We start from the raw sequence: 57,671 nt of genomic DNA, 5'->3' as shown, positions 1-57,671 counted from the left end.
CAGACCGGGCTGAAAAATCTGCTCGACGTGGCGGTGCTGGAAGGGGTGGACGAGGAGTCTGCCCGCACGCTCTCCGGTCGCTGGCAGAAGGTGGATGAAATCCCGTTCGACTTCGAGCGCCGCCGCATGTCGGTGGTGGTCAGCGAGCAGGCGGACGTACATCAGCTGATCTGCAAAGGGGCATTGCAGGAGATCCTGAATGTTTCCACGCAGGTGCGCCATAACGGCGAGATCGTGCCGCTGGATGAGACCATGCTGCGCCGCATCAAACGCGTCACCGATAACCTGAACCGTCAGGGGCTGCGCGTGGTGGCAGTAGCCAGCAAGTTCCTGCCTGCGCGGGAAGGTGACTACCAGCGTATCGATGAATCCGATTTGATCCTCGAAGGTTACATCGCATTCCTCGATCCGCCGAAAGAGACCACCGCGCCGGCGCTAAAAGCGCTAAAAGCGAGCGGTATCACCGTCAAAATCCTCACCGGCGACAGCGAGCTGGTGGCGGCCAAAGTGTGCCACGAAGTCGGCCTGGACGCGGGCGACGTCGTCGTGGGGAGCGACATTGAGCACCTGTCCGACGATGAGCTGGCCGAGCTTGCCCAACACACCACGCTGTTTGCCCGCCTGACGCCGATGCATAAAGAGCGCATCGTCACTCTGCTGCGTCGCGAAGGGCACGTAGTGGGCTTTATGGGCGACGGCATCAACGATGCGCCAGCCCTGCGTGCGGCGGATATCGGTATCTCCGTGGACGGCGCGGTGGATATTGCCCGCGAAGCGGCGGATATCATTCTGCTGGAAAAGAGCCTGATGGTGCTGGAGGAGGGCGTCATCGAAGGGCGTCGCACCTTCGCCAATATGCTCAAATACATCAAAATGACCGCCAGCTCCAACTTCGGCAACGTCTTCAGCGTGCTGGTGGCGAGCGCGTTTCTGCCGTTTCTGCCGATGCTGCCGCTGCACCTGCTGATCCAGAACCTGATGTACGATGTCTCTCAGGTGGCGATCCCGTTTGATAACGTGGACGACGAGCAGATCCAGAAGCCGCAGCGCTGGAACCCCGCCGATCTGGGGCGCTTTATGCTGTTCTTTGGGCCGATCAGCTCTATCTTCGACATTCTGACCTTCTGCCTGATGTGGTTTGTGTTCCACGCCAACACCCCGGAACACCAGACGCTGTTCCAGTCCGGCTGGTTCGTGGTGGGGCTGCTGTCCCAGACGCTGATTGTGCACATGATCCGCACCCGCCGCATTCCGTTCATCCAGAGCCGTGCCGCGTGGCCGCTGATTGTGATGACAGGCATTGTGATGGCGCTCGGGATCGCGCTGCCGTTCTCGCCGCTGGCAAGCTACCTGCAACTTCAGGCGCTGCCGCTGAGCTACTTCCCGTGGCTGGTGGCGATCCTCGCGGGCTACATGGTGCTGACGCAGATGGTGAAAGGGTTCTATAGCCGTCGGTATGGGTGGCAGTAAATTATGTTTGCCGGGTGGCGGCTTCGCCTTACCCGGCCTACTCCCGAAACGTAGGCCCGGTAAGCGCAGCGCCACCGGGCAATAGCTTTCCTCCCAAATTCAACAACCTGTGATCTCCGTCGGCGCATTCGCTTGACGACAATTTGAGCGCATGTTAACAGAATGTTTTGCCTGTATTTGGCCCGTCAGATAAGGAACATTCATGTTACGGTACAGCCTCTTAACCGCCGGGCTCATGCTCGGCGCCTCCGCCTTTGCCGCCCCGGCAGGTGACCTTCCCTTAATGCCCTGGCCTGCGAAGGTTGAAAGTCCGACCACTCAGGGCGCGCTGGTGCTTAACAATCAACTCTCTGTGAGCGTCAGCGGCGACGATCTGGGGGATGCGGTCAACCGCCTGCGCCAGCGCATTGCGCTGCAAACCGGCTGGACGCTACAGCCGCAGGCCGAAAAACCTGACAAGCCGACCATCCGCATCGCCATCGCCAAAAAGGTGAAGCCGCAGCCGCTGCCGGACAGCGATGAGAGCTATAAACTCACGGTGGACGCCAACGGCGTAAATATCTCTGCCAACACCCGCTTTGGCGCGCTGCGCGCCATGGAAACCTTGCTTCAGCTGATGCAGAAAGGCGCCGAAAACACCTCGATCCCGTGGGTGACCATTGAAGATTCGCCGCGCTTCCCGTGGCGCGGGCTGCTGCTCGATTCGGCGCGCCACTTCCTCCCGATTCCGGATATTAAACGCCAGATCGACGGCATGGCCGCGGCAAAGCTCAACGTCCTGCACTGGCATTTGACGGACGACCAGGGCTGGCGCTTTACCTCGAAGCGTTATCCAAAATTAACCCAGCTTGCCAGCGATGGGCTGTTCTACACCCCGGAGCAGATGCGCGAGATTGTGAGTTACGCTGCCGATCGCGGCATACGCGTGGTGCCGGAAATTGATATGCCGGTCCACGCCTCGGCGATTGCCGTCGCCTACCCGGAGCTGATGAGCGCGCCGGGGCCTTACGCCATGGAGCGCCACTGGGGCGTGCTGAAGCCGGTGCTGGATCCAACCAAAGAGGCAACTTATACCTTTGCCGACGCGATGGTCAGCGAACTGGCGGCGATCTTCCCGGATCCGTATCTGCATATTGGCGGCGATGAGGTTGACGACAGCCAGTGGAAAGCGAACGCTACGATCCAGACGTTTATGCACGACAACAAACTGGCGGACAGCCACGCGTTGCAGGCGTATTTCAACCGCAAGCTGGAGACGATCCTTGAGAAGCACCACCGGCAGATGGTTGGCTGGGATGAGATCTACCATCCCGATCTGCCGAAAAGCATTCTGATCCAGTCCTGGCAGGGACAGGACGCGCTGGGGCTGGTGGCGCAGAACGGTTATAAGGGCATTCTCTCAACCGGTTTCTACCTCGATCAGCCGCAATCCACCGCCTACCACTACCGCAATGAAATTGTGCCGCAGGGGCTGAACGGCGTGGATGTGATAGCGGACACCGACAGCGTCCAGAGCTGGGCTTTCTCCATGCCGCGTCTGAAAGGCAAGCCGGTGGAAGGCAGCTTTACGCTGGTGAAAGGCGATGCCGGGTGGCGTGGATTTATTGATTTTGCCGGGAAATCGCGTCGGGCGGTGGATAACATTCAGTGGCGGGACGACAACCAGGTAACGTTTACCGTTGATACCTGGATGGGTGAAACGCGTCCGGTCGTTTCTGTTGAGAACGATAAGCTCAGCGGCTATTTCCTGGTGGGTAACGCCCGCTACCCGATCGACGGCACGCGTCTGGACGCGGTGCCAAAAGGCATACCGCCGGTGGTGCCGGACCCGGCGAACGAGGCCAATCTGCTCGGCGGTGAAGCCGCGCTGTGGGCGGAAAACGTGGTCGCGCCGGTGCTGGATATCCGTCTGTGGCCGCGCGCCTTTGCGGTGGCGGAGCGGCTATGGTCGGCAAAGGACGTCAACGACATCGACAACATGTATACCCGGCTCCAGGCGATGGACAGTTGGTCCACGGTGTCGGCTGGACTACAGCAGCATACCCAGCAGCAGGTGCAGTTCACGCGCCTCGCCAACAATGCGGATACCCTTCCGCTGCAAATTCTCGCCCAGGCGCTTGAACCGGCGCAGTATTACACCCGCCAGCATCTTAAGTTCCAGGCCGGAAACTATCATCAGTTTGAGCCGCTCAACCGGCTCGCTGACGCGCTAAACGCGGAAAGTGCGACCGTGCGTCAGATGAATAAATGGGCGGACCGTCTGGTGAGCGACGCGGAAGACACGGAAAGCGCCGACGCGCTGCGCCACGTCTTTAACCGCTGGCAGAACAACACCAGCGATGCGCTGGCCTTGAGTGAAAACAGCTATCAGCTGAAGGCCATTAAGCCGGTGATCCAGGAGGTGGATAAACTGGCCTCGATTGGCCTGAGGCTGACGGATCTGGTGGCGCGTCAGGGCACGCTGGACGACAACGAGATCGCGTCGATCCAGAGCGAACTGGATAACGCGGCGACGATCCAGGACGAGGTGGTGATTGCGGCGGTGTACCCGCTGGAGACGCTGCTTAGGGCGACGCGGAATCAGTAACAAATGCGCCCGGTGGCGCTACGCTTACCGGGCCTACGTGACGTGTAGGCCCGGCAAACGAAGTGCCGCCGGGCGTGAAGGCAACTCAGTTCTTCAGCACCCACGCCTCTCTCCAGTGCGCGCCCACGCCCGGCTCAAACTGGGTCGCGTATTTGCTCCACTGCACGCAGTAGCCGCTATACGGGAACGGTTTACACTCGTAGGTCTTACCGTTTTTAGGCTGTAACACCACGGTGCCCGCTTTGTAGGAGGCAATGCTGTCCGGGAAGATAAAGTCATGCGGGCCGCTGCTGTCCGCCGCGTCGCTTTCCAGCATCAGGTTTAGCACGTCCTGCGCGAACAGGGTGCCGTCTTTATTGGTGGCGTAGTATTTCAGCATATGGTGGCCCGCCGTGACGTCAGTCAGCGTCATGGTCACGTTTTGATTGACGTTATTCATATCCTGCTTCAGGTAACCTTTTTCGGCACCGTGGTGGTTCATCACGTGCGCTTCAAAATTAACGTCACCCTGCGTGTTCACATGGAAGGTCACAATCACATTGCCATGTTCGATTTTGCTGTATTGCAGATCGGAAACGGCGATGGTCTCGCTCACCTGCGCTTTTTGCTCTTCATAAGAGATGGCAACGGATTTCAGCGTGCTGCCGTCTTTCACGAAAACGCTGTTGGCGCCGTGAACCGGACTAATTTCACCGGCTTCATCTTTCACACCGACGCGGACATCGCTATGAGCGGTGTTGATCTTCTGCGCCAGATCGTAGGACCACTGGTTAGCGTCGCCTTGTTCTGAAGAGCCGATGGTCATTTCAGTACGCAGGGCGGCAACTTCCCCGTTGGCGTCGAAGAAGCGTGCAATCACTTTATCGCCCACGTTCAGGTTATTCCCGGCAATCTGTCCGCTCAGAGTTTTACTCCACTGGGATATTACCGCTGGGGTATCGTCCGGCGTGACGTTGCCGCCGTTACCGAAATCAACGTCAATGGCCTGAAAGAAACTGTTTGTGGTATCAGCAATTTCCCACACGCCATAAATAACCTGGTAGCCCGTACGTTCCGGGACATTACAGGTCATGGATTTTGTCATGGACGGTGCCTGACCATTCCCGTTAATAGTACAGAACGGCGTTAATTCGAACTGGTCACGGGTCAGCGGTTTATTGGGGTCCCAGTTTTGTTTGGTAATGTAATAACGCCAGTTGGTGGTTTTATGCGGCGCGGTATGGTGCCAGACAAATTCATGCGGGCCTGCCGTCATGGGGCTTTTAGTCCAGGCGTTCAGGCTCTGCTTATCAAGCTGGGAGTAGCTGGCAATACCGGCGCTGGCAAGCTGGCCGTCAGGCGGCATTGCGCCCGTCGGGAAGCCGGAGGTCTTTTCTACGCTCTGCGGTTCATATTGTACAGAGCCACAGTCAATATTCTGGCCGAGCTTACACATATAAGCGCGGCTGGCGGGGGATTCTATATATCCGTGTGCAAGTGCGGAAGACGCAACCGCTAATGTGGCAACGGCCAGCGCGATCTTAGAGAGTTTCATTCTTCATCCATTAATTAGAATATAACAAGGCAGCGTCAGTCTATTAATGGAGTGGGGGATGCGTCATTGCCTGGAGAGAGTAAAAATGGTCGCAATAAAAAAGGCAGCCTGAGCTGCCTTCTCTTTATTGAAATAAATTAGCGACGTACGGCAATCGCTTCAATTTCAATTTTTACGTCTTTTGGCAGACGCGCCACTTCCACACAGGAGCGCGCCGGGAAGGTGGCGTTGTGCTCGGTGAAGAACGCTTCATAAGTGGCGTTAACGGTGGCGAAATCGTTCAGATCTTTCACGAACACGGTGGTTTTGACGATATCGCCCACTTTCAGGCCGGCAGATTCGACGATCGCCTGCACGTTTTCCAGCGACTGACGCGCCTGCGCCGCTACGTCGGCTGGCACTTCACCGGTTTTTGGGTTCACCGGGATCTGACCAGAAGTGATGATCATGCTGCCCAGATCAACGCCCTGAACGTATGGGCCGATAGCCGCTGGTGCATTTTCCGTCGCGAGTACTTTGCTCATTTTTTCTCCAGAATTACAGCGTTAAGAATGTTCCCGGCCATTATAACAGCCGGGATTTCATTACCAACCTCAATTAGTTGGCCAGCACCACATAATGAGAAAACTCTTTTTCGCAGTATTTGCATTTGAGTGCAATGTCATTGGCGCGCTTTTTCACTGCGAAACTGGAGGAAACCGGCTCAGCATGACTGATGCAGTTGCTGTTCGGGCAGACCAGCACGCTTTCGATGCGATCCGGCAGGCTTGGGCGGGATTTGCCCACCACGTCGTAATCGTCGATGCGGTTAACCGTGGCGTCCGGCGCGTACAGAGACAGCTGGTTGACCTGCTCGTCGGTCAGGAAAGTGTTCTCGATCTTGATCAGGTCTTTACGGCCCATTTCGCCCGACGGCAGGTTCAGGCCGATGGTGATGCGCTGGTCGGTTTCAGTCAGTTTGAACAGCGTCAGCAGCTTAAAGCCCACCTGCGCAGGGATGTGGTCAATCACGGTGCCACGCTTGATGGCTTCAACCTGGAGTTTGTTATCGTGTGTCATGGTCGTCTCCCCTTACAGAGCTAATTCGCGATTCAGAACCAGTGCCAGTAACGCCTGGCGGGCGAAGATGCCGTTTCCGGCCTGCTGGAAGTACCAGGCGTGCGGCGTTTTATCCACGTCTGTGGTGATCTCATCGATGCGCGGCAACGGGTGCAGCACCTTCATGTTGTCGCGCGCGCCCTCGAGGTCGCTGGCGCGCAGTACGAACTGCGCCTTCACGTTGGCGTACTCGGATGGGTCAAGACGCTCTTTCTGCACGCGGGTCATGTAGAGAATATCCACGTTGCCCATCACCTCTTCGATGCTGGCGTGCAGGCTCCACGCGATGCCTTTTTCGTCCAGCATATCGAGAATGTACTGCGGCATCGCCAGCGCGTCCGGCGCGATGAAGAAGAAGCGGTTGCCGTTAAATTTCGCCAGCGCCTGGGTCAGGGAATGGACGGTGCGGCCATATTTCAGGTCGCCGACCATGGCGATGTTCAGGTTCTCAAGCGTGCCCTGCGTCTCCTGAATGGTGAACAGATCCAGCAGGGTCTGCGTCGGGTGCTGGTTGGCACCGTCACCGGCGTTCAGCACCGGAATGCCGCCGGAAAACTCGGTCGCCAGGCGCGCCGCGCCCTCCTGCGGGTGGCGCATCACAATCGCGTCCACGTAGGTACTGATAACCGAAATGGTATCCGCCAGGGTCTCGCCTTTTTTGCCCAGCGACGTGTTGCTGCTGTCCGAGAAGCCCACCACGCTCGCCCCGAGGCGATGCATGGAGGTTTCAAAGGAGAGGCGGGTGCGGGTGGAGGCCTCGAAGAAGCAGCTCGCAATCACCTTGTGCTTCAGCAGCTCCGGTTGCGGATTGGCCTTCAGTTTTGCCGCGGTTTCCAGAACCAGTTCCAGCTCTTCGCGGCTGAGGTCGTTTATGGAAATGATGTGTTTTTGATAAAGCGGATTCATGTTTATCTCCTGACGCCGGGCAAAAAAAAGCCCCTCAAATGAGGGGCTCTGGGAATAGGTTTAGCAACGGGAAGAAAAACGGCAGGCCAGCGTCTGATTTCAGACGCGGTAAGACGATATGTCGTACACGCTTGACCATGCTTCCTCCCGGCAAATTGTCGGGCATTATACGCAGCTCGCTTTTGGGATCAAGCGATTTAATGCACGCTTTACTCAATGCAAACGGTTCTTTATGAATATTAATGCGTTCTGAGTAAATAATTAATTTGCTTATGCACCAGTGCGGTGCGCTTCACCACGCGGGGGGCGACCCAGACGATACTGCTTCCGGCCACCACGCCTAAAATTTCCGGTAACTGGTGATAATCCAGAATACGCGCCACCGCGCGGCCATATCCGGCGACGGTATGGATAAGGATAAATTCGCTGTTGTGCTCCACGCTCACCACCATTTCAGAGACGGTACGCGCCGCGTCGGGGGCCGGGCGCAGCTGGGGATTCAGCGAATAAATCTTTAGCCCTTTGGCATTGCGAATTTTTATGACACCGAGCAACTTGAGCAGACGTGAAACGGTGGACTGGCTGATGGTCTCAAAACCCCGCTCCTGTAAGTCGCGGCGGATCTCCTCCTGGGAGAGATAGCTCTTTTCCGCGATCAGACGCTGGCAGACCGTTAGCTGTAGTTGCTCTTTGGGAGAGTACTCTTCGTAATCCATCATAGTTCCCATATCAGTTCCCGAAATAACCGGTGGCACCGCACCGATCCGTAGGCCGGATAAGCGCAGCGCCATCCGGCAAATTACAACAGGGCGCCCAGGCTTAACGCCACCATAATCACCACCGTTAAAATCCCCAGCAGCGGCGCGACCCATTTCAGATAGCGCACGTAGGGCACGCGGGCGATAGCCAGCCCGCCCATCACGACGGCAGAGGTGGGAGTGATCAGGTTAACGATGCCGGACGCCGACTGGTAAGCCGTAACCACCAGGTCGCGGTTGACGTTAGCGAAATCGGCAAGGGGCGCCATGATCGGCATCGTCAGAACGGCCAGGCCGGACGAAGAAGGCACAAGAAACGACAGCACCACTTCCAGCCAGTACATCACGTTGATGAACGCCACCGTCGACAATCCGGTGACCATTCCCTCGGCGCTGTGCAAAATGGTGTGGGTAATCATGCCCTTATCCATGATCACTACGATACCGCGCGCGATGCCGATAATCAGCGCGACGCCCAGCAAATCTCGCGCGCCGTTGATAAAGGTTGAGGTCAGCTCCTCTTCGCTCATGCGGGCGATCAGCCCGACGATAATCGCGCTGGCGAGGAACACCGCCGAGATCTCCGCCATCCACCAGCCCAGCACCGCCACGCCGTAGATCATCACCGCGAAGGCGAGGGCGAAGATCACCAGGATGAGTTTGCGCACCGGGGTAAACTCCAGCGACTGCTCGCCCTTGTTGCCGAGGAAGTGGGCGAGATTCTCTTCCTGCTTATCCGCCACGATCGACAGCGACGGATCCTTGCGCACCTTGCGGGCATAGCGCATTACCCACGCCACGCAGATGATCCAGCCGATCACCAGCAGCGCGATGCGTAACATGATGCCGTTGGTGAAGGGGATCCCGGCGGCGTTGGCGGCGATCACCGTGGCGAACGGGTTGATGGTGGAGCCGAGGGTGCCGATCCCCGCGCCGAGCAGCACGGTGGACGCAGCAACCACCGGATCGAACCGCGCCGCCAGCATCACCGGCACCAGTAAGGTATAGAAGGGCAGCGACTCTTCTGCCATGCCGTAAATCGTGCCGCCTGCGGCAAACAGCGCCATCAGGATCGGGATCATCCACTCCTCGCGGCCGCGTAGTCGGGTGGTGACGCGCTCGATCCCGGCGTCTATCGCCCCGGTTTTAGTGACGATCCCGAGGAATCCCCCGATGATCAGAATAAACAGCGCCACGTCGATGGCCCCGGCCTGGCCGGATTCTGGATCGTACAGGCCGGCAATCGGCGCCATCAGCACCGAAACCAGCCCCTGTGGGTGCGCTGCCACGTGCGCGTAGGTGCCAGCAACCGGCACTTCTTTACCGAGCGCCTCGTTCATTGCCATATGGTACTGCCCGGCCGGAACAATCCACGTCAGCACGGCAACCACGGCAATCAGAAAAAAGAGAATGGTGTAAGCGGAGGGAAACTTGAACTTGCCCATGATGTTCTCCTGAACCCGGCGCACCCCGCGGCGCGCCGGGCGGTGATTAGTCGCCGAGTGTCGCCACCATGACCGCTTTAATGGTGTGCATGCGGTTCTCTGCTTCGTCGAAGACGATGGAGTTCGGTGATTCGAAGACCTCTTCCGTCACTTCCAGCCCCTTCAGGCCGTACGCCATTTCGATTTCGCGGCCCACTTTGGTGTGCTCGTTGTGGAACGCCGGCAGGCAGTGCATGAACTTGACGTTCGGGTTACCGGTGGCCTTCATCACGTCCGCGTTAATCTGATATGGCTTCATCAGGCTGACGCGCTCGGCCCAGGCCTCCTTCGGCTCGCCCATGGAAACCCACACGTCGGTGTAGAGGAAATCGGTGCCCTGCACGCCTTCCTCCACGTCGTCGGTGAGGGTGATGCGCGCGCCGGTCTCTTTGGCGATGGCGCGGCACTGCTCAACCAGGCCCGCCTCCGGCCAGAAGGATTTCGGCGCCACAAGGCGGATATCCATCCCCATTTTGGCCGCGCCGACCATCAGGGAGTTACCCATGTTGTTCCGCGCGTCGCCGAGATAAGCAAAGCTCAGCTCCGGCAGGGTTTTGCCCGGAGAGTGCTCCAGCATGGTCATCAGGTCGGCGAGAATTTGGGTGGGGTGGAACTCGTCGGTCAGGCCGTTCCACACCGGCACGCCCGCGTACTCGCCCAGCTCTTCAACGATGGCCTGGCCGTAGCCACGGTACTCGATGCCGTCATACATGCGGCCCAGCACGCGGGCGGTGTCCTTCATCGACTCTTTGTGGCCAATCTGCGAACCGCTTGGGCCGAGGTAGGTGACCTGCGCGCCCTGGTCGAACGCACCCACTTCGAAGGCGCAGCGGGTGCGGGTGGAGGTTTTTTCAAAGATCAGGGCGATGTTTTTCCCGACCAGGGTTTGTTTTTCGCGTCCGGCTTTTTTGGCGGCCTTCAGCTCGATGGCGAGATCGATCAGGTACTGGATCTCCGCCGGGGTGTAGTCCAGCAGTTTCAGGAAGTTGCGGTTTTTCAGGTTAATGGTCATGGGGAAATCCTTTTTAAAATTTAGCTGTCTGATGCCCTCACCCCGGCCCTCTCCCACAGGGAGAGGGGGCGTACATTCCCTCTCCCTTTGGGAGAGGGCTAGGGTGAGGGGAAAACGACTCAGTTACGAATCAACGTGCCTTTCACGCCCGCCAGGATCTCCGCGCCGTCGGCCAGCGCGCCGATCCCGGCAATGCCGCCGCAGGCCTCAACAAACTCGCGGCAGGCGGCCACTTTCGGCCCCATCGATCCGGCGTCGAACTGCATATCTCTGAGCAGCTCCGGCGTGACCTGCGCCAGCGGACGCTGGGTTGGCTTGCCCCAGTCGAGGTACACCGCGTCGGCATCGGTGAGGATCAGCAGGGCATCGGCTTCGATCTGACGCGCCAGCAGGGCGGCGGAGAGGTCTTTGTCGATCACCGCCTCAATCCCGCGATAGCCGTTGGCGTTTTCCACCACCGGCACGCCGCCGCCGCCGTTGCAGATCACCAGGTGATCGCGCTGAATAAGCGCCGTGATGGCATCACTCTCGACGATGCGCTTCGGTTGCGGAGAGGGCACCACGCGACGGAAATAGGCGCCGTCGGCCTTAAACACCCAGCCTTTTTCCGCGGCCAGCGCTTTGGCCTGGGCTTCGCTGTAGACCGGGCCGATGTACTTGGTCGGGTTGCTGAACGCCGGGTCGGCGGCGTCCACTTCCACCTGCGTGAGCAGGACGCTAACCTCGCGCTGGGGCAGATTGTTTTTCAGCGCCTGCTGGAGCATGTAGCCGATCATTCCCTGGCTTTCGGCGCCAAGAACGTCCAGCGGGTAGGGGGTGACTTTGTCGTAGGCGCTGTTTTGCAGCGCCAGCAGTCCGACCTGCGGGCCGTTGCCGTGCACCAGCACCACGCGCCACTGCTCCGTTAAGCCGGCGATGGTGCGGGCGGCCTGCTCGATGTTCTGGCGCTGGATGTCCGCTTCAAGCGGCTCGCCGCGCTTGAGCAGCGCGTTGCCGCCCAGGGCCACAACCAGAGTGGGTTTTCGTTCCATGATGGCTCCTTTAAATTCCGTCGCGTTCCAGTGGGCAGCTCATGCAGCGCGCGCCGCCGCGACCACGTCCCAGCTCATCGCCCGGGATCGGCAGCACGGTGATGCCTGCTTTGTCGTACTTCTCGTTGGTCCAGACGTTGCGCTCGTAGCCGATCACCACGCCCGGGCGGAGGGTCAGGACGTTGTTAGCGTCGTTCCACTGCTCGCGTTCGGCTTCAAAGGCGTCGCCGCCGGTGGTGATCAGGCGGACGTGGTTAATGCCGAGGGCTTTCTCGATGGCGTGCAGCAGGTCGGTTTCCTGGGTACGCAGCAGGCCGCCGCGTCCGTCCGGGGTGAGCGTCCAGCACTGGGCGTCCTTGCGCACCACTTCCGGGTAAACGGAGAAGGTGTCTACGTCGATGTGGGTCATCACGGTGTCGAGGTGCATGCAGGAGCGGTGTTTCGGCAGCTCAACGGCAATCACGCGCTCGGCCTGGCGATGTTTAAACAGGCTGTTGGCGAGGAACTCCACGCCCTGCGGCGTCGTGCGCTCGGACATGCCGATCAATACCGCCCCGCGGCCAATCACTAATACGTCGCCGCCTTCTAAGGTGGCGTGGTCGTAATTAATATTCTCGTCGCCGAAATACTTAATAAACTCGCCGTCGGCAAATGCGGGGTGCCAGCGATATATTGCCCGCAGGTTATTGGTTTCACGCTGGCGGGCGGGTTTCGCCATCGGATTAATGGAGACGCCGTTATATATCCAGCAGGAGGTATCGCGGGTAAATAAGTGGTTCGGCAGCGGCTTCATAATAAAATCATTCGCCGTGTGGGTATCGACCACCATATTTTTAATGGCCGCCGGAATCTCACCGTAGGTTAATCCGCCGCTTAATCTGCGCGCCAGTTCGCGGTGCGGCATATCCGCCAGCCAGCCGCGCACGTCGGCGGCAAAGGTTGGTCCCAGGCGATAGTCGGAGATTTGTGTTTCAAGAAGCCAGGCTTTTGCTTCCGCAATATCAAGCGTTTGCGTAAGAAGGTCGGTCAACAGCAGGACTTCCACACCCTGCTCGCGCAGCGTGTTTGCGAAGATGTCATGCTCTTCACCCGCCCGTTCAACCGAGAGCACGTCATCAAATAGCAGCTCCTGACAGTTTGAGGGGGTTAACCGTTTCAGACTTAAATTAGGACGGTGCAGCATAACGCTACGCAATTGACCAATTTCAGAACCGACGTAATGCTTTTCCATAATTATTCCTTTAACTTTTTTTCAGAATAAAAAGGGCATGCGCCATGTGATGTGTTTAATTTCATGGCGGCTAAGCTCAATTGATTTCGTGATTTATAGTAGGCGCTTAAATAATGGTTATTGTGACATTGCTCACGCGAAAACCGATATTGAGCAGTTTATTTTCAATTGCATGATTCGTATCAGATAATGATTAATTTCATATTATTAAGGGATGAATAGCTAAGCAGGAACGGGTGGCAATATTTGAAGTTGTTATTATTTTGTAGAATCACACGCTTTGAAATATTTAGTTATGTTGTTGATTTTAATGGATAAAATGTTGTCACGGGAATAGCTATGCAATAATGACAGTTAACTATTTTTCACTTAAGAGAAATCAATAAATAATTATGGATTTTTAAAGGAAATAACCAAAGTGGTAAAGTGTGATACACCAACAGGTTTTGTGAGTTATGTTTTAAATTCAGTGAGTTAGATCCTATGTGCAAAGTGCATGAAATGAGGTTATGCATAACCACTGCATAAATGCCTGTGTGCAATTAACAGTGGATTAACACATTTCCCGATAAACATGCGCTGACGCAAATCTTGTCAAAAAAGGGCTGGTATGGAAGAGGCAATTCTCGTATAAAACATAAAAATGAAACAATGTTTTAATCTGAGGGTTGTATCATGATTATTGGCAATATTCATCATCTCCAGTCCTGGTTGCCAGAAGAGCTGCGCCAGGCCATTGAGCACGTTAAGGCCCACGTCACCGACGCAACGCCGACCGGTAAGCACGACATCAACGGCAACAGCCTGTTTTATCTGGTTTCGGAGGACATGACCCAGCCGTTTGCCGAGCGTCGCGCTGAATACCATGCACGCTATCTGGATATTCAGATTGTGCTAAAAGGTCAGGAAGGGATGACCTTCAGTACCCTGCCGCACGGTACGCCGGACACCGACTGGCTGGCGGACAAAGACATCGCGTTCCTGCCGGAAGGCGAGCAGGAGAAAACCGTGGTGCTGAGCGAAGGGGATTTTGTGGTGTTCTGGCCGGGCGAAGTGCATAAGCCGCTGTGCGCGGCGGGAGCGCCGGCGCAGGTGCGTAAGGTTGTGGTGAAGATGCTGGTAGAGTAACCCCTCACCCCGGCCCTCTCCCAAGGGGAGAGGGTGTAAAAGTTCCCTCTCCCCTTGGGAGAGGGTTAGGGTGAGGGAACCAGACCGCACCCACGCATAATGTGATCCAGCTTAAACTTCCCGCACTCCCTCCTCATCTCCCATTTACCTGCGCTTTTTCTGCGTCATAGTATGATCGTTAAAATAATGAACGCTGTTCTATAATGTAGAACAAAATGATTCAGCAAGGAGATCTCATGCCGCAGTCCGCGTTGTTCACGGGTATCATTCCCCCTGTCTCCACCATTTTTACCGCCGATGGCCAGCTCGATAAACCGGGTACCGCCGCGCTGATCGACGATCTGATTGCTGCGGGCGTCGACGGCCTGTTCTTCCTGGGCAGCGGCGGCGAGTTCTCCCAGCTCAGCGCCGAAGAGCGTAAAACCATTGCCCGGTTTGCGATCGATCATGTCGATCGTCGTGTGCCGGTCCTGATCGGCACCGGCGGCACCAACGCCCGGGAAACCATTGAGCTGAGCCAGCACGCGCAGCAGGCGGGCGCGGACGGCATCGTGGTGATCAACCCTTACTACTGGAAAGTATCGGAAGCGAACCTGATCCGCTATTTCGAACAGGTGGCCGACAGCGTCACATTGCCGGTGATGCTCTATAACTTCCCGGCGCTGACCGGGCAGGATCTGACCCCGGCGCTGGTGAAAACCCTGGCCGACTCGCGCAGTAACATCGTCGGCATCAAAGACACCATCGATTCCGTCGCCCACCTGCGCAGCATGATCCACACCGTTAAAGGCGCCCATCCTCATTTCACGGTGCTGTGCGGCTACGACGATCATCTGTTTAATACCCTGCTGCTCGGCGGCGACGGGGCGATCTCGGCCAGCGGCAACTTTGCCCCACAGGTGTCGGTAAATCTTCTGAAAGCCTGGCGGGATAACGACGTGGCGAAAGCGGCTGAGTATCATCAGACCCTGCTGCAAATCCCGCAGATGTATCAGCTGGATACGCCGTTTGTGAACGTCATTAAAGAGGCGATCGTGCTCTGCGGTCGTCCGATTTCTACGCACGTCCTGCCGCCAGCCTCGCCGCTGGACGAGCCGCGCAAGGCGCAGCTGAAAACCCTGTTACAACAGCTCAAACTCTGCTGAGCCGGACGATAACGATGACCATTGAGAAAATTTTCACCCCACAGGACGATGCGTTTTATGCGGTGATCACCCACGCGGCGGGGCCGCAGGGCGCACTGCCGCTGACCCCGCAGATGCTGATGGAATCCCCCAGCGGCAACCTGTTCGGCATGACGCAGAACGCCGGAATGGGCTGGGACGCCAACAAGCTCACCGGCAAAGAGGTGCTGATCATCGGCACCCAGGGCGGCATCCGCGCCGGAGACGGGCGTCCGGTTGCGCTGGGCTACCACACCGGACACTGGGAGATCGGCATGCAGATGCAGGCGGCGGCGAAGGAGATCACCCGCAACGGCGGGATCCCGTTCGCCGCCTTCGTCAGCGATCCGTGCGACGGTCGCTCGCAGGGCACGCACGGTATGTTCGACTCCCTGCCGTACCGCAACGACGCGGCGATCGTGTTTCGCCGTCTGATCCGCTCTCTCCCGACGCGGCGGGCGGTGATCGGCGTGGCGACCTGCGATAAAGGGCTGCCCGCCACCATGATTGCGCTGGCTTCCATGCACCATCTGCCGACCATTCTGGTGCCGGGCGGGGCGACGCTGCCGCCCACCGTGGGGGAAGATGCGGGCAAAGTGCAGACCATCGGCGCGCGCTTCGCCAACCATGAGCTCTCCTTGCAGGAGGCCGCCGAGCTGGGCTGTCGCGCCTGCGCGTCGCCGGGCGGCGGGTGTCAGTTCCTCGGTACGGCGGGCACCTCGCAGGTAGTGGCGGAGGCGCTGGGTCTGGCGCTGCCGCACTCTGCACTGGCGCCGTCCGGGCAGGCGGTGTGGCTGGAGATCGCCCGCCAGTCGGCACGCGCGGTCAGTGAACTGGATAACCGCGGCATCACCACGCGCGATATCCTCACCGACAAAGCCATCGAAAACGCGATGGTGATCCACGCGGCGTTCGGCGGCTCCACTAATTTACTGCTGCACATTCCGGCCATCGCCCACGCGGCGGGCTGCACGATCCCGGACGTTGAGCACTGGACGCGCGTCAACCGCAGGGTGCCGCGCCTGGTGAGCGTGCTGCCCAACGGCCCGGACTATCACCCGACCGTGCGCGCCTTCCTCGCGGGCGGCGTGCCGGAGGTGATGCTCCACCTGCGCGATCTCGGCCTGTTGCATCTGGACGCCATGACCGTCACTGGCCAGACAGTGGGCGAGAACCTCGACTGGTGGCAGAGCTCGGAGCGCCGTAAGCGCTTCCGCCAGTGCCTGCGCGAGCAGGACGGCGTGGAGCCGGATGACGTGATCCTGCCGCCGGAGAAGGCAAAAGCGAAAGGGCTGACCTCGACGGTCTGCTTCCCGACGGGCAACATCGCGCCGGAAGGATCGGTGATCAAGGCCACGGCGATCGACCCGTCGGTCGTCGGTGAAGATGGCGTTTACCGCCACACCGGTCGGGTGCGGGTGTTTGTCTCGGAGGCGCAGGCGATTAAGGCCATCAAGCGGGAAGAGATTAAGCAGGGCGATATCATGGTGGTGATCGGCGGTGGACCGTCCGGCACTGGCATGGAAGAGACCTACCAGCTCACCTCCGCGCTCAAACACATCTCGTGGGGCAAGTCGGTGTCGTTAATCACCGATGCGCGCTTCTCGGGCGTGTCGACGGGCGCCTGCTTCGGCCACGTATCGCCGGAGGCGCTGGCGGGAGGGCCGATTGGTAAGCTGCGCGATAACGACATCATTGAGATTGCCGTGGACCGCCTGACTCTGACCGGTAGCGTGAACTTCATCGGTACCGCGGACAACCCGCTGACGCCGGAAGAGGGGGCGCGCGAGCTGGCGCGGCGGCAGACGCACCCGGACCTGCACGCTCACGACTTTTTGCCGGACGATACCCGGCTGTGGGCGGCATTACAGTCCGTGAGCGGCGGCGCCTGGAAAGGCTGTATTTATGACACCGATAAAATCATTGAGGTAATTAACGCCGGTAAAAAAGCACTCGGCCTTTAATTATTTTTTGAGAGAAAGTCGTCTGCGGAAAATATTCCGCGGACGGTTTTTGCTTGTCTTTAATTTTCTAATTTAAACAATGACTTGTGATATATCGTTGGCGTCACAAAAGCGAAATAACGTAATTCAGAAATAAGATATGACCATTGCTGGTTAATTGAGCATCTCATTACACTCCATTAACACGATGTTGTAATTCAGCACACTACATAAGGGTGTAATTCTGATGACGCAATTAACCATGAAAGACAAAATTGGCTACGGGCTGGGTGACACCGCCTGCGGCTTCGTCTGGCAGGCTACCATGTTCCTGCTGGCCTATTTCTACACCGACGTGTTCGGTCTCTCCGCGGGCATAATGGGGACGCTGTTTTTAGTTTCCCGCGTGCTCGACGCCGTGACCGATCCGCTGATGGGGCTGCTGGTAGACCGCACCCGCACCCGCTACGGCCAGTTCCGCCCGTTCCTTCTGTGGGGCGCCATCCCGTTTGGCATCGTCTGCATGCTGACCTTCTACACGCCGGACTTCTCCGCGCAGGGCAAAATCATCTACGCCTGCGTGACCTACATTCTGCTGACTCTGGTCTACACCTTCGTTAACGTCCCGTACTGCGCCATGCCGGGGGTGATCACCGCCGACCCGAAAGAGCGTCATGCCCTTCAGTCCTGGCGTTTCTTCCTCGCCGCCGCGGGGTCGCTCGCCATCAGCGGCATCGCGCTGCCGCTGGTCAGCATCATCGGCAAAGGGAACGAGCAGGTGGGCTATTTCGGCGCCATGTGCGTGCTGGGTCTGAGCGGCGTAGTCCTGCTTTATGTCTGCTTCTTCACCACCAAAGAGCGCTACACCTTTGAGGTACAGCCTGGCTCGTCGGTGGCGAAAGATCTTAAGCTGCTGCTGGGCAACGGCCAGTGGCGGATCATGTGCGCCTTCAAGATGATGGCGACCTGCTCTAACGTGGTGCGCGGCGGGGCGACGCTCTACTTCGTGAAATACGTGATGGATCACCCGGAGATGGCGACGCAGTTTTTACTCTACGGCAGCCTCGCCACCATGTTCGGCTCGCTCTGCTCGTCTCGTCTGCTGGGCCGCTTCGACCGCGTCACCGCCTTTAAGTGGATCATCGTCGCCTACTCGCTGATTAGCCTGCTGATCTTCTTCACGCCGGCGGAGCATATTGCCCTGATTTTCGCCCTCAACATCCTGTTCCTGTTCGTCTTTAACACCACCACGCCGCTACAGTGGCTGATGGCCTCTGACGTGGTGGATTACGAGGAGAGCCGCAGCGGGCGCCGCCTCGACGGGCTGGTGTTCTCCACCTACCTGTTCAGCCTGAAGATTGGCCTGGCGATTGGCGGGGCAGTGGTGGGCTGGATCCTGGCGTACGTGAACTACTCCGCCAGCAGCAGCGTGCAGCCGGTCGAGGTGCTCACCACCATCAAAATTCTGTTCTGCGTGGTGCCCGTGGTGCTCTATGCGGGCATGTTCATCATGCTGTCGTTTTATGAGCTCACCGACGCCCGCGTGGACGCCATCAGCCAGCAGCTGATCAAGCACCGCGCGGCGCAGGGCGAGGCCATTCCCGACGCCGCGACAGCCGCATCCCATTAACCGGAGGCAACATGGAAATCACTAACCCGATACTCACCGGCTTCAACCCGGACCCGTCCCTGTGCCGCCAGGGCGAGGACTACTACATCGCCACCTCGACCTTCGAGTGGTTCCCGGGCGTGCGCATCTATCACTCCCGCGACCTGAAAAACTGGTCGCTGGTCAGCACGCCGCTGGACCGTGTGTCGATGCTGGACATGAAGGGCAACCCGGACTCCGGCGGTATCTGGGCGCCGTGCCTGAGCTACGCCGACGGCAAATTCTGGCTGCTCTATACCGACGTGAAGATTGTCGATTCGCCGTGGAAAAATGGCCGCAACTTCCTCGTCACCGCGCCGTCCATTGAGGGGCCATGGAGCGAGCCGATCCCGATGGGCAACGGCGGGTTCGATCCGTCCCTGTTCCACGACGACGATGGCCGCAAATACTACCTCTACCGCCCGTGGGGGCCGCGCCATCACAGCAACCCGCACAACACCATCGTGATGCAGGAGTTTGACCCGCAGACCGGCACCCTCTCGCCGGAGCGCAAAACGCTGTTTACCGGCACGCCGCTCTGCTACACCGAAGGGGCGCATCTTTATCGCCACGCGGGATGGTACTACCTGATGGTTGCCGAAGGCGGCACCAGCTACGAGCACGCCGTCGTGGTGCTGCGTGCAAAAACCATCGACGGGCCGTACGAGCTTCACCCGGATGTGACGATGATGACCAGCTGGCACCTGCCGGAGAACCCGCTGCAAAAGAGCGGCCACGGCTCGCTGCTGCAAACCCACACCGGGGAGTGGTATATGGCCTACCTTACCAGCCGCCCGCTGCGCCTGCCCGGCGTGCCGCTGCTGGCCTCAGGCGGACGCGGTTACTGTCCGCTGGGGCGCGAGACCGGCATCGCCCGCATTGAATGGCGCGATGGCTGGCCGTACGTGGAGGGCGGTAAGCACGCGCAGCTGACCGTGAAAGGCCCGCAGGTGGCGGAGCAGCCCGCCGCCGTTCAGGGTAGCTGGCGGGATGATTTCGACGGCAGCACGCTTGACCCTGAATTGCAGACTCTGCGCATTCCGTTCGACGACACCCTCGGCTCGCTCACCGCGCGCCCCGGCTATTTACGGTTATACGGCAACGACTCGCTCAACTCGACCTTTACCCAGTCGACCGTGGCGCGCCGCTGGCAGCACTTCACCTTCCGGGCCGAGACGCGGATGCAGTTCTCGCCGGTGCACTTCCAGCAGAGCGCGGGGCTGACCTGCTACTACAACAGCAAAAACTGGAGCTACTGCTTTGTGGACTACGAGGAGGGGCAGGGCAGAACGATTAAGGTGATCCAGCTTGACCACAACGTGCCGTCATGGCCGCTGCACGAGCAGCCCATTCCCGTGCCGGAGAGTGCGGAGAGCGTCTGGCTAAGGGTGGATGTGGATGCGCTGGTCTACCGCTACAGCTACTCGTTCGACGGCGAGACGTGGCACACCGTGCCGGTGACGTATGAGGCGTGGAAGCTGTCGGATGACTATATCGGCGGGCGCGGCTTCTTCACCGGCGCGTTTGTGGGACTGCACTGCGAGGACATCAGCGGCGACGGCTGCCACGCTGACTTCGACTACTTCACCTACGAGCCGGTCTGACGGCTTAGGCCGGGTAGCCCAGCGCGCGTGAGAGCTGGAGCCCGGCCTGCTGAAGCTGCTCGCGGAAATCAGCCAGCTCGGCGTCGTCCACGCGGGAGGTCAGCGTCGACAGGCTCAGGGCGGCGATGACGCGGGACTCGTGGTTCCACACCGGCACCGCCACGCAGCGCACGCCCTGCTCGTTCTCTTCGCTATCCAGGGCGTAACCCTGCTCGCGGGTCTGCGCCAGGGCACTCATTAAGGCTTCGCGAGAGGCAAGGGTAGAAGGGGTATAGGTGGTGTACTGATAGCCCTCCAGCAGGGCGTTCAGCTCGGCCTCGCCCAGCCAGGCAATCAACACTTTGCCGATGGCGGTGGCGTGAACCGGCAGGCGGCGGCCGATGCGCGAATAGGCGATGGCGGCCAGCTTGCCTTCAATCTTCTCGATATAGACCCCTTCACGCCCGTCCAGGATCCCCAGATGGGTAGTCTGCCCGGTTCGCCGGGACAGCTCCGTCAGCCAGCCTTTCGCCTTCTGCCGAATATCCATCGAGCCCACGACAAAATGACCGCGCTCGACCAGCTTCATGCCGAGGCGATACTTACCGTTCTCCGGGTTCTGATCGATATAGCCGTGAAGCTGGAGGGTTTTCAGCAGCGAGTGGAGGGTACTCTTGCTCAGCCCCATCAGTTTGCTGATGTCGGTGATCTTAAGCTCGGTGGCCTGCTCGTTGAACAGGTCGAGGATCTGCAACGCACGTTCAACAGACTGAATAATCGGCATAATGCTGGTATGTCCACGCTGGAATTAAGGCGAAAACGTACCTTTTTCGGGGTGAAAAATCAATTGAGTAGAGCGGGTTGTGGGAGAAAGGGCATCAGCCGCATCGTCGCCTGATTTGCCCGGCGGCGCTGCGCTTGCACGGGCCTACGGGCTGGGTTTTCTCCCTCTCCCTGTGGGAGAGGGCCGGGGTGAGGGCACCAACGCGCAGAGGACTCAACCCCCAAGCGTCGCCACCATCACCGCCTTAATCGTATGCATCCGGTTTTCCGCCTGGTCAAACACGATGCTCGCCGCCGACTCAAACACCTCGTCCGTCACTTCCATCCCGCCGTGCAGATCGAACTCTTTCGCCATCTGCTTGCCGAGCGTGGTCTGGTCGTCATGGAACGCCGGCAGACAGTGCAGGAACTTCACGTTCGGGTTGCCGGTGAGCGCCATCATCTGCGCGTTCACCTGATACCCGCGCAGCAGCGCGATACGCTCCGCCCACTTCTCTTTGGCTTCGCCCATCGACACCCAGACGTCGGTATAGATAAAGTCCGCGCCCTTCACGCCCGCCGCCACGTCTTCCGTCAGGCTGATTTTCCCGCCGTGCTTCTCCGCCAGCGCGCTGCACTCTGCCACCAGGCTCTCTTCCGGCCAGCAGGCCTTCGGGGCCACCAGGCGTAGATCCAGCCCGGTCAGCGCCGCCGCTTCCAGCATCGAGTTGCCCATGTTGTTGCGCGCGTCGCCCGCGTAGACCAGCGTCATCTCGTTAAACGCCTTGCCCGGCAGGTGCTCCTGCATGGTCAGCAGATCCGCCAGCAGCTGCGTCGGGTGGAACTCGTTGGTCAGCCCGTTCCACACCGGCACGCCAGCATACTGCGCCAGCGTCTCGACGACTTCCTGGCCGTGGCCGCGGTACTGAATGCCGTCGTACATCCGCCCGAGCACCCGTGCGGTATCCTTAATTGACTCTTTATGCCCAATCTGGCTGCCGCTCGGCCCTAAATAGGTAACGCGCGCGCCCTGGTCAAATGCGGCAACTTCGAAAGAGCAACGTGTACGGGTCGAGTCTTTTTCGAAGATGAGCGCGATGTTTTTGCCAGTAAGCTTTTGTACTTCCTTGCCATTTTTTTTATCGGCTTTGAGCTGTGCGGCAAGGGTCAGCAGAGAAGTGAACTGTGCAGGGGTAAAGTCGAGCAATTTCAGAAAGTGTTTCTTGTACAGATCAGACATTTTATCCTCACATGGCGAACGCCACTTATTGAATTAAAATTCACTTTATATGTGTAATTATTCATTTGCAACCCCGTTTCACAAATCTTTCCAACAAAGGTGGAGGCAAACCCGTCCGTGTGTGAAAATAGAAGTATCTGCCGCACTTTAAAGAGGATTGAGCCATGGCAAACCCGGAATTACTGGAAGAGCAACGCGAAGAGACGCGTCTGATTATTGAAGAACTGCTGGAAGACGGTAGCGATCCGGACGCGCTGTACACCATCGAGCACCATTTCTCTGCGGACGACTTTGAAGCGCTGGAAAAAATGGCCGTGGAAGCCTTCAAGCTGGGTTACGAAGTGACCGAGCCGGAAGAGCTGGAAGTGGAAGAGGGTGACACCGTCATCTGCTGCGATATCCTGAGCGAAGGCGCGCTGAAGGCGGAGCTGATCGACGCGCAGGTAGAACAGCTGATGAACCTGGCCGAGAAGTTTGAAGTGGAATACGACGGCTGGGGAACCTACTTCGAAGATCCGAACGGTGAAGACGGCGAAGAAGGCGACGACGAAGATTACGTCGACGAAGACGACGACGGCGTGCGTCACTAAGCGTTCCAGGCGGTGGCCCGCGCCACCGCTTTTTCAAGGCAGAACCATGGATTACCCGCAGATACTCGCCCCCGTACTCAACTTCCTCCAGTGCCCGACCCCGCAAGCATGGATTGATAAAGCCCGCGACCCGGCGAACCTGCCGCTGCTGCTCACCGACCACATGGTGTGCGAGCTCAAGGCCGCCCAGACCGCGCTGCTGCTGGTGCGTAAATACGTCGCCGACGAAAGTGGTGCCGACGCGCTGCTCGACTGGCTCAAACCTTACGAACAGTTCACCTTTCGCGACGGCCCGGAGCCGGACTTCATCGCCCTGCACAAGCAGATTGGCAAAAGCGTGATGCCCAAAACCGACGACCCGTGGGGCCAGGCGCTCATCGACAGCATGGTGCTGCTGATTAAAGAGGAGCTGCACCATTTCTGGCAGGTGCGTGAGGCGATGCTGGCCCGTGATATTCCGTATGTCAAAATCACCGCCAGCCGCTACGCCAAAGGGATGCTGAAGGAAGTGCGCACCCACGAACCGCTGATGCTGATCGACAAGCTCATCTGCGGGGCCTACATCGAAGCCCGTTCCTGCGAACGCTTCGCCGCGCTGGCCCCGTTCCTCGACGATGACTTACAGAAGTTCTATCTCTCGCTGCTGCGCTCGGAAGCGCGCCATTATCAGGACTACCTGACGCTGGCCCAGCAGGTGAGCGACGACGATATCTCACCGCGCATACAGCTTTTTGGCGAAATTGAAGCCACACTTATCTCGACACCGGACCACGAGTTTCGCTTCCACAGCGGCGTGCCGGTGTAAACCGGCACAACTCAAGGATAAGGATGCGAGATGAAAAAAACGTGGATCAGTACGGTCGTTGTTATTGTCGCGGCCGCCGCCGTGGCGTTCTGGGTGTTCTTTGACAGGCAACGCGCTCCGGAAGCGCAGATTGATACCACCCTCAACGCGATGCCTGCCTGGCAGGTGATTAAGGAGCAGGAGCCCGCGCTGCATCAGCGCATCCTCGACCAGATGGCAGCCCTGCAAAAAGCGGGCGAGCCGGAGCAGCAGATTATCGACACCATCCAGCCGCAGATCCTGCATTTGCAGATGTCGCGCCTGCAAAACGCGCCGGACGCCAACGTGGTGAACTACATGACCATCAACATGGAGCAGACTGCCGCCATCCAGAAGGTGAGCGACGACGCCTGCTTCCGCTTCCTCTACCCGATGGTGAAGGGCGGCGTGAATCCGATGCGCATGCTGGATAAAGACCTGATGACGCGGCGCATGCAGGCCGACGCCGACATGATGCGCGCGGCCTACGGCAAAAACCGCCACACCGTGACGCAGGCCGAACGCGAGGCGGCTGTCGGGGATGTGCGGCCGATTATGAAGGCGCTTGCCGATAAGTACGGCGAGGATATCCAGCTGTTGCAGATGCCGGAGAAGGCAGTGGGCAAGGAGAAGCTCTCCTGCGACATGGTGCAGGACATGTGGGCGAAGGTGCTGGCGCTGCCGGAGCAGAAGGCGGCGAGGGTAATTAGGCTGGCGGTGTCTGAGCTGGACTGACGGTAGCGCTGGTTTTTTGGGCACTTAGCGCGGGTTTAGCGCGTCGTCGCTTGCATGGCGGCGCGCGACAGGTATAATCCACAACGTTTCCGCATCCCCTTCAGTGCCGAAGTGGCGAAATCGGTAGACGCAGTTGATTCAAAATCAACCGTAGAAATACGTGCCGGTTCGAGTCCGGCCTTCGGCACCATCGGAACATCAATAGACGTCAACGGACGTCTTTTTTTGTGCCTGAAATCCAGTATCCGCAAGGCTTTCCTCGCTTTTTCACTCAACCTAAGTCAACCTGATTCAATCTACATCAACTTACTGATGCGGGTACAACTGCGGGTATATCCCGGTTCGATAATGTTTGTACCCACACAGAACCCTTGAAAGGATACTCATCATGGCTCTGAGTGATGTGAAGGTTCGTTCGGCTAAACCTGAAGCAAAAGCCTATAAGCTTACTGACGGTGAAGGCATGGTGTTGCTGGTTCACCCTAACGGTTCCAAATACTGGCGGCTGCGTTATCGTTTTGGCGGTAAGGAGAAGATGTTGGCGATTGGGAAATACCCTGAAGTCTCGCTGGCGGATGCCAGGGCACGCAGGGAAGAGGCCCGTAAGCTATTAGCTAATGGCGTCGATCCCAGTGAAAACAAGAAAGCCGTTAAGGTAGAGCAGGAGCAAGAGGCGATAACTTTTGAAGTGGTTGCCAGAGACTGGCATGCCAGCAATCAAAAGTGGTCTGCATCGCATAGCGCTCGTGTATTGAAAAGCCTTGAAGATAATCTCTTTGCTGCCATTGGGAAGCGGAACATTGCAGAGCTTAAGACTCGGGATCTTCTTGTACCCATTAAAGCGGTGGAGTTGTCCGGGCGTCTCGAAGTTGCGGCTCGTTTGCAACAGCGAACTACCGCGATTATGCGGTTTGCCGTTCAGAGCGGCTTAATCGACTACAATCCTGCGCAAGAGATTGCCGGTGCGGTTGCTACGGCGAAAAGACAGCATCGTGCGGCTTTGGATCTTGAACGTATTCCTGAATTACTTCACCGCATCGATCACTACTCTGGCAGACCATTAACCCGACTGGCTGTCGAGCTCACGTTGTTAGTTTTCATCCGTTCAAGCGAACTACGTTTTGCTCGCTGGTCAGAAGTGGATTTTGAAACGGCCATGTGGACGATTCCAGGTGAGCGTGAACCGCTGGAAGGTGTTAAACATTCTCAGCGTGGTTCGAAGATGCGGACTCCACATCTTGTTCCTTTGTCGCGGCAGGCTCTGGCTATTTTGGAAAAGATCAAAAGCATGAATGGGAACCTTGACCTGATCTTCGTAGGAGATCACGATCCGCGTAAACCCATGAGTGAGAACACGGTGAACAAGGCTCTACGAGTGATGGGCTATGACACGAAAACGGAAGTCTGTGGGCATGGTTTCAGGACCATGGCTTGTAGTTCACTGATAGAATCGGGGTTGTGGTCGAGGGATGCAGTAGAACGGCAGATGAGCCATCAGGAACGTAACTCTGTGCGTGCGGCTTACATCCATAAGGCGGAACATCTTGGGGAGCGTAGGTTGATGTTACAGTGGTGGGCGGATTATCTGGATAGAAATCGTGAAAGTAGGGTTAGCCCATTCGACTTTGGTAACCATTTATTCAGTTAAATCAAGATAGTTGCAGATAATGGCTTTACATGTTTATGAACAATATACTTGAGTGCTAAAGCAGAACGAAAGCAGTTTTTTTATCAAAAATGGCTTTTAGTACTCGGATTTGAGGAGGTATCCTGATGAACCATGAGCAGTTAGTTCAGTATGGATTCAAGTTTGGAAAAAATGGACCTCATGCAGCGCGTTGCATGATGATCGAAGAATTGAAGATATTGCTCCAGGCACGGCCTGAGAACACCTTACAAGAAGAATATAGGGTAAGCATTGTGGATGACAATATTCTTCATAAACCCAGTTCTAGTGCCAGGAAACTAACTTATCGGCACATGGTTGGTCTTTATGGGATGTCTCCGCACATACCTTTGTTCAAATTTTTTCGTCAACTTTGGGAGCTATCTGAAGAAGCTCAGCCTCTACTCGCACTGCAATTGGCTATTGCAAGAGATCCACTACTTCGAGAATCTGTTGGGGTCATTACGGCACTTAAGCTTGGGCAAATCTTACCCAGAAGCGTTATGGAAGAACACCTAGCAAAAGACGATCCAGATCGATTTAGTCAGGCATCAATTCAGTCATTTGCTCGAAACATTAGTGGCACATGGACTCAATCAGGTTATCTTTCGGGTAAGGTTAAAAAACAACGTACTGACCCAAAAGTAACGTATGTGAACGTGGTTTTTGCTCTACTTCTTGGGTACTTCCAGGGGCTTTCAGGTAAACGTTTGTTTGATAGCTTTTGGATGAAACTATTACCAGTTGATGAAACAACTTTGTACGAGCTTGCATATAGAGCAACTTTGCGCGGCCTGATTAATTTCAAACAAGCCAGTGAGGTCGTTGAAGTGTCTTTTGCACCTCTGAATCTCCTAGTTAAGGAATAACGTGATGTCTGACAGATTGTCAAAATTACTGAAAAGTTTTTCCAGTCACATTAGTGTGCCATGGGGTAACAATATCTCAGCTGAAGAGAAAGCTATCTTTGTCGTATATGACAAAGAGGATGAGCTTAAGCTTCGTGCTCGCATGACTGAATTTGAGCATGCATGCATCGAAAGCGAGCACCCATGGCTGTTGTTGGACTTGACCAATGAGTTCCCCTACTGGATGGCCAGACAGGACTACAAAGAGGCTTATTTCGAAGATCCAGAGTATCTGGAAGGAAGCTATGACTATTTTGCTGAAGAGCTTGTGTCGAAACTCCATGAGCAGATTAATGCGCACCAAACACCTGAATCTGTAGTGGCTCTTATGGGATGTGGGACCATGTTCGGCTTTGTATCAGTCTCCGCTTTAGTTAAATCTTTAACGACTCAAGTACAGGGACGCTTGGTGGTATTTTTCCCCGGAGAATATCATGAGAATAACTACAAACTGCTCGATGCCAAAGATGGCTGGGGATATCAAGCCACTGCGATCACCATAGCTTAACTAGGTAAAGAAAAATGCTAAACCGCGAAATTTATAAACTTGACCCTCTGGAAAGCAAATTGGCCAACAACGGTGTGGCTGAGGTAAAAGATGATCTCTCCAAAGGGGCTCTTGAAACATTAGATTATGAGCTGCGGACGTTTGTCTGTAGCGGGGCTTATGCCAAAGGCATGGCTGATATTCTTAGCAACTACTTACGAAACGTTAAAAGTTCTGGTGAACAACCTGCAGTTTGGATTTCAGGCTTTTTCGGTTCTGGGAAATCGCATCTAGCTAAAATGCTCAGAACCCTTTGGGTGAATCAGAAAATGGAGAGCGGAGCAGATGCTCGCTCATTGGTTGAGTTACCCGATGATGTACGACAATATTTTGACGAACTTTCAACATTGGGAAGTCGACTGGGAGGACTTCATGCCGCGTCAGGAACTTTGGGGGCGGGAGCAGAAGACAAAGTTCGATTAGCCTTGTTGGCGATCATTTTCAAATCAGCTGGGTTGTCTGAGCAATATCATCTTGCCCAATTTGAACTTTGGTTAAGATCTGAAGGGGTGCTTGAGCAAGTAAAAGCTTACATCCAACAGCATGCCAAAGGTAAAGAAGGCGAAGACCTTTGGAAGAAAGAACTGCGCAATCTCCATGTTTCACCAGTCATGGCGAATGCGCTGTTACATGCTTTACCATCTCTTGGAAGTGATGCTAAAGAAGTACGAGATATGCTGCGTGCGCAATATAAAATTGTTGATGATGTATCAAATACGGAAATGGTTCAGTCGATTGTTGATGCATTGTCAAATGAAGGCGAAATGCCCTTAACTTTGGTTGTTCTTGACGAGGTTCAGCAGTATATCGCTGATGATCCAGATCGTGCTCATCTTGTGCAAGAGACCGTTGAAACATGCTGTAAAGCTGGTGCACTTAAGTCGAAATTGCTTTTCGTCGCCACAGGGCAAAGCGCCTTATCCGGGTTGCAAAACCTGCAACGCCTTATGGGGCGTTTCCAGATTTCTGTTCAGCTTGAGGATACTGATGTCGATGCGGTAATCCGGAAAGTTATTCTCCAGAAGAAAGAAACTGCCAGAGCTGAGATCGAATCCGTGGTACATCATAACCTCGGTGAGATTAATCGTCATATGAGTGGTTCTGTTATTGAAGCTCATAAAGACGATGAAAAATGGATGGTTGCAGACTATCCGTTACTGCCAGTGCGTCGTCGTTTCTGGGAGCGAGTCCTTCCTGCGCTGGATAAAACCGGAACCGGATCCCAACTACGAAATCAGTTACGTGTAGTGCATGAGGCCACAAAATCTACGGCGCTTAAACCGTTGGGTTCAGTTGTCCCTGCCGATTTTATCTATGAACAAATTGCAATCAACCTGCTACAAACGGGTGTTATTGGCAAAGAGATCTACGAAAAGATAGCTCGCTTCAAGGCTGGGGACGAAGATGAAGTCCTCCAGGGTAGAGTGCTTTCGTTGATACTACTCATTAGTAAACTACCAACAGATATCAATCACGGTATTGCCTCAACGGAAGCTTTCCTCGCTGATTTGCTTCTGGAACATTTAAGTGATGGTAAGCATGAACTGAGAGCAAAATTGCCACATTTAATTCAACAACTGGTTGATGACGGCGACTTACTGCCAATGAATACTAGTGCAGGTGTTGAATACAGGTTGCAAACGCTTGAAAGCCAGCAGTGGCATGATACTTTCAAACAACAACAAAATGATCTACGCGGTAACCCACAGCGTTTAGAAACGTTCCGCAGCCTCGAAATAAAAAACCGTGTTAACACTGCCCTAGGGTTTGGTAGCGTGAATCAAGGGGTCAGTAACGAACCCCGTAAGATCACCGTGTGTTTCGATCAGGATCTTCCTGCCGATGCTAAAAAAAATCTCTATGCTCATGTACTTGAATGTAAAGAAAAAGTTTTCGAGGATGCAGTGCGTAGTGCGAACCCTGATGACGCCACTATTTTCATTCATGTTCCATCCATTCGCCGTAATGAGCTACTGAGCGCAATTGTCGATTTTAAAGCGGCGGAAACAACTCTGGAAGTGAGTGGGATACCCTCTACGGATGCGGGTAAAGACGCTCGCGCTGCAATGGAGCACCGGAAGTATGAAGCTGAGCGCACCAAGAAACTGATTCTTAAAGAAATTATTGATGGTATCCAGGTACAAATGGCTGGTGGGAGCGAAGTACTTGGCGACACGCTAGTTGAGCAGTTCCAGAATGCAGGTAAGAAAGCATGTGAACGGCTCTATACAGAGTTTAAGCAAGCAGATCAAAGAGGTTGGGATAAGGTATTTGAGCGTGCAAGTAAATTCGCTGATGCCAATGCTCTGGAAGCTGTAGGCCATAATGATGAAGTGGAAAAGCACCCTGTCTGTGTCGCCATTAAACGCTATATCGGTGTTGCAAAAACTGGGGGAGAGATACGAGAAAACTTTATGTCTGCTCCTTTCGGCTGGCCGAAAGATACCGTTGACGGCGCTCTTTTTACCATGTTGGCTGCTGGTGTATTGAAAGCAAGCGACTCTCAGGAAAAATCAGTCGATGCGAAAAGTTTGGAGCGCAGCAAAGTCTCTCAAACCAACTTTCGGCCTGAAACCGTTAGCTTGACGCCGCGACAGTTGGCGGGCATTAGAAGTTTGATCCATGCGCTTGGTTTGAACTGTACCAATGGTGAAGAACAATCCAAATTAAGAGATGCGATAGAAACTGCTAAGCAATTGGCTCGTAAAGCGGGAGGCGACGCTCCACTACCATTACCACCAAAAGCAGAATTACTTGTTGAAGTTGAGAGACTTTCTGGTAATGAACAGCTAATGGCTGCCTTCGAACGACATCGCGATATTATCGATGAAGTGGAGCGTTGGAAAGGGCTTGCTGAAAAAGTGTTCGTCAGACAAGCTCGCTGGGGCGAACTAAAATCGGCGCTTAAGTATTGCCAAAATTTAGTTGGTTTTGACGAGCTCATGAACGAGGTGCATGCGATTGAGCAAAACCGAAGTCTGTTAGCCGATCCTGATCCAGTACAGCCGTTGCTGAAGCAGGTAATTGAAAGAATTCGCGTTGCGATTTTGAAAAAGTACGAAGATTTTCAAACTGAATATAACGAATGTCTAAAGGAATTGCATGAAGATGCAATCTGGAGCCAGCTTTCTACAGAGCAGCAGGAGCAATTGCTGACAAAGCATCATCTGGACAACCTGGAAATGTCACCATTATCTGATAACGACAGAGTACTCGATTGTATTGAAAATACCTCGTTAGAACAGTGGAGTGATAAAACCTCTGCTTTGGCAGGCCGTTTTAGCCGTATGCGGCAGGATGCGGTTGATATGTTGGTGCCTAAAGCAAAAATCGTACTTTTACCAAAATCAGTCATTGAAACAGAGGCTGAACTCGATTCCTGGTTGGCAAAAGTTAGACAAGAAGTTATGTCCGCTTTAGCTGAAAATCGTCCTGCATCGTTGAAATAACCTCTCATCACTCCTGAAGTTCAGACAACCTTGTCTGGGCTTCAGGTGCGAGTCTATATGCAAAATTAAAAGTAACCTCAATTTAAGAGTACTACATGCGACAGTCACTGGATAAAACGCTTAGAAATCAGCTGGAAAAAGTTGTTGTCAGGGCCCGAGAACTGATAGAAAAAGCTGCATCAGAAGCATTAATACGTTTAGGAGTGGAAACCGCGGACGCTCCGGCATACCTGAATGATAATGAGCGTAAGCTGCGTAATCGCCTGCGTGCCCATGCCCGCCAGTTGGGGGACAAGCTGCAGGCCAATGGTGTGCAGGGAACTGAACGCCTGCGGGCGGAGGTCAGTTATGAGCACTGGCATCGTATGTTGTTTGCCCGCTTTTTGGAGCAAAACAATCTGCTGATGCTGGATAAATATCTTGCTGTCACGTTGAGCGACTGTCAGGAATACGCTGAAGAAGAAGGTTGTAAAGATGGCTGGGAACTGGCCGGCAAGCTTGCTCAGAGAATGCTGCCTCAGGTATTTAGGGTCGATTCCCCCATATTTGAGCTGCAAATTCCCATCGACCGCATTCGTGAATTAGAGGATTTGATTCTGACACTTCCTGGTGTGGTATTTCAGGCACAAGATAGCCTGGGATGGTGTTACCAGTTCTGGCAAAGCAAACGTAAAGACGAAGTAAATGCGGCGGGTATTCCGATTGGTGCGGATGAGTTAAGCCCGGTCACACAGCTGTTTACCGAACCTTATATGGTGAGTTTCCTGCTGGATAACAGCCTGGGAGCGTGGTGGGCGAAAAAACAGCTGACGGATGCGGATTTACGCTCGGCCAGTGATGAGAAAACCTTGCGTCAGGCTGCCGCTATCGAGGGTGTGCCGCTGGAATATCTGCGTTTTGTTAAAACCAGCGATGAGCAGGGTGAGTTGTGGCAAGCTGCCGGTGGCTGGTTTGATGGCTGGCCACAGGAAGTTCGTGCACTGAAAGCGCTGGATCCGTGCTGTGGTTCAGGGCATTTTCTGGTTGCATTATTCCTGATGCTGGTGCCAATGCGTATGCAGCTTGAAGGACTTGATGCCAGAAGCGCTGTAGATAAGGTGCTTGCTGATAACCTTTATGGCCTTGAACTAGACAGCCGTTGTGTGGAGATTGCAGCCTTTGCTCTGGCGCTGGAGGCCTGGCGTTATCCCAATGCCGGTGGTTATCGTACCCTGCCTGCACTAAATATTGCCTGCTCAGGGCTGGATGTCAGCGCAGCTACCCAGGAATGGCTGGCGCTTGCTAAACACAATCCGGATATCAGCGAGGCACTTAATTGGTTTACCCGAACCTTCAAAGATGCCCCGGTGCTGGGCAGCCTGATTGACGTCAATACGGCTTATTACGAAGGAAAAACTGAAGGCAAAGATTCCCCCTGGCAGGTTCTCCTGGATGCGAAAGCTGCAACCGACGATGAAGCAAAAACAGCCGAGGTGACCGCTCAGGGTCTGGCAGTAGCAGCTAAATTGTTGTCTGAAAGTTATCATCTGGTAGCAACCAATGTGCCTTATCTGGCCCGTGGCAAGCAGTGCGATGTACTGCGTGGCTTCAGTGATAGTCATTTCACGGAAGCAAAGGCCGACCTGGCGACAGTGTTCCTGGAACGGTGTATTAATTTCTGTCCAACTGGCGGCACTTCAACAGTCGTCTTACCGCAAAACTGGCTTTTCCTGACGAGTTATAAGAAGTTTCGTGAAAAGCTGCTGACGGAAGATACTTGGAATCTGGTAGCGCGTTTAGGGGCAAGAGCGTTTGAAACTATTTCCGGTGAAGTGGTTCAGGCGATTTTGATCACTCTTACTAAGGGTATTGCGCCTCAAGGCTCATTACTGCATGGAGTTGATGTATCTGCAGCTAAAACCGCTACGGAGAAAGCCGAGAAATTGTTGGTTGAGCCGTTGAAGAGTGTTGAACAAATTAAGTTATTGAATAATCCCGATATGCAGATAACTTTAGATATTCAAAATTTTTCCTCATTAGTCAATACTTATGCAATCCCATATAAAGGGTTAGGTACAGGGGATGACCCAAGATATAGAAAAAAATTTTGGGAAGTGTTTAATACATCAAATAATTGGATCCTTTATCGCTCAGCACCAGAAAAAAGAAATACCTGGGGAAACGGCTCATCTGATCTTTTGAAGTGGGATGGGGGAGCTGGTGAGCTGAGTAAAAGCCCTACGGCATACCTCAGAAACGTTGAACAATGGGAGAGTGCAGGAATATTGTTTGGTATGATGGCAGACCTGCCATGCACTATTTATAGTGGTAGTGCGTGGGATACTACGTGTTGTGCCGTAATACCTAAGAAAGAAGCTTACTTCCTTCCGCTTTATTGTTTCGCAATTAGCGAACAGTTTACATACCAATTAAGGTTATTTAATCAAAAAGTTAGTGTTGAGGTTAACCACTTTGGGCAGGTGCCAGTCGATATTGAATACTGGCGCAAGGTAGCCGATGAAAAATATCCTAACGGGCTTCCTAAGCCCTACACTAACGAGCCTACACAATGGATCTTCCATGGCCATCCCTGCGGCTCTGTTATCTGGGATGAAGAAAAAAAATGGACTGCTATCGCTGATAAGCGAACTGATGAGACAGTACTACAAGTTGCGGTCGCTCGCCTTTTGGGGTACCGGTGGCCAGCAGAGCTGGATGACAAAATGGAACTGGCTGATGAGATGCTTCACTGGCTTGGTAAATCTGATGAATTGCTTAAACTCGTGGATGATGATGGCATAGTCTGCCTGCCAGCACTTCGTGGTGAAAAAGCCGCGGCTTCTCGTCTGGAAGCCATGCTTCAGGCTGCCTATGAAGAGGGCTGGTCCTCCAGTGTGCTCAGTGAGCTGCTTGCCAGTGTTGGCAGTAAGAGCCTTGAAACCTGGCTGCGGGATAAATTCTTTGAACAACATTGCAAACTCTTCCAGCACCGCCCGTTTATCTGGCAAATCTGGGATGGTCTTAAAGATGGATTCTCAGTACTGGTTAACTACCATAAGCTCAATTACCAGGGTTTAGAACGCCTGATTTATACCTATCTTGGGGACTGGATCCGTACTCAGGAGCATGGTTTCAAAGAAGGCATTGATGGTGCGGAAAGTCGTTTGATGGCGGCTAAAAACCTCAAAGACTCGCTGGAAGCCATCCTTAAAGGAGATGCCATCACCGGCAAGAGTGGTCTCGACATTTTTGTGCGCTGGAAACCGTTACACGAACAGCCTATGGGCTGGAACCCGGATTTAAATGATGGTGTGCGCCTTAATATTCGTCCGTTTATGCAGGCACCGGATGTGGATAAGAAGGGGGCCGGTGTTTTACGCACTAAGCCCAATATTAAGTGGGGTAAAGACCGTGGCAACGACGTTGAATCGGCCCCCTGGTATTATCTGGGCCTGCAGTATGGTGAAAAAGAGGGGGCACGTATCAATGACCACCATATCAGTCTTGTAGATAAGCAAGCTGCCAGAGACGAATATGAAAATAAGGAAAATCACGGATGATTAAATCAGTATTCAACTATCTGGTGTCAACCTTGTTGGATAGTAAAGCCGGGGTTGTATATGCCATCCTCGGATCCATGATCTGAACCGAAATGCATTATTAATAATAAAACTTCATTTAAGAGTACTACATGCGACAGTCACTGGATAAAACGCTTAGAAATCAGCTGGAAAAAGTTGTTGTCAGGGCCCGAGAACTGATAGAAAAAGCTGCATCAGAAGCATTAATACGTTTAGGGGTAGAAACGGCGGAAGCTCCGGCATACCTAAATGATAATGAGCGAAAACTGCGTAATCGCCTGCGTGCCCATGCCCGTCAGTTGGGGGACAAGCTGCAGGCTAATGGTGTGCAGAGTATTGAACACCTGCGAGCAGAAGTCAGTTATGAGCACTGGCATCGTATGTTATTTGCCCGCTTTTTGGAGCAAAACAATCTGCTGATGCTGGATAAATATCTTGCTGTAACGCTGGCAGACTGCCAGGAATATGCCCAAGAAGAAAGTTGCAAAGATGGCTGGGAACTGGCTGGGAAGTTAGCTCAGAAAATGTTACCCCAGGTATTTCGAATTGACTCTCCTGTGTTTGAGCTGCAGATCCCTGTCGACCACATCCGCGAGTTAGAAGATTTAATTCTGACCCTGCCAGGAGACGTATTTCAGGCACAGGACAGCCTGGGGTGGTGTTACCAGTTCTGGCAAAGCAAACGTAAAAAGGAAGTAAATGCGGCGGGTATTCCGATTGGTGCGGATGAGTTAAGTCCGGTCACACAGCTGTTTACCGAACCTTATATGGTGAGTTTCCTGCTGGATAACAGCCTGGGTGCCTGGTGGGCGAAAAAACAGCTGACGGATGCGGATTTACGCTCGGCCAGTGATGAGAAAACCTTGCGTCAGGCTGCCGCTATCGAGGGTGTGCCGCTGAAATATCTGCGTTTTGTTAAAACCAGCGATGAGCAGGGCGAGTTGTGGCAAGCCGCCGGCGGCTGGTTTGATGGCTGGCCGCAGGAAATCAGCTCCCTGAAGACTCTGGACCCGTGCTGTGGTTCAGGGCATTTTCTGGTTGCATTATTCCTGATGCTGGTGCCAATGCGTATGCAGCTTGAAGGGCTTGATGCCAAAACCGCTGTAGATAAGGTATTTTCTGAGAATCTACATGGTCTTGAGCTTGACAGCCGTTGTGTGGAGATTGCAGCCTTTGCACTGGCGCTGGAGGCCTGGCGCTATCCGGGAGCTGGCGGCTATCGTAGTCTGCCAGCCCTGAATATTGCCTGCTCCGGGCTGGATGTCAGCGCTGCCACTCAGGAATGGCAGGCCCTGGCTAAACACAATCCAGATATTAGTGAGGCCCTCAAATGGTTCACTCGAACCTTCGAAGACGCCCCCGTACTGGGCAGCCTGATTGACGTCAACACGGCATATTACGAAGGAAAAGCTGAAGGCAAGTCTGCGCCTTGGCAGGTACTCCTGGATGCGAAAGCTGTTGTAACCGACGATGAAGCAAAAACAGCCCAGGTGGCCGCCCAGGGGCTGGCAGTGGCTGCTAAATTACTGTCTGAAAGTTATAATCTGGTAGTGACAAACGTACCTTATCTGGCACGTGGTAAGCAGTGTGAGGCGTTGAAAGATTTTTGTGAAAACTATTTTCCGGAAGCAAAAGCCGACCTGGCAACGGTATTCCTGGAGCGTGGTATGGATTTCAGTCCAATTGGCGGCACTTCAACAATCGTTTTACCGCAAAACTGGCTTTTCCTGACCAGCTATACTGACTTCCGTAAAAAGCTGCTAATTCATGAAAACTGGAACTTAGTAACTCGTTTGGGAGAGAAAGGTTTTGACTCTTCGGCTGCAGCAGGCGCATTTGTTGCGATGGTAATTCTTACTAAAGGTAAAGCACCTAATGGAGCGTTATTAAGGTATCAAGATATCTCGGCACCTAAAACCGCTACAGAAAAAGCTTCGCAATTATTGATAGAGCCGTTAAGAGAGCTTGTTCAGACTAAGCAGTTGGATAATCCAGATTTTAGAATTGGATTTGTTGAGAAAAGTTCAGAAAAACACATATCTGAAATAGCTGAGTGTTATCAAGGTTTGGTGACTGGCGATATTGAACGCTTTACTAAAAAACTATGGGAAATATCTTCTGGTAATAATGATTGGCTACCATTTCGTAGGAGCAATAACACAGGTGAGTATTACGGTGATGTTTCAGAGGCTATTTTTTGGCAAAATGGCCAAGGTCAACTTAGCAAGTATGCGGCATTAACCAGAAGTCAACTGCATGACATGCATGAAAGTGGTAATCGTGCATGGGGTAAATATGGAATCGCTATTAATAGAATGCGTGATCTCAAAGTAGTTGCGTACTGCGGGGAGCATTTTGATAATAACGTTGCAGTAGTATATCCAACTGACAAACATGAATTGGTTTCATTGTTAACATTTTTTTCATCAGATGATTTTGCAATCTCAATAAGGGAATTAGATCAAGCGCTAAAAGTAACTAATAAAACTTTACTCAAAGTGCCATTCGATTCTTGCTACTGGAATAAGCTGGCCAAAGAGAAATACCCTAACGGTCTTCCTAAGCCATATACCAATGATCCTACCCAGTGGATTTTCCATGGACACCCTTGCGGTTCAGTTGCTTGGAACGAAGGGAAAAAATGGACCGTAATTGCAGATAAGCGTACCGATGAAACCGTTCTACAAGTTGCGGTTGCTCGTTTGCTTGGTTACCGATGGCCAGCGGAGCTGGATGAGAAAATGGAGCTGGCTGATGAGATGCTTTACTGGCTTGGCAAATCTGATGATTTACTCAAATTAGTAGATGATGACGGCATTGTCTGCCTGCCTGCACTTCGCGGAGAAAAAGCCGCGGCTTCTCGCCTGGAAGGCATGCTGCAGGCTGCCTACGAAGAGGACTGGTCATCCAGTGTTCTCAGTGATCTGCTTGCCAGTGTTGGTAGTAAGAGCCTTGAAACTTGGTTGCGGGATAAATTCTTTGAACAACATTGCAAACTTTTCCAGCACCGCCCGTTTATCTGGCAAATCTGGGATGGTCTTAAAGATGGATTCTCAGTACTGGTCAACTACCATAAGCTCAATTACCAGGGTTTAGAACGCCTGATTTATACCTATCTTGGGGACTGGATCCGTACTCAGGAGCATGGTTTCAAAGAAGGCATTGATGGTGCGGAAAGTCGTTTGATGGCGGCTAAAAACCTCAAAGACTCGCTGGAAGCCATCCTTAAAGGAGATGCCATCACCGGCAAGAGTGGTCTCGACATTTTTGTGCGCTGGAAACCGTTACACGAACAGCCTATGGGCTGGAACCCGGATTTAAATGATGGTGTGCGCCTTAATATTCGTCCGTTTATGCAGGCACCGGATGTGGATAAGAAGGGGGCCGGTGTTTTACGCACTAAGCCCAATATTAAGTGGGGTAAAGATCGCGGCAACGACGTTGAATCGGCCCCCTGGTATTATCTGGGCCTGCAGTATGGTGAAAAAGAGGGGGCGCGTATCAATGACCACCATATCAGTCTTGCAGATAAACAAGCTGTCAGAGACGAACATGCAAATAAGGAAAATCACGGATGATTAAATCAGTATTTAACTATCCGGTGTCAACCTTGTTGGATATTGAAGCCGGGGTGGTGTATGCCATCCCACGCTACCAACGGGAATACACCTGGGGTAAATGGCAATGGGATGCTTTGTTTGAAGATCTGTTAGAAAACGACCTTAATTACTATTTGGGGTCGATTATCTGTATCAATCAAAGTACAGACACGCTGGCTCTGCAGCAGTTAGAGTTAGTGGATGGCCAACAGCGAATGACCACATTGTCATTATTGTTAGCTGCCATTTATGCAAGCTACAACCAGTTAGGCATTGAACTTGAGATGGAACAGCAGATAGAGCTGTATAACCTGAAGCATAAATTGGTGCTAAAAAAGAATGCGGACCAGCCCCGGTTAGTACCTCAGGTGCAAAATGCCAACCAGCAGGATTACCTGGCGGTGTTGAAAGAGGCAGGTATTCTTAAAGAGGCTGAGTGGGTTTCCAATGCAGGTAATCGTCGGGTATTTCGTGCCTATCGACATTTTTTAATGCGTATTGAACAGTATGTCAGTGAGAGCGAAACCCCATTGCAGGCACTGAATGCGCTACTTGATAAAGTCAATGCATCTACTCTGGTAAAAATAGAGGTGGCAAGTCATTCAGATGCTTACACCCTGTTTGAGTCACTTAACAATCGTGGTGTGCCTCTTACCGCGATTGATTTAATGAAAAACAAGCTACTGGCGAAGATCGAACAGATTGAGCCGGGCAGTATTGATAAGTCTTTTATCAGCTGGACCAAAGTGATGGAAGCCCTGGGGGATGATTATGGGGTACAAGAGCGTTTTTTCCGTCAGTACTACAATGCGTTCAAGCCTGAGTTAAAAGATATCGTCAATGTACCAGTAGCGACGAAATCTAATCTTATTCAAATTTTCGAAAAATTGATTGCTCATGATCCGCATCAATTCCTACAAGCTATGCGTAGTCATTCTGACTGGTATGCGCAGATTGTAGGGAATTGCGAAGTTCCGGATGAACCTAAACTAACAAAACTGCTTAAAAGTCTGGATAGAATTCAAGGAGCTCCTTCTTATCTCTTATTGCTAATGTTGTTTGCCAGACGACAGAACTTAGCATTGAGCATTGAGCATATTGAAAAAGTGGTCACTTTGCTGATCAACTTCTTTGTCCGTAGGAACACTACTGATGTGCCTGCTACTCGGGATTTAAACCGCATATTTATGGAGTTAACTGAAATTCTGCAAAGCTGCCACGGTGAGCAGGTTGTCAGTGCTATTGCTAATACCCTAGGGGCTGTCAGTACCTCTGATGAGCATTTCCGCCAAGCACTTAGTGGCGGTCTATACGAAGAAAATAGCTGGGTCTGCCGCTTTATCCTGTGTGCTCTTGAAGAAAGCATGATGACCAAGGAGAACCAAGTAGACCTATGGGCAGTGGAAGGCAAGCAATATGTGTGGACCATTGAGCATGTTTTCCCACAAGGATTAAACATCCCTAATTCTTGGGTAGATATGATAGCGGATGGCGATAAAACGTTGGCGGAGCAATATCGTCAAAGCCATGTGCACAAACTTGGTAACTTGACTATTTCGGGATACAACAGTTCTTTAGGGAATAAGAGTTTTTTGGAAAAACGTGATCGTACGACCCGGGATAAACGTCCTGTAGGCTACAACAATGGTTTGTATCTAAACCAGGAGCTGGCTGTTGCTGATAATTGGTCAATAGCGCAAATTGAGCAAAGAACAGCCGCGATGGTAGATAAGGCTATTACTCTGTTTAGTTTACCGGGTGTCGTCGGGAGATAACGAATGCAAGTAATTGATAAATTGATAGAGCAGCTACGAGGTAGTGCAAATTTTAATCCTGCAGTGCAAGAGGCCCCTGCAGCGGTTCTATGGACAGATGAAGCTTGCCAATGGCAAAGTGCTATGCCTTTGATTAAACAATTCATTCCCGAGCTGCTCGAGCTTGGTGAATATCAACCAGAGCAGCGGATTGGTCCGGCTATTTGGTTAAAGTGTGCCATTGCTGGGGTGTTGGAAGAGGTTATGTTACCTGAAGGTCGCACACCAATTATCTATCTTCCTAAAATTGGGCGAAAAGCGTTACGCGCTATCGAAGATTGTCCGGACTATTTACGACCTCTAGCTGAATTGCAATATCGCGGATGTTGGTGGGCCTATAATACGGCAGGTCGTGACTGGAGTATAAGTTCTTTTCTGACAAACCCACGCGTTGGGCTTGAATTAGACGTAGCAAAAGATAAAAACACATTAGAAATTATCCCCCAAATCTTGAAGGATCTTTTAGAATCCCGTATTGAAGACCTACAAGGAAAGCGGTTAGAGGCTAAAGATTTTCAATCATTAGTATTTAATGATCCTATTAAAGATCTACTTGGGTGGCTGAATAATCCCGAAGATAAGCGTAAGCAGTGGGACGACAATAAATGGTCGCTTTTCAGTAATACTTGCTCAAGTCAGTTTGGTTATGAACCAACAGATGCTAATTATTCTCAAATGCTCGCATCCCTTTTATCTGCCCAGGGGGCGTGGCAAGAAGTGTGGCAGCGCTTTGAAGATACCGCACATAACCTATCAGGATTAATCCTTGTCCTTCGTGATGTAACCCCTGATTTAGCTGCTGATTTAAGTCATTATCCTATTGAAAATACTCGCGATGAAAAAAGCCTTGCCGATGCGCTTGCTGGCCTTCCTCAACTTGATGTAAACAAAGTTAGAGGAACTATCTGTTCACTATATCAACAGAATAAAGAGCGCGAAAGCTGGCTTTGGTATCGATTAGGGGAATCTAAATACCTCGAGATTTTGGCCCATCTGGCAAAAGTCGCTGAATTGACCCAGCAAGTGTTCAATCATCAGTCACCGGAAGAGATGGCAGAGCTATATCAGGAGTGCTTCTGGCAAGTCGATGCTGCAGCGTTGCAGGCCATGGCATTGGCAAAAGAACCGGGCCAACAGGAATTAGTCGCAAATGTATTAAAACTAATATATTCCCCTTGGTTGAACGAGGTATCGCTCAACTTCCAACAGTTGGTTAAAAGAAAAGGATATCCCGGGAATACTGAAATTAAGGAGGCGACAGCTACTTACCAGGTTAAAGGGATGGTAGTGTTTTTTGTAGATGGTTTGCGTTTTGATTGCGCTAAAGTATTAGAGCGTAAGCTTACTGCGCGTCATTTGATTGTCGATACCAAAACACAATGGAGTGCTCTGCCATCTTTAACTGATACAGCGAAAGCTGCGGTTACTCCTGTTGCTGCACTTTTGAACGGTGCTTATGACACTCAGGATTTTAAGCCTTCAGTAGTGGCAACGGGTAGTGAGTTTAATAGCTATCAATTAAAAAAAGCATTGGCACAACAGGGGTGGCAATACCTGGAAGGATTGGATACTGGTGAGCCTAATGGCTTAGCGTGGCTACAAACAGGTGACCTGGATAACCTGGGACATCAGCAGCAAAGAAAATTACCTCTTGGTATTGATGATGTTCTTGAAGAAATAGCTGATAGGGTAAGCTATTTGTTTGAAGCAGGATGGAAGCAAATCCGTATTGTCACGGATCATGGTTGGTTATGGCTTCCAGATCAATTACCTAAAGCAGATCTTGAAAAACCATTGGTTCGTAAGTACTTATCAAGATGTGCTATTCTCAAGGATAATGCCAGTACGAATTTGCCTCAGATAGAGTGGTATTGGAATTCCTCAGTGTCACTTGCCATGGCTCCAGGCATCAGTGCATTTACTGCGGGAGATTACTACAATCATGGTGGCCTAAGTTTGCAAGAATGCCTGACACCTGTAATTAAAGTTACTAAGGACTAGAATTTTATTACTTAAAATAAGTTTCATCGAATATTTTCTAAAAGCCGCTTATAACGGCGGCTTTTAGCTATTTGAACACGCTGGAATTGCGGATGCGAGATAGCTGTTTTGTGGTTACTTTTTTTTGTTCTGTCACTCCACTAGAGTAGTTTCCGCGCTGATATAGCACCATAACCGTATCGTCATATTCACAACCTAAGGCTTCACTAATTTCCCGCATATCCTCTTGGTCCATGGCACGTTTGTAAGCATCTTTTTGTTTAGAAAGATTATAAATACTGAATACACACGCAACTATGAGTTTGTCAGCAGTGGTCTCTCCGCCACCAGGGTTAACAATTAAGTTGAATTCTACATCTTCACCCAGCTCCAGGCGTGAATTAAAATCCAGCACTCTGCTCTTCGCACAGCTCGGCGAGAAGTCATTATAGGTGACTCCATTTACCCACTGAGCTTTTATCCAGTTCCTATCATCACCTCTCATTGCACGACCAGCTTTAGGATAGGGCGCTCCTTCATTCAGGAATTCGTCACGAATTAATTTGATTGCCTCAAGCAGCTGTGGATCGTTGGTATAGGCGCTGAAATTAGCTTCGGGCTCAGATAATTTTCCAGGAATGACTAGGTAGCTTTGAGTTAGGAATGTTTCCGAATCATCACGTTTTTTGGTGATTACAGTTTCAGTAAAAGGGGTGATAAACATTCCTCGGTCAAAGCCTCTGACTTGATATTTCGCACAAATATCTTCAAATGAATACCGTAACCCATCGAAATCATTCAATTCATCGCTGGCCTCGAGATGATCAAGTAATTCTGAATACGCTCGAACAGCTTCCAGGTTTGTAAAATGTTTCGCCTGAGTATTCTGGTGGTATCCACATGCTCTGCCAACGTTAGCTTGCACCACTGCGGCTATATTGGCAATAGAGCTATCCCATGTGTTTATTAGCGTGTTTTTCATTTCTTGGCCAAAGTTAATACCAGCGCGAAATCCAGCCACAGTTATAGCGATTATCTTTTCGTCAAACATTGCTGCTGTTTCGTACGCTCGTTTGAAATCATCGATAGATGAGAGTTCGTGATCGTCAACGCCAACAAGCTTTTGACCTATGATTAAGATTTGCTCCTCATCTACACCTTGATTAATCAGTACTTGTTTGGCTGTGTTTGCTTGACTTGATGGAACCCTAATCAGTGACCAGCCTACGCCCTGATGTTCTTTAAACTGGCGTATAAAGCGCTTTTGTAGCAGTGAATCTTCACAAAAATCGCGCTGATCATCATCAAGTTTGACCAGCTGGTTACTGCGATGCATTTGTCGAATGCCATGATATTCATCGCTAGCTTTGTGAAATACCAAAGACGTATTGAAGCTGTGACGTAGAATGGAATCTTCACTAGCTGAGTAGAGTGAGCTAAATGGAGTTGCGGAAATAAATACAACTTTACAGTCTACATTATCTTGTTCCAGGTAATTAAATACCTTTTCATAGCGAACACTATCAATGCCAGAACCATAGTGACACTCATCGATGATGATGAGCTTAGGTGGTTGGCGCTTAAAATCCGATTTAAGCGCATTATCTATATTTGTGAAGTTACTAACAACGACATTTTTGCAGGGTGCAAGGTCACGCTTTGCTTGCTCTTGAAGTGCCAGATCTGCCATTGTCACAAGATATAAAGTATCTTTTAAGTATTTCCGGTTAGCCAATAATTCATCGGGTAAAGATAGTCTCTGAAGGCAGGCAAGGGCAAGAGCGACACCTGATTTTCCTGACTGCATTTCCGCAACAAGGATCACTGCTTTTGAACCAGAGTTCAATTTAGTAAATGCTTTCTCAGCAGCGTTGCGTTGGTGTTCAAAAGTATTTTCAGCCATTGAGCACTGGACATAATTGCGATACTTATTTGAGCTATTCATATGTCAATATAAAGTTTAGGGGGCATGCAGCCCCTTGTATTAATAAGTAGATTCTACTTTGTCAGAGAAATGGGATTCATCGCTAAGCTCACCTGACTGCTCAGGAAGTTCGTTGTGCTGTTTCTTAGCAAGAGTACGTTCAAGGTCATACTCACCGCGCTTGTAGATAACAAGTAGAGTGTCATCATGCTCAACACTAAAGTAGTCGCACATCTCCCAAACATCTTCAAGAGTCATAATTTTCTTTGCGACATTTCGGCGAGAAATGTTGTAAACGCTAAAAATGGTTGCTACCACAAATTTATCTTCAGATAACTCTCCGGAACCAGGTGCTACAACGCGGTTAAACTCTAAATATTCCCCATTATCAATTTGTTGGGTGTGGGTTTTAGTTTTTTCTTTTTGGGTTCCGTCAGCGCGTGCCTTCTCAGGGTTATTGTAACTATCCCCATTGACCCAATGTGCCTTGATCCAGTTCTTGCCTTTACCTCGCATAGCTCGATTACCTTTGACGCTTGGCGCACCTTTAATCGTGAACTCTTTGCGAATAATATCGATCGCCTGAAGAAGATACTTATCTTTGGTGTACTCGGTGAACTCTGCATCATCGTCAAGAAGTTTTGCGGGTACAGCAATGTAGCTATCAGTTTTATACGTTTCAACATCACCGATTGGGCGACGACGTTTGTATTTGATAGTTAACCCAACATCCAAACCGTTGACATGGTATTCCTGGCACACATCTTCAAAAAATTCTTTTAACCCTTCGAAATCAGACGCTGCTTGGTCAGAGCAGGTGTTTTCAAGATGGTCAAGGATACAAGCATAAGCCTCAGCTGCATTTAAGTTAGTGAAATGAGTTGAAGAGTTGTTTTCATGGTAACCACACGCCCTGCCAATGTTGGCTTGCACCACTGCGGCAACACTGGCAACTGTACTATCCCACGTCGAGATGAGATTATTTTTCATCATCGCACCGAAGTTGATACCAGCTCGAGCTCCAGCAACAGTAATAGCGATTAGTTTTTCTTCGAACAACTGAGCATCATCAAACTCCTTTTTGAATTGCTCAATGCTGCAATGTTCATCTTCTGGTACCCCAGCTAATGAATTACCAATAATGTAAACTGCATTCTCATCGATGCCTTGCGATATGAGAAACTGCTTAGCTTCCATCGCCAAACCAGCGGGCACCCTTACGAGTGACCATCCCATACCTTTATGACTCAGAAATTGTTGAACAAACTCATCGCGTTGAACGGACTTGCAAAGGAAGTTACGACTTTCATCCTCAAGGCCTTTGACCTTACTATTCATTAGCATCTCTCGGACGCCGTAGTATTCATCGCTAGTTTTGTGGAATACCAGACGGGTGTTAAAGTCTCGACGCAAGATTGAGTCTTTTAAGGCCGCTTCAGCAACATTTCGGGCTTGAGTTAATAGTTCTGCATCATTATCATTCTTGGCTTCTTGTTGAAGTTCTAGAGCTTCTTGATATTCAGTCTCTGCTCCATAGAGAGCACCGAAGGGGGTGGCAGAGATGAAGACGACTTTACAACTATCGTTCTCTTGTTCCAGGTAGTCGAAGATCCTACTGTATCGAACAGCAGTGACATTTGAGCCATAGTGACATTCATCAATAATAATTAGCTTAGGTGGATTGCCTTTAAATTCATTTTCCAATGCCTTTTCGAAGTTCACAAAATTACTGACGACAACATTCTTGGCAAGCTTGAGGTCTTCTTCAGCTTGTTCTTTGAGGGCGGTATCAGGCATTGTAACCAGGTAAAGTGTGTCTTTTAGCTGCTTACGATTGCAAATATCTGTCTCGGAGAGACTTAATCGCTGTAAGCAACACAGGGCTAGCGAAATGCCTGATTTACCTGCTTGCATTTCGGCGGCTGTCACTACTGCTCGCACATTGCCAGTTAAAGCATCAAATACTTTGGTAGCTGCTGTTACTTGGTGCTGATGTAGCGCTTCGCTCTGAAGAATAGAAAGTACTAGTTGTCGATGTTTTTGTGCTTGTGCGTTCAACTTTACATCCTGAATTTGTTTACGTTATTAATATTCGTAAGTGGTGTTTAGTTATCATGCGATAGAGTTCTATGTAACCAAACACTACGCAGATGCAAATGTTGACAGCTCTACACACCGACTTTCCTGAATAAAGTTAGGTCTGGAAGCTTAGGGAACAGGTTTTTTGTTCTTATGGATGCCATTATGAGCGTTTTTTCTAGCTATTAAAGTGTAATATCTTCGTTTTGTTAAGCCTGTTGATGACCCATGCAACAGCGTGATTCTTTGATTCGTCGATTTGCCCCTCCCTCCTAACATGCATAGCTGAGCTTTATGCATAAAGCGATGTGGTGGACGCCCCTCCCTAAGGTTGTCACTGGCTGCAAACCCTGCAAACCCTGCAAACTCTGCAAGCGCAGGCGGCATCACCAAAGCCCAAATGGGCCGTCATAAAAGTTACAGTAGGGAGTACAAAGTGGTGCTGGAAAATGCTGCTGGCGGCATACTTGCGACCCAGGCGCTACCATACCTGACCGTACTTCTTTGATGCTTGTGCAAATCATTTGAACGTCCTGATTATAGTTCCCAATAGAGTCCCCCACACAAGTTAATGAGAATGTGTTAGCCCGTCCCCGTTTTTGCTATCGCTACGGGTTGACACATCGCCTGAACCTGTTTTTGTAACTGGTTAAATGGCGCAATATAAACGTCTTTACCCGGTCGATTAACGATAATCGGCGTTATGTTCGTGACACCATTGCGATCAGTACCCGTCACAGTCAGCCATGCGTCACGTATGATCTCGCTTATTGCCTGCTGAGCATTCTCAATATGTTGTACGTTGCTTATAGCCCCCAGTATAACAAGATTCATCAACAGCAGCATTTTGCATTCTGGTGCACTGACAGACTCCCACAACCAGTGTAGTACTGTGGGAGGCGAATGACGGCGTGCCTACTGACACAGGCGCGAATATTCGCCTGTGCGCAGCCAGCACTCAGTATGAAAACGCAGAATCAATGACCGGTATTCACTCATGACTTCACGATACGGAAATTTCAGCGTAAAGCTGAATGCCGCCAGTCGCGGGTAATGGTCAACAGCCTGTTGCAGAAATGCACGCGTGCTGACGGCATCCGTGCTGATAGCATCAGAAGCCCGTGTGTAAGAATGATTCACAATGCAAACCTCTTCGGGTTAAATCAGGGGGGACACCGCCTCTACGGCAGTATCTTGTTCATAAGAATGAGGAACTATCTGGTACTGCAGCAGTAGTTTCTCTGCCAGTTAGCTTCTTCGATGCTGTAGATACCGGTCTGGCACCGGTAACATTGCTTCCCCCCTGATAATGGTCACCGCACTACACACAGTACGAGAACAGCGTCATTACCGTAGCATCCATTCCGTTGAGCATATTGCGCAGCTTCCTCTACCAGGCCTCAGCCTTCACTTCCGGGGCAAGATGGGCAAAGTTCATCAGCACATCCCAGGCCACGGCCCGCGTATCGTGTTCAAACCACGCCGGGTCGCTAAAAGTGCCGGCATGCAACACCAGACAACATCAGCAGGAGGCAAAACTCCATATCTGCCCCGGTACACTCATGACCTCACCGGCGATCACAAAGTGACCTTCACGGTCATTTGCTGGGTAACATTTCAGTAGGCGCATACCGTTAACTCAAGAATCTTATGTTGAGCATCAGAGCACACCCGGCTGTACTCACCGGTCCGGTAGGTCAGGCAGTAGCGTTCTCCGTGGCAATCGCTGTCGCAGCCGTAATAGTGCCAAACAGCCACGGAAACCAACGGACATCCTATACATAATGTTGCATTTGCCGGATATGACAGGTCTCTGTCACAACGGGCTTTACATATGGGCAGTACTGCTCGCCGTAGCTCTTCGTGAGATCTTCTGCACCGTATTCAAACCACGGCCGTTTTGTGTCGTATTAAGGATTGAATTGCAGCGCACTGCCACACAGGGACTGCTGTAATGGCCATACTGATACTGCTGTGTCGTTCTTGCACCGGTCAGGCGACAATTACCGTCGAGTACGATAGAAGATTTGGCAAACATATTTGGGCCCCTTACCGCCAGACGATGCGTAGACGTCAGCCGTCCCTGTTCGGGTAGTCTGGCAGGTTTATCAAGTTAGGTCGTTTGAAGGGGAGCTACTGGTAATAGCTGGTGACTTCAGGTGAGCTGTGTCAGGGAAAACTGGTAAGCGAAGGGGCTTACTACAATAAAATTCAGAGAGAGTTGAGCGTATCAAACGCCTCGTGAGTCCGCAATACGTTGCAGTAGCCAGTCTTCGACTTCACTCTGTCGCCAGCGGGAGCTGCGGCCCAGCTTAATTGGCTTCGGGAATAGACCATCTTTAATCAGCTTATAGAACCATTTATCCGTCAGCCCCGTTAGCTTCGTGATGAACCGCATATCCACCAGTTGGTCATCGATTAAAGAAATATGTTTTGTCATGATGCTGTCTTCCATTGTGGGATTATCCTGAGCTGGTGGTTGATCGCTCGTTACCACCAGCCCTTCCACATCAATGGATTGATACGTAAAAAAGTGCAGAACGTAAGTTACAATGTGCGAGGACGCCCCAGTCCACTGGGTGGCGGTACCTCACTGGCTCCATAGTGATAGTGACCGTGCTTTTGCTCTTCTTTGGCAAGGTAGCTGATGATGTAGCGCAGGTTATCGATGGCTTCGGTATCATCGTAGTTCACCGGCTTATCAATACTGACGTCATAAGTAGGTTTGTATTCGCAGCGGTTGTAATACCCTTCTCGTTGCGTGATTTTCCGCCATATTGTTCCGACTCTCTCAGCTATTGGGTAGGTAGCCTGATTAAGGTGCCTGTCGAGATAGAACACGATATGGGCATGGCAGCCGTGGTCTATAGAGTTCTCGAGTACCCAGAAATACCCTGCCAGATTTGTGTGTTGCACGGTGCGTTCAACCAGCATGCGCACCTCTTGCTCGGTTTCATTCCATGAATGACGTTTATAACGCTCTGTACCTTTCTGATAGAACAGGTCGAGTCTGAGTGCCTGTATTCGCGAGTATCGGTTCAGTAGCTGATTCAGGTGGTTATTGATCAGAGACAGTAGAAACCAGTTCATCGTGTATCTAGGGTTAAAAGGGTAAGGTGTGTGCATTGATTTATCCTTTGTCAGATGGAGTGCAAAGGATTGGGATGAGATGTAATTTTTAAGAGAAGCGGGGATACGGCAGATACAAGGAACTGTGTATCAAGGGGATGACAGGCAGGGTTAATGCTTGGGGGAAGGAGCTGTGAACAGGGTGGTATAGAAACAGGGAGTACCCCTTAATTATACTAAAAACCCAAATGTTCATATCTGCTGTTGAACGATTCTAATGAGGTGAACAGAGGAGATTCATAGAGTAAAAACCACAGGAATAACGCAGTAAAATGTCAGAGTATTATCACAATAAAATCAGCAAGATATCAGTTAAAAATCAGTCATTCTTCAGGTCTGTGACCCGACTCCACCAACCAAAAAGGTGCTAATGCTAATCTATTTTTGGGAGTCAGAAAGAAGCAGAGGGAAGAGACGATGTTGCATTACGATATGATCCGCTACGAGATAATGTACCTAAAAACGTTAAATAGGATTTTCAACACAGATCACTCGTTACTGTGCAGTACTTATGATACGCCGGATGATTTTCGACGCTTGATCTCTCAGATTCTTGAACGGCATTTTCATGGCGATCAGGACAGAATCAAAATTGCGCGGAAAACACTTAAAGAATGGGCTGACCTGCAACTGATTGATAAAGATTATTTTGATTGTTTCAAAGGTACACCTAGAGCATCGTGGTTTGCTCACCATTACATTTTTGAATACCCAGTAAAATCTGCAGGGTTGACGCTTGGTGGGTTGGGGAATGACGTCGGTTGTTCTAGTGATTTTAATTCTCTTTTAATGGGCGATAATATCTTCACCAATATTGATTTCTCTAATTTGAATATAGATTTGGACGATATTGATTGGGACTTGATAACAAATCCACAGTCTACTGCTTCGAAAAAACCGAAACGTGTTTTCTCCCGATTTTATCTGAACGCGGGAGCAAGTACCGATGTGTACAATCCCACTCCGGTAACTGAGCGTGAACTGATCAATGGTGTGATGAGGTACATTGATGAAGCTCCATGCTCACTTGGAGATAAGATCTCTTATTTCAGAAAACTGCATGAGCGTTGGCTTGAGCAATATGATTTTTTTCTGACAGATTTTGACTGGATGTCACGAGATGATGAAACTCAGTTAGTATATCTCTGGGATTATCTCAAAGGAAAAGGACGAATAGCGGGCTATCTTCGCCCTTATAATACGTCTATGCGTTATGACATGATTATTGCGGCTATAGATGTGTGGAATGTCCAACCTGAAGAGAAGCTGGAGTTTATTGAGAAGATGAAACATGCCTGGCAAGCGGCGAAATCTTATCGGCGATCTGCTAAATAGCGTTGTGATCTCAGTGGTTTCTTCGTCTGATTTCTCAGTGCTGTTATGAATCTGAGTCGACCCTTTGAGTCGATCCAGGGTCCTCTCATTATCTCCTCCTTGTCCCATTACATACAGAGCACATAGTCGAGGTATGAAAATTTGAATGTTTACTTCTGGCTCGAAGCGTATAAGCTAGCTGATCTGAAGGTCCGTTATAAGCGAAGCGAGGAGCGGACTTTTGTCTATTTATGAAGAGAGAATGAGATAGTAGATCGTCTGAAAGCAGAGGAAATAAGCCCAGAGCGTGGCGGCGAACTAACTCATAGAGTGGTCATGAATACGAACAGTCGCCTGAATAAGTGGGGCTACTTGGACTAATTATCGGCTATGGTCAAGTGATATCCCGGCTATCAACCGGGAATTGATTTATGCTTTCGCACCTACATTATCAACGTTCGTAAGTTGTCCCGTTTGGGCGCATGTACATACCATCACTCAGATAAACGTCTTCGCCATCCTCAACACATAGGTCAGAATAAATATCGACCATGCTAGGTTCGACAATATTCGTCGAAATTTCATGAGCATCGAAGAGCTCAAAGAAGCGAGTGACCCATTCCTCGTTGACTTCATCTTGTATAGTTTTGCCGTGATCTATAGTAATGGAAAACATGGAGATGCAATTATTCTGAAAGCGGTCTACTTTTTTCTCAGGTTGAAGATGATTTTCTTGGGCTAACGTCTCAGCGACCGAAAAAAGGAGCTTCTGGTTTACTGGCAGCTTGTATCCGATAGTCAAACCACCCCCAGTGCGAATTCTCTCTTCAGGCCTCGTTGGTGTCTGCACTTCAAAAGAATTACCATCATCATTTTGAGCTAAAAAGCGGACGAAAACCGTGTCTCCACGGACTAACATCCAATCTTTTCCATGTTTTGGTTTCATTGCTTTAACTATCTGCGGTTGTAATGCTGACATGCTCATGGTGTTAGATACCGAAAAGAAAAACATGAAAGAGATTATACCGACGAGAGTGTTTTTTTATAGCTCCGCTACTCTTGGCGAGCATCACAGAAAATGACGCTTCAAGCCAACGAATCTACAATTCCAAATAATTTCAGACAGATATTATCTCCGTGAATCCCCGCCTTCCAGACTGGATCGCGAGGTTTTTAATTTTTCACGCTGAGACTACTGTATGAATAAACCTGATGGCCTTCAGGCCCTTGAACAACCGCTCGCGTCGCTTCCGCGCACGCTTCGCCAGCTTATTCTTGAACGTATCCAGAACCTGACCCATTACGAGCCGGTGATTGGCATCATGGGCAAAAGTGGTGCTGGTAAATCATCTATTTGCAACGAACTTTTCCGGGGCGAGGTGTCCCCGGTGAGTGACGTGAACTCCTGTACTCGCGACGTACTGCGCTTCCGATTGCGCAGCGGTCGTCACAGTCTGGTGATTGTCGATTTACCGGGGGTAGGTGAAAACGGGCGGCGGGATCAAGAATACCGTGCCCTGTACCGTCGAATCCTACCGGAGTTGGACCTAGTGCTGTGGGTCATTAAGGCCGATGATCGGGCACTAACCGTGGACGAGCAGTTCTGGCACGGTGTGATGCAACCTTACAGGCAAAAGGTACTGTTTGTGATTAACCAGGCCGACAAAATCGAACCCTGTCATGAATGGGATACCCTCACCAGCAAGCCTTCACCGCACCAACTGGAAAATCTTAAAGCGAAGCAGGCAGCGATTATGGCGATGTTTAAACTGCATCATCCGGTCTGTGTGGTGTCCGCCCGCACTGGATGGGGCATTGAGGAGATGGTGGCAGCCATGATGCGCTGTCTGCCTGACCGCGCCACCAGCCCGGTGGTGACACAACTGCAAGGGAGACTCTGCACAGAGCCGGTAAAGTCGCAGGCCCGTGACAGTTTCGGTGACGCAGTGGGCCGGGTTTTTGATACGGTTGAGTCATTGTCATTCCTGCCTGCGCCACTGAAAACGGTGATTCGTACCGTGCGTGATGCGGTGGTGTCGGTCGCACGGGCCGTCTGGGACTGGATATTCTTCTGATATCGCAATTTTCTCTGCGAATGATGAACTGGTTGTTAATGATTTGTTGATTGTGGACACGTCCTTTCCACTGCGTTTTATCATCAATTAAATCAGGCGAAGCATCATTGTCTGTCAGACGAGCGCCCACAAGGCTGGACTGCTCATAAAAAATAGTTCCGATGTTGTCCATACCCTGTCCACTCCTTCCTTTAAAGTAATCAGTATTAATTCAGAGAGTTAACTTCTCAGGAGAAATCTTTCATGACGCTTCAGGAGCGGCGACATGACCGGCTTGCTGTCAGGTTGTCGTTGATTATTAGCCGCCTGGTGTCCGGTGAAACTCTATTTATTCGCAAACTGGCAACTGAATTCGGGGTGTCAGAGCGCACGCTGCGTCGTGACTTTCGGGAACGTCTGATGTATCTCGACCTGGATTACTACCAGGGGCAGTGCAGTCTGCGCTCGGATATTCACAGTACTCGGCAGGAAATAGATATTCTGACCTTTGCTCACCGCACGGGGTTGGCCGGAGTTTTCCCGGGCTTTGACCGGCGCCTGATCAGCAGCCTGCTGGACTGTGATGATCGACCCTGTCTGGTATGGCATCAGGACAGACCTCATCCCCCGGCCGGAAAGCTCTCCTTCTACAGGCTGGTCAGAGCTATTTCGGGATGTCAGCGCATCACCGTTCTGACTGAAGGGGAGCGTCATGAGGCCATCGCACCTTACCGGCTAATCGCGCTTGACGGTTATTGGTATCTTGTCGCTGAACATAACAGGCAATTACGTGTCTTCCGGCTGGATGAGATTCATCTGGTAAGGCCATCGCGGGAAACATTTATTCGTAGTGAGCTTCTCTATCAGCTGTCGGAGGATAAACATTTTATCTCTGCCTTACCTCATTTCCGTTTTATTCAGCAGTCGCTGAATTCATTTTCTCCTTCAGAAAGTCGGGGGCAATCCGGACAAACTGATTAGAGATGGTCCCCACAATTGAATGTAAGGTTAATCTAATGAATAAATTGAAATTATTGTCTTTACTACCAGTCATGTTTTTCCCCTTACTTATCGCAGGTAATGCTCACGCAGCACGTCCTTATAGCGGGTTCCTGCCTGCGGCAGTGAATAATAAAAGTGGGAATATATTCTGGTGTGATGCCCATCGACAGGTCAGAAAACTGTGTACAGCGACGGAAGTAGATTCAATGGGATGGTTTATTGTTGTTCGCTCGAAACCTTCCAGAGATTGTCCGGGGGGAATATGGGGGTGGATCACTCCCAGTAAAGACGATGTGGCAACAGGTTATACCATTACGCCAGGTAAAGAATTCAATCTCACCATGAAGGATATGTGCAGTTCCGATATGAAAGTAACGTTCCGCCCGAATAAAAAGGACCCTCGTTATGACGATCTCGTCGGGATTTATGCCGGGAAAGAAGCGTTTCGCTACAAACAAATAAAATAATCCAACTGTTTTTTCATTACTTTATTGTTTTAAACGACAAAAGCTTTATTACATGATTTGAGGACAACATTATGCGACTGCCTTACGTAATATTTACATTAGCTATGCTGGCTTCTGTATCAACAGCAGAGGCTATTCCCAATATGTGGACGAGTGGTTTTGGGATGGGCGTGACCGAATATATCATTACCAGCCCGGAGAAGGTGGTGTTTAATCTTAACTGTACTGGCAATCCGGATGCGCAGAATATTCTGCAACACGGTGTTGATCTCACCCTGCCTGATGGAACATCAGTAAGTTCTCATGACGACGGGACGGAAATAACGGTCGTCATGGATAAAAGTCAGTATCCGTTACCGTCATTCCTCGGCTGGCGAAACGGTGACAATGCCTGGGTGTCATTTATTGACGCGCTGAGCCAGGCTGGGAATTTTGATGTTTACGTCAACGATAAAAAAGTCGGCACCTTCAGTCCGGGGCTGAAGAATACGCAGAAAGAATTGTCTGACCTCAGTGGCTGCAGAACCACCCATTACAGCGATTAATCCTTCACATTTCAGTCCTCTACAGCCCGCAACATACCAACACCAGATAGCAACAGGCCATGCTCCTTCGGGAACATGGCCTTTTTTGTTTTTATTTCATTATCAGATAAGGAGTCACCCATGCGATTAGCCAGCCGTTTTGGCCGTATAAACCAGATACGCCGTGACCGGCCTCTGACCCACGAAGAGCTGATGAGCCATGTTCCCAGCGTGTTCGGGAGTGACAAGCATGAATCTCGTTCAGACCGTTATACCTACATCCCGACCATCACCATCCTCGAAAGTCTGCAGCGTGAAGGCTTTGAGCCGTTCTTTGCCTGCCAGACAAAGGTTCGCGACCAGAGCAAGCGGGAGCTCACCAAACACATGCTGCGCCTGCGTCGTGCCGGGCAACTGACCGGGCATCAGGTGCCGGAAATCATTTTGCTCAACAGCCATGACGGCTCCTCGAGCTACCAGATGCTGCCGGGGCTGTTTCGTGGCGTCTGTACCAACGGTCTGGTCTGCGGTCAGTCATTCGGCGAAGTGCGTGTACCACATAAAGGTAATGTTGTTGAGAAGGTAATTGAGGGGGCTTACGAAATACTCGGCGTGTTTGACCGGGTGGATGATAAACGCGATGCAATGCAGTCGCTGGCGCTGCCAGCACCGGCCCGTCACGCGCTGGCAAATGCCGCACTGAAGTATCGATTTGGTGAGGAACACCAGCCGGTCACGGTATCGCAGTTGTTGACCCCGCGTCGTCGGGAGGACTACAGCGATGACCTGTGGACCGTCTATCAGCGGGTACAGGAGAACCTAATGAAAGGTGGTCTGTCAGGGCGAACCGCACAGGGGAAAAGCAACCGCACCCGTGCCATTACCGGTATTGATGGTGACGTGAAGCTCAATCGCGCCCTGTGGGTTATGGCAGAAAACATGCTCGCGTTTTTCGAGCGTTAAACAACCGTTCCGGCATAAGGAGATAATTTAATGGAGACACACAACCCTGAGTCCGCTGAGCAGGCAGCAATTACTGCCTCGGTGGTCCCTGACGAGCTACGCATCGGCTTCTGGCCGCAGCACTTTGGCTCCATCCCACAATGGATAACCCTTGAGCCCCAAATCTTCGGCTGGATGGATCGCCTGTGCGCTGATTACAGCGGCGGCGTCTGGAGCTTTTACACACTCAACAATAGCGGCGCATTTATGGCTCCGGAGCCTGACGGTGAGAAATGGACGTTGTTCAACCCGATGAATGGCAACGGCGCGGAACTTACTGGAGAAGCGGCAGGGATAGTCGCCTGCCTGATGGCATTCAGCCACCACGCTTGCCGCACCGAGTGTGACGCGATGACTGAACACTATTATCGCTTACGCAACTACGCGCTGAACCATCCAGAGTGCAGCGCCATTATGCATCTCATCGACTGAGGGATACCGAACATGAATACCGCATTATCCCCGCTGTCAACGCAGCCTGAACTCTTTCCACTGGCGATTATGGCCCAGCATGGTTATTTGCTCCCCGCGACCTCCGGATTGACACCCTATGCCCAACGCACCATTCGTCGTGCCATCAACCTGTTGGAAAAATATCTGCGCCAGCCCGGCATGTCATTTACCTCAAGCACGGCTGCCCGTGACTGGCTTCGGTTGCATCTGGCAGGGCAAGAACGGGAGGTGTTTATGGTGCTCTATCTCGATAATCAGCACCGTTTACTAGAGAGCGAAACGCTATTTGCCGGTTCGGTTAACCATGTCCAGGTCCATCCTCGAGAGGTAGTGAAGTCAGCGCTTCGCTTCAATGCTGCCGCTGTCGTGCTGGCGCATAACCATCCATCCGGTGATCCGGAGCCCAGCCAATGCGATCGCAACATTACGGGCAGGCTTAAAGAAGCCCTGGCACTGGTTGATGTGAACATACTCGATCATCTGGTTGTCGGTTCAGATGGCATTGTGTCGTTTGCAGAGCGAGGCTGGATATGAGGGTACTTCAATGAAATCTACTGACTCAGAGAACGATTCATTTCTCCAGTGGGGGCTGAATCGTAATGTGACGCCTTGCTTTGGCGCTCGTCTGGTACAGGAGGGATACCGGCTGCACTATCTGGTTGACCGGGCCAGCATTACCGGTGAATTCAGTAACGCAGAATCTTTGAAGTTGGATGAAGTATTCCCACATTTTATAAGCCAGATGGAGTCGATGTTGACTACTGGTGAAATGAATTCTCGTCAGGCCCACTGTGTCACCCTGTACCACAATGGTTTCACCTGCGAAGCCGATACACTTGGCAGTTGCGGCTATGTATACATCGCCGTTTACCCCACTCAACGTTAACTACTTTCACAAGAGCAAATATGAAAACTTTACCTGCAACAACTCCGCAGGCGGCGACGCTATGTCTGTCGCCTGTGGCAGTCTGGCAAATGCTGATTGCACGCCTGCTGGAACAGCATTATGGCCTGACACTCAACGACACACCATTCAGTGATGAAACGGTAATTCAGGAACATATCGATGCCGGTATATCTTTGGCCGATGCCGTTAATTTTCTGGTGGAAAAGTACGGGCTGGTTCGTATTGATCGCAGGGGATTCAACTGGCAAGAACAGTCCCCATATCTGCGGGCAGTCGATATTCTGCGGGCGCGACAGGCAACTGGTTTATTGAAAAGAAATCGTATTAGCGCGGCACGGTGAACATCGGGAATAGCCTTCCTGATTCACACTGCAGCTTTCCTTACTTATTTACTCATTCCAAAAAGCACCTGCCGATGCTGGTTGGTGCTTTTACTTATATGGACGAAATATCATGCCAATTGAAGCTGTAATTGGCTTTGTTGAATAAATCAGATTTCGGGTAAGTCTCCCCCGTAGCGGGTTGTGTTTTCAGGCAATACGCACGCTTTCAGGCATACCTGCTTTC

The 57,671-nt window shown here is 51.7% G+C and carries 49 protein-coding genes, 1 tRNA gene and 1 pseudogene (1 of these 51 running past the window's edge); 30 read left to right on the top strand and 21 right to left on the bottom strand.

Annotation, left to right across the window (positions count from 1 at the left end; all coding sequences use genetic code 11):
- Nucleotides 1-1,470 carry the 3' portion of a magnesium-translocating P-type ATPase gene (gene mgtA / locus ACOTWU_RS17025; RefSeq protein ID WP_126498733.1) on the top strand. 1,239 nt of this gene lie to the left of the window's left edge, so 1,470 of the gene's 2,709 nt are visible here — the last part of the coding sequence; the start codon falls outside the window, past its left edge; it ends in the stop codon at nucleotides 1,468-1,470.
- 202 nt (nucleotides 1,471-1,672) lie between these two features.
- A complete protein-coding gene (locus ACOTWU_RS17020) occupies nucleotides 1,673-4,057 on the top strand; it encodes a beta-N-acetylhexosaminidase (RefSeq protein ID WP_421625787.1) in 2,385 nt (794 codons plus the stop codon).
- An 85-nt stretch (nucleotides 4,058-4,142) separates the two neighbouring features.
- Here the strand turns inward: ACOTWU_RS17020 and gbpA are convergent, their stop codons facing one another.
- From gbpA to ACOTWU_RS16995, 5 genes are all read right to left on the bottom strand, one after another.
- Complete coding sequence (gene gbpA / locus ACOTWU_RS17015; RefSeq protein ID WP_126498731.1) at nucleotides 4,143-5,591, bottom strand: N-acetylglucosamine-binding protein GbpA; 1,449 nt, start codon at nucleotides 5,589-5,591, stop codon at nucleotides 4,143-4,145.
- A 137-nt stretch (nucleotides 5,592-5,728) separates the two neighbouring features.
- The gene (gene ridA / locus ACOTWU_RS17010) at nucleotides 5,729-6,115 is read right to left on the bottom strand and encodes a 2-iminobutanoate/2-iminopropanoate deaminase (RefSeq protein ID WP_003863373.1); all 387 of its coding nucleotides are present in this window, start codon (nucleotides 6,113-6,115) and stop codon (nucleotides 5,729-5,731) included.
- Between the two features lie 73 nt (nucleotides 6,116-6,188).
- The gene (gene pyrI / locus ACOTWU_RS17005; RefSeq protein ID WP_003863370.1) at nucleotides 6,189-6,650 is read right to left on the bottom strand and encodes an aspartate carbamoyltransferase regulatory subunit; all 462 of its coding nucleotides are present in this window, start codon (nucleotides 6,648-6,650) and stop codon (nucleotides 6,189-6,191) included.
- A 12-nt stretch (nucleotides 6,651-6,662) separates the two neighbouring features.
- The gene (gene pyrB, locus ACOTWU_RS17000; RefSeq protein WP_003863368.1) at nucleotides 6,663-7,595 is read right to left on the bottom strand and encodes an aspartate carbamoyltransferase; all 933 of its coding nucleotides are present in this window, start codon (nucleotides 7,593-7,595) and stop codon (nucleotides 6,663-6,665) included.
- A gap of 34 nt (nucleotides 7,596-7,629) precedes the next feature.
- A complete protein-coding gene (locus tag ACOTWU_RS16995; protein WP_071524139.1) occupies nucleotides 7,630-7,734 on the bottom strand; it encodes a pyrBI operon leader peptide in 105 nt (34 codons plus the stop codon).
- Here ACOTWU_RS16995 and ACOTWU_RS16990 point away from each other — a divergent pair.
- Nucleotides 7,714-7,831: pseudogene (locus ACOTWU_RS16990) on the top strand (hypothetical protein). The gene ACOTWU_RS16995 and the pseudogene ACOTWU_RS16990 overlap by 21 nt on opposite strands.
- A gap of 3 nt (nucleotides 7,832-7,834) precedes the next feature.
- On the opposite strand, the gene ACOTWU_RS16985 reads toward ACOTWU_RS16990, so the two are convergent.
- The 5 genes from ACOTWU_RS16985 to arcA form a co-directional block, all read right to left on the bottom strand.
- On the bottom strand, nucleotides 7,835-8,314 hold the full coding sequence (locus tag ACOTWU_RS16985; protein WP_003863366.1) for an arginine repressor: 480 nt from the start codon (nucleotides 8,312-8,314) through the stop codon (nucleotides 7,835-7,837).
- 80 nt (nucleotides 8,315-8,394) lie between these two features.
- Nucleotides 8,395-9,798: a YfcC family protein gene (locus ACOTWU_RS16980; protein ID WP_022646882.1), complete on the bottom strand. Its 1,404-nt coding sequence runs from the start codon at nucleotides 9,796-9,798 to the stop codon at nucleotides 8,395-8,397.
- 46 nt (nucleotides 9,799-9,844) lie between these two features.
- Complete coding sequence (argF, locus tag ACOTWU_RS16975; RefSeq protein WP_003863360.1) at nucleotides 9,845-10,849, bottom strand: ornithine carbamoyltransferase; 1,005 nt, start codon at nucleotides 10,847-10,849, stop codon at nucleotides 9,845-9,847.
- A gap of 119 nt (nucleotides 10,850-10,968) precedes the next feature.
- A complete protein-coding gene (gene arcC / locus ACOTWU_RS16970; protein ID WP_252049376.1) occupies nucleotides 10,969-11,880 on the bottom strand; it encodes a carbamate kinase in 912 nt (303 codons plus the stop codon).
- A 10-nt stretch (nucleotides 11,881-11,890) separates the two neighbouring features.
- The gene (arcA, locus tag ACOTWU_RS16965) at nucleotides 11,891-13,111 is read right to left on the bottom strand and encodes an arginine deiminase (protein ID WP_017383903.1); all 1,221 of its coding nucleotides are present in this window, start codon (nucleotides 13,109-13,111) and stop codon (nucleotides 11,891-11,893) included.
- Nucleotides 13,112-13,786: 675 nt separating this feature from the next.
- Between arcA and ACOTWU_RS16960 the strand changes: the two genes are divergently transcribed.
- The 5 genes from ACOTWU_RS16960 to ACOTWU_RS16940 all read left to right on the top strand — a co-directional run bounded on the left by ACOTWU_RS16960 (nucleotide 13,787) and on the right by ACOTWU_RS16940 (nucleotide 20,597).
- The gene (locus ACOTWU_RS16960) at nucleotides 13,787-14,239 is read left to right on the top strand and encodes a YhcH/YjgK/YiaL family protein (RefSeq protein ID WP_015572526.1); all 453 of its coding nucleotides are present in this window, start codon (nucleotides 13,787-13,789) and stop codon (nucleotides 14,237-14,239) included.
- A gap of 236 nt (nucleotides 14,240-14,475) precedes the next feature.
- Nucleotides 14,476-15,384 (top strand): 2-keto-3-deoxygluconate aldolase, encoded by a 909-nt coding sequence (yagE, locus tag ACOTWU_RS16955; RefSeq protein WP_023302991.1) that lies wholly within the window; start codon nucleotides 14,476-14,478, stop codon nucleotides 15,382-15,384.
- Nucleotides 15,385-15,398: 14 nt separating this feature from the next.
- Complete coding sequence (gene yagF, locus ACOTWU_RS16950) at nucleotides 15,399-17,366, top strand: xylonate dehydratase YagF (RefSeq protein WP_017383901.1); 1,968 nt, start codon at nucleotides 15,399-15,401, stop codon at nucleotides 17,364-17,366.
- A gap of 226 nt (nucleotides 17,367-17,592) precedes the next feature.
- Nucleotides 17,593-18,975: an MFS transporter gene (locus ACOTWU_RS16945; protein ID WP_017383900.1), complete on the top strand. Its 1,383-nt coding sequence runs from the start codon at nucleotides 17,593-17,595 to the stop codon at nucleotides 18,973-18,975.
- A gap of 11 nt (nucleotides 18,976-18,986) precedes the next feature.
- Nucleotides 18,987-20,597, top strand: a complete 1,611-nt coding sequence (locus tag ACOTWU_RS16940) for a glycoside hydrolase family 43 protein (RefSeq protein ID WP_063624235.1) — start codon at nucleotides 18,987-18,989, stop codon at nucleotides 20,595-20,597.
- 4 nt (nucleotides 20,598-20,601) lie between these two features.
- Here the strand turns inward: ACOTWU_RS16940 and xynR are convergent, their stop codons facing one another.
- The 3 genes from xynR to argL all read right to left on the bottom strand — a co-directional run bounded on the left by xynR (nucleotide 20,602) and on the right by argL (nucleotide 22,643).
- Nucleotides 20,602-21,360 (bottom strand): DNA-binding transcriptional repressor XynR, encoded by a 759-nt coding sequence (gene xynR / locus ACOTWU_RS16935; protein WP_032670692.1) that lies wholly within the window; start codon nucleotides 21,358-21,360, stop codon nucleotides 20,602-20,604.
- Between the two features lie 213 nt (nucleotides 21,361-21,573).
- On the bottom strand, nucleotides 21,574-22,578 hold the full coding sequence (argF, locus tag ACOTWU_RS16930) for an ornithine carbamoyltransferase (RefSeq protein ID WP_126498729.1): 1,005 nt from the start codon (nucleotides 22,576-22,578) through the stop codon (nucleotides 21,574-21,576).
- Nucleotides 22,548-22,643, bottom strand: a complete 96-nt coding sequence (gene argL / locus ACOTWU_RS16925) for a putative translational regulatory protein ArgL (protein WP_213014347.1) — start codon at nucleotides 22,641-22,643, stop codon at nucleotides 22,548-22,550. Before argL ends, argF (ACOTWU_RS16930) begins: the two co-directional genes overlap by 31 nt.
- A gap of 99 nt (nucleotides 22,644-22,742) precedes the next feature.
- On the opposite strand from argL, the gene rraB reads away from it, so the two are divergent.
- The 12 genes from rraB (at nucleotide 22,743) to pglZ (ending at nucleotide 42,270) form a co-directional block, all read left to right on the top strand.
- Nucleotides 22,743-23,168: a ribonuclease E inhibitor RraB gene (gene rraB / locus ACOTWU_RS16920; protein ID WP_017694625.1), complete on the top strand. Its 426-nt coding sequence runs from the start codon at nucleotides 22,743-22,745 to the stop codon at nucleotides 23,166-23,168.
- 46 nt (nucleotides 23,169-23,214) lie between these two features.
- On the top strand, nucleotides 23,215-23,973 hold the full coding sequence (miaE, locus tag ACOTWU_RS16915; protein ID WP_033487907.1) for a tRNA isopentenyl-2-thiomethyl-A-37 hydroxylase MiaE: 759 nt from the start codon (nucleotides 23,215-23,217) through the stop codon (nucleotides 23,971-23,973).
- 30 nt (nucleotides 23,974-24,003) lie between these two features.
- Nucleotides 24,004-24,726 carry a topoisomerase II gene (locus tag ACOTWU_RS16910; RefSeq protein ID WP_126498728.1) on the top strand — a complete coding sequence of 241 codons (723 nt, stop codon included), beginning with the start codon at nucleotides 24,004-24,006 and terminating at the stop codon, nucleotides 24,724-24,726.
- Nucleotides 24,727-24,831: 105 nt separating this feature from the next.
- Nucleotides 24,832-24,916: transfer RNA gene (locus ACOTWU_RS16905), tRNA-Leu, on the top strand.
- 198 nt (nucleotides 24,917-25,114) lie between these two features.
- On the top strand, nucleotides 25,115-26,374 hold the full coding sequence (locus ACOTWU_RS16900; protein WP_164474336.1) for a tyrosine-type recombinase/integrase: 1,260 nt from the start codon (nucleotides 25,115-25,117) through the stop codon (nucleotides 26,372-26,374).
- Nucleotides 26,375-26,499: 125 nt separating this feature from the next.
- Nucleotides 26,500-27,261, top strand: coding sequence for a hypothetical protein (locus ACOTWU_RS16895; RefSeq protein WP_164474335.1), 762 nt, complete (start codon nucleotides 26,500-26,502; stop codon nucleotides 27,259-27,261).
- A 4-nt stretch (nucleotides 27,262-27,265) separates the two neighbouring features.
- On the top strand, nucleotides 27,266-27,808 hold the full coding sequence (locus ACOTWU_RS16890; protein ID WP_045345931.1) for a BREX protein BrxB domain-containing protein: 543 nt from the start codon (nucleotides 27,266-27,268) through the stop codon (nucleotides 27,806-27,808).
- A gap of 14 nt (nucleotides 27,809-27,822) precedes the next feature.
- Nucleotides 27,823-31,296 (top strand): BREX system P-loop protein BrxC, encoded by a 3,474-nt coding sequence (brxC, locus tag ACOTWU_RS16885; protein ID WP_164474334.1) that lies wholly within the window; start codon nucleotides 27,823-27,825, stop codon nucleotides 31,294-31,296.
- A 95-nt stretch (nucleotides 31,297-31,391) separates the two neighbouring features.
- Nucleotides 31,392-34,835: an Eco57I restriction-modification methylase domain-containing protein gene (locus tag ACOTWU_RS16880; RefSeq protein ID WP_164474333.1), complete on the top strand. Its 3,444-nt coding sequence runs from the start codon at nucleotides 31,392-31,394 to the stop codon at nucleotides 34,833-34,835.
- Nucleotides 34,836-34,966: 131 nt separating this feature from the next.
- Nucleotides 34,967-38,434, top strand: a complete 3,468-nt coding sequence (locus ACOTWU_RS16875) for an Eco57I restriction-modification methylase domain-containing protein (protein WP_164474332.1) — start codon at nucleotides 34,967-34,969, stop codon at nucleotides 38,432-38,434.
- Nucleotides 38,431-40,230, top strand: a complete 1,800-nt coding sequence (locus tag ACOTWU_RS16870) for a DUF262 domain-containing protein (protein ID WP_164474331.1) — start codon at nucleotides 38,431-38,433, stop codon at nucleotides 40,228-40,230. The genes ACOTWU_RS16875 and ACOTWU_RS16870 overlap by 4 nt, the downstream gene beginning before the upstream one ends.
- Nucleotides 40,231-40,233: 3 nt before the next feature.
- Nucleotides 40,234-42,270, top strand: a complete 2,037-nt coding sequence (gene pglZ / locus ACOTWU_RS16865; protein WP_164474330.1) for a BREX-1 system phosphatase PglZ type B — start codon at nucleotides 40,234-40,236, stop codon at nucleotides 42,268-42,270.
- Nucleotides 42,271-42,337: 67 nt separating this feature from the next.
- On the opposite strand, the gene ACOTWU_RS16860 is transcribed toward pglZ, so the two are convergent.
- The 7 genes from ACOTWU_RS16860 to ACOTWU_RS16830 all read right to left on the bottom strand — a co-directional run bounded on the left by ACOTWU_RS16860 (nucleotide 42,338) and on the right by ACOTWU_RS16830 (nucleotide 49,378).
- Nucleotides 42,338-44,152: a DEAD/DEAH box helicase family protein gene (locus ACOTWU_RS16860; RefSeq protein ID WP_207621934.1), complete on the bottom strand. Its 1,815-nt coding sequence runs from the start codon at nucleotides 44,150-44,152 to the stop codon at nucleotides 42,338-42,340.
- An 81-nt stretch (nucleotides 44,153-44,233) separates the two neighbouring features.
- On the bottom strand, nucleotides 44,234-46,231 hold the full coding sequence (locus ACOTWU_RS16855; protein ID WP_164474328.1) for a DEAD/DEAH box helicase family protein: 1,998 nt from the start codon (nucleotides 46,229-46,231) through the stop codon (nucleotides 44,234-44,236).
- Nucleotides 46,232-46,834: 603 nt separating this feature from the next.
- Nucleotides 46,835-47,098 (bottom strand): hypothetical protein, encoded by a 264-nt coding sequence (locus tag ACOTWU_RS16850; protein ID WP_242696941.1) that lies wholly within the window; start codon nucleotides 47,096-47,098, stop codon nucleotides 46,835-46,837.
- Nucleotides 47,099-47,167: 69 nt separating this feature from the next.
- Nucleotides 47,168-47,392 (bottom strand): hypothetical protein, encoded by a 225-nt coding sequence (locus ACOTWU_RS16845; protein ID WP_242696940.1) that lies wholly within the window; start codon nucleotides 47,390-47,392, stop codon nucleotides 47,168-47,170.
- A gap of 250 nt (nucleotides 47,393-47,642) precedes the next feature.
- Nucleotides 47,643-47,765, bottom strand: coding sequence for a zinc-ribbon domain-containing protein (locus ACOTWU_RS16840; RefSeq protein WP_242696939.1), 123 nt, complete (start codon nucleotides 47,763-47,765; stop codon nucleotides 47,643-47,645).
- A 717-nt stretch (nucleotides 47,766-48,482) separates the two neighbouring features.
- Nucleotides 48,483-48,692 (bottom strand): helix-turn-helix transcriptional regulator, encoded by a 210-nt coding sequence (locus tag ACOTWU_RS16835; protein WP_164474327.1) that lies wholly within the window; start codon nucleotides 48,690-48,692, stop codon nucleotides 48,483-48,485.
- Nucleotides 48,693-48,799: 107 nt separating this feature from the next.
- A complete protein-coding gene (locus ACOTWU_RS16830; protein WP_045345939.1) occupies nucleotides 48,800-49,378 on the bottom strand; it encodes a YagK/YfjJ domain-containing protein in 579 nt (192 codons plus the stop codon).
- A gap of 420 nt (nucleotides 49,379-49,798) precedes the next feature.
- On the opposite strand from ACOTWU_RS16830, the gene ACOTWU_RS16825 reads away from it, so the two are divergent.
- Nucleotides 49,799-50,716, top strand: a complete 918-nt coding sequence (locus ACOTWU_RS16825) for a hypothetical protein (RefSeq protein WP_045345940.1) — start codon at nucleotides 49,799-49,801, stop codon at nucleotides 50,714-50,716.
- 430 nt (nucleotides 50,717-51,146) lie between these two features.
- Here ACOTWU_RS16825 and ACOTWU_RS16820 read toward each other — a convergent pair whose 3' ends face one another.
- Nucleotides 51,147-51,680 (bottom strand): hypothetical protein, encoded by a 534-nt coding sequence (locus ACOTWU_RS16820; RefSeq protein WP_242655055.1) that lies wholly within the window; start codon nucleotides 51,678-51,680, stop codon nucleotides 51,147-51,149.
- A gap of 214 nt (nucleotides 51,681-51,894) precedes the next feature.
- Here ACOTWU_RS16820 and ACOTWU_RS16815 point away from each other — a divergent pair, with 214 nt between their 5' ends.
- The 9 genes from ACOTWU_RS16815 to ACOTWU_RS16775 all read left to right on the top strand — a co-directional run bounded on the left by ACOTWU_RS16815 (nucleotide 51,895) and on the right by ACOTWU_RS16775 (nucleotide 57,445).
- Complete coding sequence (locus ACOTWU_RS16815; RefSeq protein ID WP_164474326.1) at nucleotides 51,895-52,770, top strand: GTPase family protein; 876 nt, start codon at nucleotides 51,895-51,897, stop codon at nucleotides 52,768-52,770.
- 243 nt (nucleotides 52,771-53,013) lie between these two features.
- The gene (locus tag ACOTWU_RS16810; protein ID WP_032689717.1) at nucleotides 53,014-53,730 is read left to right on the top strand and encodes a helix-turn-helix transcriptional regulator; all 717 of its coding nucleotides are present in this window, start codon (nucleotides 53,014-53,016) and stop codon (nucleotides 53,728-53,730) included.
- Between the two features lie 35 nt (nucleotides 53,731-53,765).
- A complete protein-coding gene (locus ACOTWU_RS16805; protein ID WP_164474325.1) occupies nucleotides 53,766-54,218 on the top strand; it encodes a hypothetical protein in 453 nt (150 codons plus the stop codon).
- Between the two features lie 71 nt (nucleotides 54,219-54,289).
- Nucleotides 54,290-54,763 carry a hypothetical protein gene (locus ACOTWU_RS16800; RefSeq protein ID WP_164474324.1) on the top strand — a complete coding sequence of 158 codons (474 nt, stop codon included), beginning with the start codon at nucleotides 54,290-54,292 and terminating at the stop codon, nucleotides 54,761-54,763.
- Between the two features lie 120 nt (nucleotides 54,764-54,883).
- Nucleotides 54,884-55,705: a DUF932 domain-containing protein gene (locus ACOTWU_RS16795; RefSeq protein ID WP_252049373.1), complete on the top strand. Its 822-nt coding sequence runs from the start codon at nucleotides 54,884-54,886 to the stop codon at nucleotides 55,703-55,705.
- Between the two features lie 30 nt (nucleotides 55,706-55,735).
- Complete coding sequence (locus ACOTWU_RS16790) at nucleotides 55,736-56,176, top strand: antirestriction protein (RefSeq protein WP_164474322.1); 441 nt, start codon at nucleotides 55,736-55,738, stop codon at nucleotides 56,174-56,176.
- Nucleotides 56,177-56,188: 12 nt separating this feature from the next.
- Nucleotides 56,189-56,731 carry a RadC family protein gene (radC, locus tag ACOTWU_RS16785; RefSeq protein ID WP_164474321.1) on the top strand — a complete coding sequence of 181 codons (543 nt, stop codon included), beginning with the start codon at nucleotides 56,189-56,191 and terminating at the stop codon, nucleotides 56,729-56,731.
- Between the two features lie 10 nt (nucleotides 56,732-56,741).
- Nucleotides 56,742-57,083, top strand: a complete 342-nt coding sequence (locus ACOTWU_RS16780; RefSeq protein WP_164474320.1) for a type IV toxin-antitoxin system YeeU family antitoxin — start codon at nucleotides 56,742-56,744, stop codon at nucleotides 57,081-57,083.
- A gap of 20 nt (nucleotides 57,084-57,103) precedes the next feature.
- Nucleotides 57,104-57,445, top strand: coding sequence for a TA system toxin CbtA family protein (locus ACOTWU_RS16775; RefSeq protein ID WP_045345951.1), 342 nt, complete (start codon nucleotides 57,104-57,106; stop codon nucleotides 57,443-57,445).
- Nucleotides 57,446-57,671 lie beyond the last annotated feature (226 nt).

The organism is Enterobacter cloacae complex sp. GYL001, assembly GCF_049237125.1.
GTDB lineage: Bacteria > Pseudomonadota > Gammaproteobacteria > Enterobacterales > Enterobacteriaceae > Enterobacter > Enterobacter hormaechei_C.
The sequence above is the reverse complement of the archived record's forward strand: the minus strand, read 5'-3'. Positions and strand labels throughout refer to the sequence as shown.

Coding starts and splice junctions, on each gene's coding strand:
- ACOTWU_RS17020 (WP_421625787.1), top strand. CDS start 1,673: ATGTTACGGTACAGCCTCTTAACCGCCGGGCTCATGCTCGGCGCCTCC.
- gbpA (WP_126498731.1), bottom strand. CDS start 5,591: ATGAAACTCTCTAAGATCGCGCTGGCCGTTGCCACATTAGCGGTTGCG.
- ridA (WP_003863373.1), bottom strand. CDS start 6,115: ATGAGCAAAGTACTCGCGACGGAAAATGCACCAGCGGCTATCGGCCCA.
- pyrI (WP_003863370.1), bottom strand. CDS start 6,650: ATGACACACGATAACAAACTCCAGGTTGAAGCCATCAAGCGTGGCACC.
- pyrB (WP_003863368.1), bottom strand. CDS start 7,595: ATGAATCCGCTTTATCAAAAACACATCATTTCCATAAACGACCTCAGC.
- ACOTWU_RS16995 (WP_071524139.1), bottom strand. CDS start 7,734: ATGGTCAAGCGTGTACGACATATCGTCTTACCGCGTCTGAAATCAGAC.
- ACOTWU_RS16985 (WP_003863366.1), bottom strand. CDS start 8,314: ATGATGGATTACGAAGAGTACTCTCCCAAAGAGCAACTACAGCTAACG.
- ACOTWU_RS16980 (WP_022646882.1), bottom strand. CDS start 9,798: ATGGGCAAGTTCAAGTTTCCCTCCGCTTACACCATTCTCTTTTTTCTG.
- argF (WP_003863360.1), bottom strand. CDS start 10,849: ATGACCATTAACCTGAAAAACCGCAACTTCCTGAAACTGCTGGACTAC.
- arcC (WP_252049376.1), bottom strand. CDS start 11,880: ATGGAACGAAAACCCACTCTGGTTGTGGCCCTGGGCGGCAACGCGCTG.
- arcA (WP_017383903.1), bottom strand. CDS start 13,111: ATGGAAAAGCATTACGTCGGTTCTGAAATTGGTCAATTGCGTAGCGTT.
- ACOTWU_RS16960 (WP_015572526.1), top strand. CDS start 13,787: ATGATTATTGGCAATATTCATCATCTCCAGTCCTGGTTGCCAGAAGAG.
- yagE (WP_023302991.1), top strand. CDS start 14,476: ATGCCGCAGTCCGCGTTGTTCACGGGTATCATTCCCCCTGTCTCCACC.
- yagF (WP_017383901.1), top strand. CDS start 15,399: ATGACCATTGAGAAAATTTTCACCCCACAGGACGATGCGTTTTATGCG.
- ACOTWU_RS16945 (WP_017383900.1), top strand. CDS start 17,593: ATGACGCAATTAACCATGAAAGACAAAATTGGCTACGGGCTGGGTGAC.
- ACOTWU_RS16940 (WP_063624235.1), top strand. CDS start 18,987: ATGGAAATCACTAACCCGATACTCACCGGCTTCAACCCGGACCCGTCC.
- xynR (WP_032670692.1), bottom strand. CDS start 21,360: ATGCCGATTATTCAGTCTGTTGAACGTGCGTTGCAGATCCTCGACCTG.
- argF (WP_126498729.1), bottom strand. CDS start 22,578: ATGTCTGATCTGTACAAGAAACACTTTCTGAAATTGCTCGACTTTACC.
- argL (WP_213014347.1), bottom strand. CDS start 22,643: ATGAATAATTACACATATAAAGTGAATTTTAATTCAATAAGTGGCGTT.
- rraB (WP_017694625.1), top strand. CDS start 22,743: ATGGCAAACCCGGAATTACTGGAAGAGCAACGCGAAGAGACGCGTCTG.
- miaE (WP_033487907.1), top strand. CDS start 23,215: ATGGATTACCCGCAGATACTCGCCCCCGTACTCAACTTCCTCCAGTGC.
- ACOTWU_RS16910 (WP_126498728.1), top strand. CDS start 24,004: ATGAAAAAAACGTGGATCAGTACGGTCGTTGTTATTGTCGCGGCCGCC.
- ACOTWU_RS16900 (WP_164474336.1), top strand. CDS start 25,115: ATGGCTCTGAGTGATGTGAAGGTTCGTTCGGCTAAACCTGAAGCAAAA.
- ACOTWU_RS16895 (WP_164474335.1), top strand. CDS start 26,500: ATGAACCATGAGCAGTTAGTTCAGTATGGATTCAAGTTTGGAAAAAAT.
- ACOTWU_RS16890 (WP_045345931.1), top strand. CDS start 27,266: ATGTCTGACAGATTGTCAAAATTACTGAAAAGTTTTTCCAGTCACATT.
- brxC (WP_164474334.1), top strand. CDS start 27,823: ATGCTAAACCGCGAAATTTATAAACTTGACCCTCTGGAAAGCAAATTG.
- ACOTWU_RS16880 (WP_164474333.1), top strand. CDS start 31,392: ATGCGACAGTCACTGGATAAAACGCTTAGAAATCAGCTGGAAAAAGTT.
- ACOTWU_RS16875 (WP_164474332.1), top strand. CDS start 34,967: ATGCGACAGTCACTGGATAAAACGCTTAGAAATCAGCTGGAAAAAGTT.
- ACOTWU_RS16870 (WP_164474331.1), top strand. CDS start 38,431: ATGATTAAATCAGTATTTAACTATCCGGTGTCAACCTTGTTGGATATT.
- pglZ (WP_164474330.1), top strand. CDS start 40,234: ATGCAAGTAATTGATAAATTGATAGAGCAGCTACGAGGTAGTGCAAAT.
- ACOTWU_RS16860 (WP_207621934.1), bottom strand. CDS start 44,152: ATGGCTGAAAATACTTTTGAACACCAACGCAACGCTGCTGAGAAAGCA.
- ACOTWU_RS16850 (WP_242696941.1), bottom strand. CDS start 47,098: ATGCTGCTGTTGATGAATCTTGTTATACTGGGGGCTATAAGCAACGTA.
- ACOTWU_RS16835 (WP_164474327.1), bottom strand. CDS start 48,692: ATGACAAAACATATTTCTTTAATCGATGACCAACTGGTGGATATGCGG.
- ACOTWU_RS16830 (WP_045345939.1), bottom strand. CDS start 49,378: ATGCACACACCTTACCCTTTTAACCCTAGATACACGATGAACTGGTTT.
- ACOTWU_RS16825 (WP_045345940.1), top strand. CDS start 49,799: ATGTTGCATTACGATATGATCCGCTACGAGATAATGTACCTAAAAACG.
- ACOTWU_RS16820 (WP_242655055.1), bottom strand. CDS start 51,680: ATGAGCATGTCAGCATTACAACCGCAGATAGTTAAAGCAATGAAACCA.
- ACOTWU_RS16815 (WP_164474326.1), top strand. CDS start 51,895: ATGAATAAACCTGATGGCCTTCAGGCCCTTGAACAACCGCTCGCGTCG.
- ACOTWU_RS16810 (WP_032689717.1), top strand. CDS start 53,014: ATGACGCTTCAGGAGCGGCGACATGACCGGCTTGCTGTCAGGTTGTCG.
- ACOTWU_RS16805 (WP_164474325.1), top strand. CDS start 53,766: ATGAATAAATTGAAATTATTGTCTTTACTACCAGTCATGTTTTTCCCC.
- ACOTWU_RS16800 (WP_164474324.1), top strand. CDS start 54,290: ATGCGACTGCCTTACGTAATATTTACATTAGCTATGCTGGCTTCTGTA.
- ACOTWU_RS16795 (WP_252049373.1), top strand. CDS start 54,884: ATGCGATTAGCCAGCCGTTTTGGCCGTATAAACCAGATACGCCGTGAC.
- ACOTWU_RS16790 (WP_164474322.1), top strand. CDS start 55,736: ATGGAGACACACAACCCTGAGTCCGCTGAGCAGGCAGCAATTACTGCC.
- radC (WP_164474321.1), top strand. CDS start 56,189: ATGAATACCGCATTATCCCCGCTGTCAACGCAGCCTGAACTCTTTCCA.
- ACOTWU_RS16780 (WP_164474320.1), top strand. CDS start 56,742: ATGAAATCTACTGACTCAGAGAACGATTCATTTCTCCAGTGGGGGCTG.
- ACOTWU_RS16775 (WP_045345951.1), top strand. CDS start 57,104: ATGAAAACTTTACCTGCAACAACTCCGCAGGCGGCGACGCTATGTCTG.